The sequence below is a fragment of the Rugamonas fusca genome, assembly GCF_014042365.1.
Taxonomy (GTDB): Bacteria; Pseudomonadota; Gammaproteobacteria; order Burkholderiales; family Burkholderiaceae_D; genus Rugamonas; species Rugamonas fusca.
This window is the reverse complement of record NZ_JACEZS010000004.1, coordinates 114,359-171,057: the sequence shown is the minus strand read 5'-3', so window position 1 is coordinate 171,057 and position 56,699 is coordinate 114,359. Positions and strand designations below refer to the sequence as shown.

Genomic DNA, 56,699 nt, shown 5'->3' with positions numbered 1-56,699 from the left:
CCCGCGCAAGATGTACTTCCAGTGCGTATTTGGCATGGCGACTAGAAGACGCCGTCTGCAGGGCTCAAAAAACGCCTGCCGAACAAAGTGCTTGCAATGAGTATAACTGGAGAGAATATCAATACTCGCTTGAACTTTGCAGACAAATCCCCTGAGCTAGCGGGCAATCTGACTCGGCCGCAGAATCTCGACGAAAGTGCAGGCTTTAAGCGTCAAACGCAAGCTCAACCAGTTGATGCAGCGGGAATGTAGCGGCAGCATGTCGCATGAAGCCACTGCAAATCACATGTGAGGCAAGAATGAACGAATTTGTGCATGCTGTTATCGAAGACGATGTATCTGTCCAGATTGGAGGCATCGCTATCCAGGAACGAAACCAGCTTATCGCTGCTTTTCAGCGCGAGCTTGCCAATAATCCAGATGCAATTTTATCAATTGAGGCCGAAAGGACGAGCTTTTTCAGAGCAATAGGAAAGGCGATTTACGCAGCTCACTTCGCAGGATTTTCGCCGCAAAACATCCGTGTAACTGCGGAAGGACAGCGGATAGAACCTCAACCGTAAGGGCGATGCGGAAGTCTAAAATTCTATGACGAGCTATCGTCGAGTAATGGGAATTGAGACCTTCGGCCTTCCGAAGGTTTCCCACTCCGCTAGCCCACTTACGCGGCGCGGGCGATCATCTGGTCCAGCGATTTCTGGTACAGGCCAGCCACCAGGTTGGCCTGGGTGACCATGCCCCGCAGCCGGTTGGCCGTATCGACCACGGGCAGGTGGTGATGGCCATAGCTGGCGAACATGGGGACGAGTTCGGAAATGGGCTGCAGCAGGTGGGCCGTCTTGACTTCGGCGCTCATGATGTCGCGCACCAGCACGCGCGGGCGCAGCCGCACCGTGCCCGGCAGCTCGGCGCAGGCATGGGCGTGGGCATGCACGACGAAATCCGTCTGCGTGACGATGCCGATGACGCGCTGCTCGTCGTCGATGACGGGCAGCGCCTTGATCTGGTGTTCGCGCAGCAGGTTCCAGGCCGCGTCGGCCGTCGTCTCCGGCCGCACCGTGCGCGCCGCCGTCGTCATCACGTCGGCGCAGAACAGGTTTTCCATGTGGCGGCGGTAGGCGCGGATTTCCACTTCGTTGAACAGCGTCTGCAAGTCCTCGGCTTCCACGTCGAGCATCTCGCCATGCTGGGCCAGCGCTTCCTCCAGGTCAGCCCGCGTGAAGCCGGTGCGGCGCTCCGCCGCCGGCGCCGCGCTGCTGGCGGCGCGGTGCGGATAGCGGTGTCCCGTGAGGCGGTGATACACGAGGGCGCTGGCCAGCAGGGCCACGGAATTGAGGCCGACCGGCGCCAGCACGAAGCCGTACCCCAATCCGTGGACGGTGGCGCCCCCCAGCACGGCCGTGAGCGCGACGGCGCCCGATGGCGGGTGCACGCAGCGCAGGGAGAACATGGCGGCGATCGCCAGCGGCACGGCCATCGTGGCCGCCACCATGGAATCGCCGACCGCGCGCACGCACGCCACGCCCACCAGGGCCGACACGAGATTGCCGCCGATGATGGACCAGGGCTGCGACAGCGGGCTGGCCGGCACGGCGAACAACAGCACGGCCGAGGCGCCCATGGGCGCCAGCAGCAAGGGCAGGCTGCTGTTGGCGCCCACGGCCAGCCGGGTCAGACCGGCCGTCAGGGCGATGCCGAGCAGCGCGCCGAGGCAACTGCGCAGTCGTTCCTTGTTGTTGATATGGATGGCGGCGGGGGCGCATCTGAGCAAGCAATTTCTAATCCAGGACACAGCAAGACCTTTATACGAGCGGACGATCATCGGCGATGGCGGCAACGCGCCATCGCCCGGACAGGAGCGGAAACGGGAGCGGAAACGGGCCAGCGTGAAGGCTCAGGAAAGGCGGCGGTATCCGCCCGTGATGCCTTGCCGGGAAAACACCCACTGCCACAACTGGATGTCGCGCGCCCGGAACGCGCCCGCGCACGACAGCAGGTAGTAGCGCCACATGCGGTAGAAGCGCTCGCCCAGTTGCGCGGAGAAACGGGGCCAGGCCGCTTCGAAATTGCGGCACCAGGCCATCAGTGTCTTGTCGTAGTCGGCGCCGAAATTATGCAAGTCCTCGGTGACGAACAAGCCGTCCACCGCGTCGCCGACCTGGCCGATGGAGGGCAAGGCGCCGTTGGGGAAGATGTATTTGTCGATCCACGGATCGGGCACCGAAGCGCGCACATTCTTGCCGATGGTATGCAGCAGGAACAGGCCATCCTGCTTCAGGCAGCGGTGCGCCACTTCCATGTAGGTGCGGTAGTTCTTGTGCCCGACGTGCTCGAACATGCCGACGCTGACGATGCGGTCGAAGCGCTCATCGAGCTCGCGGTAGTCCTGCAGCCGGTACTCGAGCGGCAAGCCCAGGCTGTGCTCCCTGCCCCACTGCGCTTGTTCGCGCGAGATGGTAACGCCCACGCAGCTGACCTGGTAATACTCGGCCGCGAAGCGCATGAAACTGCCCCAGCCACAGCCGATATCGAGCACCTTCATGCCGGGGCGCAGGTCGAGCTTGCGGCAGATGAGATCCAGCTTGTCCTCCTGCGCGGCCGTCAGGGTCTTGGCGCCTTTCCAGTAGCCGCAGGTGTAGGTCATGCGCGGATCGAGCATGGCCGCGTAGAACTCGTTGCCCAGGTCGTAATGGACCTTGCCGACCTGCCAGGCGCGCCGGCGCGTCTGCAAATTGAGCAGCTTGGCGCTCAGCGCGTGGGCCAGCAGGCGCACGTGTTTGACCTGTTGGTCCAGTCGCGCACGCAGCAAGCGGCAAAAAAATTCATCGAGCCGTTCCGCCTCCCACGCGCCATCCATGTAGGCTTCCCCCAGCCCGACGTTGCCCTGGTCGAACACCCGTTCCAGCACGCCCTGCTGACGCAGCTGGATATCCCACGGGGCATTGCCATTGATCGCAATACCGGCCGTGGCCAGCAGGCTGGAAGCGGTGTCATACAACCGGGAGTTGGAGAAGAAGGTGTCTGGACTGGATGAATGGAGTGCGGAAGACGAAATCTGATTCATAAGCCTGGTATGTGGACGGGCACGGCCCCGTGCTGGCGGCCGGCCCCGGGTACATCATCGATCGGGCAGATGGGGGCCCGGCCGGCAATGCGCGGTTAAGTCCTGATACGGCACAACCGGTCAGAACAGGAGCAAACAGTGTCGCACCTGCAAGGTTTCTTGACTAATGAAAAATTCTGGCAATTCATATCAAAAAAATGTATTTGAAATTGCCGGGCGCGCGCCCGCCGTGCGCGGGTGGCCTGTTCAGGCGTCGTCCAGCGTGTCGCCCGAGGGCATGGCCGGACGCGGGACGATGGTGTGGTGAAGGCTGGCGCGGTCCGTGCAGGCGACGACGGCCCGCATGGCATCGCGCACCCGGTCCAGGGTGGCGCTGTGGCGCTGGCTGGCATACACCACGTAGGCCGAGTGGGAAAACTCCGGCGTGTCCTTGACCCGGCGCAGGCGGCCGTCCGCGATGAACTGCTGCGCCATGCTGGCGCGAAAATAGCCGGTGCCGCCCACGCTGAGCAGATACGTCATGGCCAGCGGCCCCAGCGAGATCGACATGGGCGGCATGCCCAGTTCCGGGTGGGCCGCTTCGTGGTTGATCGAGAACTGCGGCCCCCAGTCCACGTAGATGTAGCGTTCGGGATCGACTTTGCCGTCCGCGTCCGAGGTGACCATGATCAGCTTTTCTTCAAGCAGCAATTCCGACACGAGGCCGGCGCGGGGACGCGGGTTGTACAGCACGGCGATGTCGAGCGAACCATCCTGCACCCGGTCCAGCAGGCGGCCGGCCATCGCCACTTCGGACCGGATCGACACCTCGGGATGGCTGCGGTTCATCCACACCAGCCAATCCGCCAGGAAGGGGTGCCACAAGCTCAATTCCGTGCCCACGCTCACGCCCACTTCCCTGCCGGCCGGCAAGGCGATCTGGCGCCGCGCCCTTTCCCACACCTGCACCAGCGCATGGGCATGGCTCATGAACTGCTCGCCGGCCGCCGTCAGCCTGGCGCCGGCCTTGTTGCGCACGAACAGGCGCTGGCCCAGTTGCTCCTCGAGCGTGCGAATGCGGGCGCTGACGGCCGTCTGGGTCAGGTGCATGCGCTGGGCCGTCAGGATGAAGCTGCCATTGGCGGCCACTTGGAGAAAGGTACGTGCCAGATTGATGTCCATAGGCACTATAGTAATACAGGAAATACTTGTTTGTCGCCGGTAACGCTGACCGGGTGGAAGGAGGGTAAGCGGGACAATGCGCGTGGAAATGGCCTGCCCAGCAGGAATCGAACCTGCGACCCTCAGCTTAGAAGGCTGATGCTCTATCCAACTGAGCTATGGGCAGCGCGATGCGGGGTGCGCTGGCGTATGCAAGCGCAAATGAAAAACGGGCTGTCGTGGACAACCCGTTTTTATACATTCTTGGTCGGAGTACAAGGATTCGAACCTTGGACCCCCTGGTCCCAAACCAGGTGCGCTACCGGGCTGCGCCACACTCCGATGACGCCATCATAACCGCTGGCGCCTGCTTCGTCAATGTGCAGGATGCGTTGCTGAATTGTCAGCAAATTGCAGCCGTTATCGTTTCAGGCATGCACACACGTTCGGCCATTTAATTCCTGATTCAGACCTGATTTAATCACCCAGGTTCAAGGCGATGTGCCATATATTTTATTCAGCGGTCGCACATCAACGATAGAAATATATTTAGTTACATTTTTCCCGTTTAATAGCAGAATGACTAGCAATCAGAAATTCATACGCTGCGTGGCCGTCCACGAAACGATACAAATTCATCGCCGGGGCCGCAGCAGGGGACGAATGGGCACTACTGCCAGAGAACAACCATACGCTTCTCTCAGTAATACCAAAGACCGCCCGTCGTCAACCAGGCGCACGCCAAGCGCGCCTTGTTCAGCCGGCCATTCTCATGGCGCCGGCAGGGATCCTCTCCATCCTGGATGGTGTAAGCGACATCGTTGCTTTAGCTTTAGCAGTTACGCTGCGCTGGTTCGCCCCTGCCTTGCGGAGGCGGACGGAGCTGGCGGGAATGCGGTTGGCCCTTATTTTCCCGCCCGGCTGGCGCATAGGCTAATTTATATTCCAACCGGCCAGGCGAATATAAATAATCGGCATGATCAGGATATTAATTCACAGGTATTAAAATGATACAACAACGGAACCCGCCACACAAAATCCGCATGATGAAGTTTATATCACAAAGCAAGAACACGAAGATGTATGAATTAAATCAGCCCAAGGACAGCAATGCTGATCAATAAGAAAGGATGGCAAAAATCATGAATAAGCTTATACTCGCCTCACTCTTGAGCGTGGCCTCGCTGGCCGCGTTCAGCCAAAGCGTCACCCCGAATGAAACCGTCACCGTGCCCGGCCACGCCCTGCGTATCGACGCGCCCACCCATGTGCGCTACATGGACAAGGACGAGTTCTATCCCTACCGGGCCACCTACACGCTGGCCAATGGCCAGGAGCTGACCCTGAGCGCCCGTGGCAACCGGATGTTCGCCGAAGTGGACGACCTGGGCAAGCACCAGATCGTGGCCACCAGCGCCAATTCCTTCACGGCGCTGGACCAGCAGTTGCAGATGACCATCCACCTGCAACCAAACGACAATATCACTGGCGAGCTGTTGATGGTGGTGCCGGAAAGTACCATCTCCGATGGCACCGTGGCCCCGGCCCGGACCGTGTCGCTGGCCGTGCGCTGATCACGGACGACCAGGCGGGATGGCCCGAGCCGGCCAGCCCGCATCGCCCGCGCGCGTGATCCCCTCCAGGCGCGTTGGGCAGGCCCGGCCTGCCGGCCGGGCCGCCCTCCCCTGCTATCAGGCCGCCAGCTGGCTGTCGACCTTGTCAGCGATGCGCTGCGCCATGGCAGCCGCGTCGGCCGCGTTGCGCGCTTCCACCATCACGCGGATCAAGGGCTCCGTGCCCGAGGCGCGGATCAACACGCGCCCGCTGTCGCCCAGCTCACGCTCGACCAGTTCCTTTTCGTGCACCATGGCCGCGTTGCGGGTCCAGTCGAAGCCGGGCGCCACGCGCACGTTGACCAAGGTTTGCGGGAACAGCACCAGTTCCTGCGCGCACTGCTCGAGCGACTTGCCGCTGCGCACCAGTGCCGACAGCACTTGCAACGCCGAAATGATGCCATCGCCCGTCGTATGCTTGTCCAGGCACAGCAGGTGGCCCGATCCTTCGCCGCCCAGGATCCACCCCTTCTCCTGCATCACCTCCAGCACGTAGCGGTCACCCACCTTGGCGCGCGCGAAACCGATGTTCTTTTCCTTGAACGCCACTTCCAGCGCCATGTTGGTCATCAATGTGCCCACGGCGCCCGGCACGGGGCCGGTGGCCAGGCGGTCCATCACCATCACGTACAGCAGCTCGTCGCCGTTGTACAGGCGGCCCGTGGCATCGCACATGATGAGGCGGTCGGCATCGCCATCGAGCGCGATGCCGAGGTCGGCGCCATGGGCGCGCACGGCGGCCGACATGGCGTCCGGCGCCGTGGCGCCGTGGCCGGCGTTGATGTTGAAGCCGTCCGGCTTGTTGCCAATGGCGATCACTTCCGCACCCAGCTCATGGAACACGTGGGGCGCGATGTTGTAGGCGGCGCCGTGGGCGCAATCGACCACGATCTTCAGGCCGCGCAGGTCGAGCTCGTTGGGGAAGGTGCTCTTGCAAAATTCGATGTAGCGGCCCTGGGCATCGTCCAGGCGCTTGGCGCGGCCCAGCTTTTCCGATGGCACGCATTCCATCGGCAAGTCCAGCGCCGCTTCGATATCGAGCTCCACGGCGTCGGGCAGCTTGGTGCCCTGGTCGGAGAAGAACTTGATGCCGTTATCCTGGAATGGGTTATGCGAAGCGGAAATGACGACGCCAGCCTGCAGGCGCAGCGCGCGCGTCAGGTAGGCGATGGCGGGCGTGGGCATGGGGCCGGCCAGCATCACGTCCACGCCGGCGGCCGAGAAACCGGCCTCCAGCGCCGCCTCCAGCATGTAGCCGGAGATGCGCGTGTCCTTGCCGATCAGCACGGTCGGCTTGCTGCCGCCCGAGCGGGCCTTGGCCAGCACCTTGCCGGCCGCGTAGCCGAGTCGCATGACGAAGTCCGGCGTGATGGGCGCCTCGCCCACGAGGCCACGTACACCATCGGTACCAAAATATTTGCGTGCCATAGTTGCTCTCTTATCGGTAGAAAATTCGTTTATTGTGCCGCCTGCCACACCTTGAGGGCATCGACGGTCTCAGCCACATCATGCACCCGCACGATCAGCGCACCCTGCGCTACCGCAGCGAGCGCGCCCGCCAGGCTGCCGGCCAGGCGCTGCTCGACGGGCTTGCCCGTCACGGCCCCTATCATGGACTTGCGCGACAGGCCGGCCAGCAACGGCAAGCCGAGCTGCTCGATCAACTGGCCCGTGGCCTTGAGCAAGGCGTAATTATGCGCGACCGTCTTGCCAAAACCAAAACCCGGATCGATGCACAGCCGGCGCGGATCGATGCCGGCCGCCGTCAGTGCGGCTATGCGTTCGCGCAGGAAAGCCGTCACCTCGGCCACCACGTCGCCGTAGCTTGGTTGCTGCTGCATCGTGTCTGGCGTGCTCTGCATGTGCATGATACACAGGGCGCAGTCACTGTCGCGCACGGCTTCGATGGCGCCCGGCGCCCGGAAGCCGTTGATGTCGTTGATCATGTCCACGCCGGCGATGATGGCTTCGCGCATCACCTGCGGCTTGTAGGTGTCCACGGAGATGGCCACCCCGCTGTCGCGCAGCGCATATAGCACCGGCATCACGCGCTGCAATTCCTGCTCCAGCGGCAGCGCCGGCGCGCCGGGACGGCTCGACTCGCCGCCCACGTCGATGATGTCCACGCCCTGCCCTATCATCTGCTCGGCGTGCGAGACGGCAAATTCGAGCGACTGGTAGTGGCCGCCATCGGAGAAGGAATCGGGGGTGACGTTGAGGATGCCCATCACGCGTGGGCGGTAGCCCTCGCCGGCCAGCGGGAAATTGTAACGGCCAAACTGAAGTTGTTGTCGCATTGAAACTATTATTGGTGAGCGCTACAGCGCAGAACGAAAAAGGGCGAGGATCGCTCCTCACCCTTTGCTTGTGATCGGACTGAACAGGTCAGGCCGGCGCGGTCACGCTGGGCGTCACGCCGGGGCCGCCATCGCTGGGATGCTTGCGGATGGTCACGCCCGCCTTCGGCGGACGCGGTTCCTGGCCAGCCATGATGTCGTTGATCTGGTCGGCGTCGATGGTTTCCCACTCCATCAGGGCCTTGGTCATCATCTCGACCTGCTCGCGGTGTTCCTCCAGCAGCTTGCGGGCCAGCGAATACTGGGTGTCGAGGATGCTGCGGATTTCCGCATCCACCTTTTGCTGGGTGGCTTCGGAAATGGTCTTGGAGGCGCCGCCGAAGAAGCCATCGTTCTGGCTGTCCTCGTACACCATCACGCCCATGCTGTCGGACATGCCGAAGCGGGTCACCATGGAACGGGCCAGCTTGGTGGCACGGGCGAAGTCGTTCGAGGCGCCGGTCGACATCTGGCCGACGAAGATTTCCTCGGCGATACGGCCGCCGAACAGGATGGAGATTTCCTCCAGCATCTTGTCCTTGTAGCCGGACAGGTTGTCATGCTCGGGCAACTGCCAGGTCAGGCCCAGGGCCCAGCCGCGCGGCATGATGGTGACCTTGTGCACGGGGTCGGCCTTGGGCAGCAGCTTGGCCACGACGGCGTGGCCGGACTCGTGGTAAGCCGTGTTGCGGCGCTCTTCCTCGCGGATGATCATGGACTTGCGTTCCGGGCCCATGAAGATCTTGTCCTTGGCGTCCTCGAAATCGATCATGTCGACCAGGCGCTTGCTGCGGCGGGCCGCGAACAGGGCCGCCTCGTTGACCAGGTTGGCCAGGTCGGCGCCCGAGAAGCCGGGCGTGCCGCGGGCCAGGATGTCGGCCTTGACGTCAGTGCCGATCGGCACCTTGCGCATGTGCACGTTCAGGATCTGCTCGCGGCCGCGGATGTCGGGCAAGCCGACGGACACCTGGCGGTCGAAACGGCCCGGACGCAGCAGCGCCTTGTCGAGCACGTCGGCACGGTTGGTGGCGGCCACGACGATCACGCCGGAGCTCGCTTCAAAGCCGTCCATTTCCACCAGCAACTGGTTCAGCGTCTGCTCGCGCTCGTCGTTGCCGCCGCCCATGCCGGCGCCGCGGTGACGGCCCACGGCGTCGATCTCGTCGATGAAGATGATGCATGGCGAATGCTTCTTGGCGTTCTCGAACATGTCGCGCACGCGCGACGCGCCCACGCCGACGAACATTTCCACGAAGTCGGAACCGGAAATGGAGAAGAACGGCACCTTGGCTTCGCCGGCGATGGCGCGCGCCAGCAGCGTCTTGCCGGTGCCCGGTGGGCCGACCATCAGCACGCCACGGGGAATGCGGCCGCCCAGTTTCTGGAATTTGGTGGGGTCTTTCAGGAAGTCGACGATCTCGTTGACTTCCTCTTTCGCCTCGTCGCAGCCGGCCACGTCCGCAAAGGTGACGGTGTTATTGGTCTCATCCATCATGCGCGCCTTCGATTTGCCGAAGGAGAACGCGCCGCCCTTGCCGCCGCCCTGCATCTGCCGCATGAAGAAGATCCACACGCCGATCAGCAGGACCATGGGGAACCAGGACACGAACATCTGCTGCAGGAAACCTGGCTCCTCGGGCGGCTTGACGTCGAAGCGCACGCCGTTGTCGCGCAGGTCGCCGATCAGGCCCCGGTCCAGGAAGGTGGCGCTGGTGCGCACCTTGCTGTCATCCACGCGGGTGGCCGTGATGCTGCCGCCCTCGATCAGCACTTCCTTGATGCGTTTCGCTTTCACTTCATCCAACAAGTCGGAATACGCGATGGGCTTGGCGCCACCGGTAATGCCATGGTTGTCGAATTGCTTGAACAGCATGAATAAGAGCAGCGCAACGACTACCCAAATGGCCGATTTGGAAAACATGTTATTCACGAAAACTCCTTGGATGCGGGGCGCATCTTTTACCAATAGCAGAAACCCGATTTTACCCGCAATAAGCAGGCGGTGCCAGAAACCATCCCGTGCGCGCGGCCTCTCAGCCAACGCGGGCGCAGGAAAGTCCCGGATTTTGTCGATTTAACACCCCGGACGCGGGTAAAAACCGGCTCTATCCATGGTTAGGTGCGGGTCCACCCTTAAATATCAAGGGGAAAATCATCCATGTCGTCGGGAATCAGCATGGCGCCCGTGGCCGGATTTTTCAAACCCTTGCCCAACAGGAATATTTCCGACGACTTGTCGCGGCTGGCCTTGGGCTTTTTCTGGATCACGACCTTGAATTCAGCCCGGAATTTCTCCACGATCTGGCTGAAACCCATGTCCTTGAAACATTTCACCAGCAAGGAACCGGTGGGTTTCAGGTGGGATTGCGAAAATTCGATGGCCAGGTCGATCAAGTGTTCCATGCGCGCCGCGTCGGCCGTGGCGATGCCCGACAGGTTGGGCGCCATGTCCGACAGCACCAGGTCGGCCTTGCGTCCGGCCAGTACGGTTTCCAGCTCGCGCAATACGCGCCCGGTGCGAAAATCGCCCTGGATGAAATGGAAATCGGCGATCGGCTCCATGGGCAGCATGTCCAGGCCGATCAGGGTGCCATGCACGCCGCCGCCCTCCTTGCCGGCCAGCTTGCGCCGCGTGTACTGGGCCCAGCTGCCGGGCGTACAGCCCAGGTCGACGATGACCTGGCCCGGCTTGATCAGTTTCTCGTCCTCGTCGATCTCCTTGAGCTTGAACGCGGCGCGGGCCCGGTAGCCCTCCTTCTGCGCCAATTTCACGTAGGGATCGTTAATGTGGTCGTGCAACCAGTTCTTGTTTAATTTTTTCTTTGCCATTCGCGTAGAATACTGCTTTTAAGGAACCACTAAAAATTATTATGATTAAACTTACACCCGTTGAGCGCAGCGCCCTGCGCGCCGAAGCCCATGGCTTGAAGCCTGTCGTCATGATCGGCGAGGCGGGACTGACCCCGGCCGTCATGAAAGAAATCGAACTGGGACTCGACTCCCACGGACTGATCAAGGTCCGCGTGTTCGGTGACGACCGCGAAGCGCGCGTGGCCATGTACGACACCATCTGCGAACAACTGGGCGCCGCCCCCGTGCAACACATCGGCAAGCTGCTGGTGCTGTACCGCCCGAAAAAAGAGGTGGAAAAGGAACGCAGCGGCAAGACCGGCAAGGGCATGCGCGAAGTGACCATCGTCAAGCCCAGCGCCAGCGGCACCAAGCGCCCCTCCGTGACCAAGGTCATGCTCAAGGGTAACGAGCGTGTCACCGAAGGCGGCACCATCAAGCGCGCCAAGCCGCGCCAGTCTTCGGCCAAGAAAAGCGCGCTGGGCAAATAACCGCCGGCAAAATCGGGGGACGTCCCCGGTTTTCCCTCGCAGAAAAATCGGGGACGTAACACCATTTATCCACAAGGAAAAATCGTGTTACGTCCCCGATTTTATTGTTTGATAACTAGCCAGGCTGCCAGCACGCTCTGGAACAAATAAATGCTGCTCGATATGCCGTGCAGCATGCCGAAGCGGCCCTTGGCGGCCGACTCCATCACCCCGCCCGGCCCGGCCGCCGCCCGCAAGGCCGCCATTTCCGGCTGCAGGCCGAAGTGCGACACCAGCGTGCAAGCCAGCATCACCAGCGTGAGCAGCACCGTCGCGCGGCGCGCGCGGGGCAAGCCCGCCTTATCGCGCCACAACAGCAACAACAGCAACAGCGCGCACGCGATCGACACCAGCGCCTGCACATGGAACAGGCTGGCGGCGATGGTGCCGGCCAGCACCCGGTCCGTCAGCGTGGCAAACAGCGTGGGCGCGGCCAGGTAGCCCACCGCCCACAGGCTGCCTGCCCAGGCCGTTGCCACCAGCAGGCGCGCGCGGGCCAGCATCAGACGTAACGTACTTCCAGGATTTCGTATTCGCGCGGACCGGACGGCGCCTGCACTTCCACCACGTCGCCGGCCGATTTGCCGATCAGCGCGCGGGCGATCGGCGAGGTGACGGACACCTTGCTCAGCTTCAGGTCCGCTTCATCGATGCCCACGATCTGGTAGGTGACCTTGGCGCCCGATTCCAGGTCTTCCAGGTCCACGGTCGAGGCGAACACGACGCGGCCTTCGGCGTCGAGCTGGGTCGGGTCGATGATCTGGGCGGCGCTCAGCTTGCCTTCCAGTTCGGCGATACGGCCTTCCACGAACGCCTGGCGCTCCTTGGCGGCATCGTACTCGGCGTTTTCCGACAGGTCGCCATGTGAACGGGCCTCGGCGATGGCGTCGATCACGATACGGCGCTCCTTGGTCTTCAACTGGTGCAACTCTTCTTTCAAGAGTTCCGCGCCGAACTTGGTGAGTGGGACTGAAGTCATGTTTTATCTGCTATTTACGTGTTATTACAACGGAAAACCACAGAGGCCGCGCCTTCCAGCTACGCGGGCTCTGTGGTTCAAGGGTGGTGCAAAGAAGCTTAGTGTAAGGTTTTATGCAGACCTTGTAAATCGTACACGCGCAACTCGTCCAGGTGACGGATACCCTCGACGGCCGCTTCCGCGCCGGCAATGGTGGTGTAGGTCGTCACACGCGAGGCCAGCGACGAGGTGCGGATGGCACGCGAGTCGGCGATGGCGCTGCGCTTCTCTTCCACCGTGTTGATGACCAACACGATCTCGTGGTTCTTGATCATGTCAACCACGTGCGGACGGCCTTCCGTCTTCTTGTTGACGGGAGTGACGGGGATGCCGGCGGCCGCGATCACGGCAGCCGTGCCCTTGGTGGCCACCAGCGTGAAGCCCATGTCCACCAGGTCGCGCGCCACTTTCACGGCGCGCGGCTTGTCCGACGCCTTCACGCTCAGGAACACGCGGCCCGACTTGGGCAGCTTGACGCCGGCGCCCAGCTGCGACTTGACGAACGCTTCGCCGAAGGTCATGCCCACGCCCATCACTTCGCCGGTCGATTTCATTTCCGGGCCGAGGATGGTGTCCACGCCAGGGAACTTCACGAACGGGAACACGGCTTCCTTGACGCTGAAGTACGGCGGCACCACTTCCTTGGTGATGCCCTGCGAGGCCAGCGACTGGCCCACCATGCAGCGCGCGGCGATCTTGGCCAGTTGCAGGCCGGTGGCCTTGGACACGTAAGGCACGGTACGCGAGGCGCGCGGGTTCACTTCCAGCACGTAGACCACGTCCTGCAGCTTGCCGTCGATCTCCTGCTTCTGGATCGCGAACTGCACGTTCATCAGGCCCACCACGTTCAGGCCCTTGGCCATCAGCGAGGTCTGGCGCTTGAGTTCATCGATGGTTTCCTGTGCCAGCGAGTACGGCGGCAGCGAGCAGGCCGAGTCGCCCGAGTGCACGCCGGCCTGTTCGATGTGCTCCATCACGCCGCCGATGAAGGTGGTTTCGCCGTCGGAGATGCAGTCCACGTCGCACTCGATGGCGTCGTTCAGGAAGCGGTCCAGCAGCACCGGCGAATCATGCGATACCTTGACGGCTTCGCGCATGTAGCGTTCCAGGTCGCGCTGCTCGTGCACGATTTCCATCGCGCGGCCGCCCAGCACGTAGGATGGACGCACCACCAGCGGGTAGCCGATTTCCTGCGCCAGGCGCAGTGCGTCTTCCTCGGTGCGCGCGGTGCGGTTAGGCGGCTGGCGCAGTTCCAGCTTGTGCAGCAGCTGCTGGAAGCGCTCGCGGTCTTCCGCGGCGTCGATCATGTCGGGCGAGGTGCCGATGATGGGCACGCCGTTCGCTTCCAGGTCCAGCGCCAGTTTCAGCGGGGTCTGGCCGCCGTACTGGACGATCACGCCCACCGGCTTTTCCAGCTCCACGATTTCCAGCACGTCTTCCAGCGTCAGCGACTCGAAGTACAGGCGGTCGGAGGTATCGTAGTCGGTCGACACGGTCTCCGGATTGCAGTTGACCATGATGGTCTCGTAGCCGTCTTCGCGCATGGCCAGCGCGGCGTGCACGCAGCAGTAGTCGAATTCGATACCCTGGCCGATACGGTTAGGACCACCGCCCAGCACCATGATCTTCTTCTTGTCGGTCGGGTTGGACTCGCATTCCTCGTCGTAGGTCGAGTACATGTAGGCCGTGTTGGTGGCGAATTCGGCGGCGCAGGTGTCGACCCGCTTGTAGACCGGGCGGATGGCCAGCTCGTGGCGCTTGGCGCGCACGGCGGCCGGCGTGGTCTGCAGCAGGAAGGCCAGGCGGCGGTCCGAGAAGCCCTTTTGCTTCAGCTTGTACAGCGTGTTCTTGTCCAGCGCTTCGAGCTTCTGGGTGTCCAGCCACAGTTCCAGGTCCACGATCTCCTTGATCTGCACCAGGAACCACGGGTCGATGCGGGTCAGCTGGTGCACTTCTTCCAGCGTGAAGCCCTGGGCGAACGCATCGCCCACGTACCAGATGCGCTCCGGACCTGGCTCGCCCAGTTCCTCTTCGATCTTCTCGCGGTCCTTGGTCTTTTCGTTCAGGCCATCCACGCCCACTTCCAGGCCGCGCAGGGCTTTCTGGAACGATTCCTGGAAGGTGCGGCCAATGGCCATCACTTCACCGACGGATTTCATCTGGGTGGTCAGGTGGTGGTCGGCGGTCGGGAACTTCTCGAACGTGAAGCGCGGGATCTTGGTCACGACGTAGTCGATCGACGGTTCGAACGAAGCCGGGGTGGCGCCGCCGGTGATCTCGTTGCGCAGCTCGTCGAGCGTGAAGCCGACAGCCAGCTTGGCCGCCACCTTGGCGATCGGGAAGCCGGTGGCCTTCGATGCCAGTGCCGACGAACGCGACACGCGCGGGTTCATCTCGATCACGATCATGCGGCCGTCGGCCGGGTTGATCGAGAACTGCACGTTGGAGCCGCCCGTGTCCACGCCGATCTCGCGCAGCACGGCCAGCGAGGCGTTGCGCATGATCTGGTATTCCTTGTCGGTCAGCGTCTGCGCGGGCGCCACGGTGATCGAGTCGCCGGTGTGCACGCCCATCGGATCCAGGTTTTCGATCGAGCAGATGATGATGCAGTTGTCCGCCTTGTCGCGCACCACTTCCATCTCGTACTCTTTCCAGCCGATCAGCGATTCTTCGATCAGCAGTTCCGAGGTGGGCGACGCTTCCAGGCCGCGTTTGCAGATGGTCTCGAATTCTTCTTCGTTGTAGGCGATGCCGCCGCCGGTGCCGCCCATGGTGAACGACGGACGGATGATGACGGGGAAGCCCAGCTCGCGCTGCACGGCCCACGATTCTTCCATCGTGTGGGCCACGCCCGACTTGGCCGAACCGAGGCCGATCTTGGTCATCGCTTCCTTGAACTTGGAGCGGTCCTCGGCCTTGTCGATGGCCTCCGGCGTGGCGCCGATCAGCTCGACCTTGTATTTTTCCAGCACGCCGTTGTGGAACAGGTCCAGCGCGCAGTTCAGCGCCGTCTGGCCGCCCATGGTCGGCAGGATCGCGTCAGGACGCTCCTTGGCGATGATGCGCTCGACCACCTGCCACGTGATCGGCTCGACGTAGGTCACGTCGGCCATCTCGGGGTCGGTCATGATGGTGGCCGGGTTGCTGTTGACCAGAATGACTTTGTAGCCTTCCTCGCGCAGGGCCTTGCAGGCCTGGGCGCCGGAATAATCGAACTCGCAGGCTTGGCCGATGATGATGGGGCCAGCGCCGATAATCAGAATACTTTTAATGTCAGAACGTTTAGGCATTTATTTTTTCTCCGTAGCTTCCATCATGCCGATGAAGCGGTCAAACAGGTAAGCGACGTCAGTCGGGCCGGGCGATGCTTCAGGGTGGCCCTGAAAGCAGAAAGCCGGCTTGTCGGTGCGGGCGAAGCCCTGCAGCGAACCATCGAACAGCGAGCGGTGAGTCACGCGGCAGTTGGCCGGCAGGGTGTCGGCATCGACGGCGAAGCCGTGGTTCTGCGAGGTGATCAGCACTTGCTTGCTGTCGAGGTCCTGCACCGGGTGGTTGGCGCCGTGGTGGCCGAACTTCATCTTCAGCGTCTTGGCGCCCGAGGCCAGGGCCATGATCTGGTGGCCCAGGCAGATGCCGAACACGGGAATGCCCTTCTCGATCAGTTCACGGGTGGCGGCGATGGCGTAATCGCATGGCTCCGGGTCGCCGGGGCCGTTGGACAGGAACACGCCGTCCGGGTTCAGGGCCAGCGCGTCGGCGGCCGAGGACTGGGCCGGCAGCACCGTCACCTTGCAGCCGCGCGCGGCCAGCATGCGCAGGATGTTGCGCTTGACGCCGAAGTCGAACGCCACCACGTGGAATTTGGGCGCCGTCTGCTGGCCGTAGCCTTCGCCCAGCTTCCATTCCGTTTCCGTGAATTCGTAGGCGGCCGTGGTCGAGACCACCTTGGCCAGGTCCATGCCGGCCAGGCCGGGGAAGGAACGGGCCAGTTCCAGCGCCTGCGCCACGGATGGCTCGTTGCCCTGGGTGCCGACCAGGATGGCGCCGGCCTGGGCGCCCTTCTCGCGCAGGATGCGGGTCAGCTTGCGGGTGTCGATGCCGGCGATGGCCACCACGTTCTCGGCCTTCAGGTAGTCCGACAGCGACTGGGTGGAACGGAAATTCGATGCCATCAGCGGCAGGTCGCGGATGATCAAACCTGCGGCGTGGACTTTGGTCGACTCGACGTCTTCAGGATTGACGCCGGTGTTGCCGATGTGCGGATACGTCAGGGTGACGATCTGGCGGCAGTAGCTGGGATCGGTCAGGATTTCCTGGTAACCGGTCATGGACGTATTGAATACCACCTCGCCGGTCGTGTGACCGGCGGCGCCGATGGAAAAACCTTTGAAGATGGTTCCGTCAGCAAGAGCGAGGATGGCTGGAACAGCGGGGCCAGAAAAAAATGGCGGCAAGGGCAACTCCTGATAAAGTTACCGTAGCTGCGCCACGTCAGACGACCGTCGAGCACCCCCGGCCGAGGCCCGGGTCGAGGTCAGATCGATGATGGATGGGTGGTAGTCGCTACGGTAGATGTGAGATTGGCTAAACCTTTGAATTATAACCAAAAGCCTGCCGTTTGACAAGACGATGACAGCAACAACCGCCGCCCCGCCCCTTGGCCCGCGCCGCATTATCAACCCGACAATTCAATAAAAATCGGGACGTAGCACAATGAAAATTGTGCTACGTCCCGATTAAAAGCGCCGCCCTGGCGGCCTGGAAACGACTTAGTTCAGCGCAGCGATGCCGGCCTTGGCAATCTGGGCGTCTTCCGCCGATTTCACGCCCGAAACACCCACGGCGCCCACGTAATGGCCATCGACGACGATGGGCACGCCACCTTCGAGCAAGCCTTCCACTTCGGGTGCACTCAGGAACGAGACGCGGCCGTTGTTGATCATTTCTTCATAAATGCGCGACTCGCGGCGGCCCAGCGCGGCCGTCTTGGCCTTGGCCGGGGCGATGTGAGCCGACAACGGCGCAGCGCCATCCATGCGCTGCAGCCACAGCGGGTGGCCGCCATCGTCCACGATGGCGATCACGACGGCCCAGTTGTTGGCCACGGCTTCCGCTTCGGCCGCGGCGGCGATCTTCTTGACGTCTGCGAGAGTCAGGAATGGTTTGGTTTGCATGTTACTTCCCTAAAAAAATGAACGACGATTGTACGCCGTTATAACCGGCGCTTGGCTTCAAGTTTTTGCTTGATTTGCGGCATTAAAGCTGCTGCTGCCTGCTCGCCGGCAAGAATCGCCTGGTTACGGCTGTTGAAATCACTGCTGCCCATCTTGCCCAGCGCGGGCTGGATCACGATGTCGGCATCCTTCAATTCGAACTGGTTGATGCGCTGGCCCATGATGCTGAAAGTCTGCATGATCACTTCCAGCGAACTGACGGTCGCTTGCACGTCGGCCTGGGTCGAGATATTCACGGCGATGACGAAATCGGCCCCCATCTCGCGCGCGAACCGCACGGGCACGGGCGCCACCAGGCCGCCATCGACATAGGTATGGCCATTGATGGCCACCGGCTGGAATACGCCCGGCACGGACGAGGAAGCCCGCACGGCCATGCCGGTATTGCCGCGCTGGAACAGGATCGGCTGGCCCGTCTTCAGGTCGGACGCCACGGCGCCGAACGGCACCTTGAGCTTTTCCATCGGCTGGTTGTTGACGGCCTTGTTGACGTAGGCTTGCAGGGCTTCGCCCTTGAGCACGCCGGAACTCTTGCCGAACAGGGGCAAGGCCCAGTCGGAAATGGCGGCCTCGTCCATGTCGAACGCCATTTTTTGCAACTGGAAGCCCGTGTTGCCGGCCGCGTACAGCGCGCCGACCACGCTGCCGGCACTGGTGCCGACCACGATGTCGGGATAAATCCCCTGCGCTTCAAGCGCCTTGATCACGCCAATGTGGGCGAAGCCACGCGCGGCCCCGCCGCCCAGGGCCAGGCCGATCTTGATCTTGCGCAGCCGCTGCGGCGCCGCCTGGGGCGCGGCGGCCGGCGCGGTGTCGACGTGGGGCGTGGTGCCGCAGGCGGCAAGCGTGAAGGCGGCGAGCGCGACAGTGAATAGGCGTCTAGGATGCATGTGCTGGTGGTGGGGAAAGGTCGGCGCCGCAGATTGTATACCAAATGCCGCCCTTGCTCCTGAGAACCAGCTTAAAGTCCCCGCCCCGCCCGACTGGCCGTTACTACGCCTCGGAGAACTCCGCGAAGGCCGCCATCGCATTGGCCGAATACATCAGCGACGGGCCGCCGCCCATGTAGACGGCCATGGCCAGCGTTTCCTCCAGCTCGGCCTTGGTCACGCCCAGCTTGACCAGCGCCTGCACGTGGAAGCCGATGCAGGCGTCGCAGCGCACGGCCACGCCCAGCGCCAGCGCGATCAATTCCTTGGCTTTCTTGTCCAGCGCGCCATCCTTGGTGGCCGCGCGGGCCATGTCGTTAAAGCCCTTCATCACCTCTGGCATATCCGCGCGCAACGTGGCCAACTGGGTGGATACGGCCTGGGTCAGTTCGCGGAAACCAGTCAATGGGGTGGTGCTCATAGCGATTCCTTTACTCAATAAGATGAAACGGATTAGCCTGCCTAAACATTCTACGATTACACAATATATTATTTTATATATCGTTGTCAACAACTATGCGCCATCGCAGCGCAGTGATGTCAGTCTATGGCTGCGCGCGCCGGGCGCGCCACAACCTGGATCAAGAAAGGGAAAGTTACTCAGCAGAAAATCGGGGACGGACCCCTATTTTCCCCTCGGGGAAAATAGGGGTCCGTCCCCGATTTTTCTTTTGGATCAGCCCAGCTGGAGTTCGGGCTGCCTGGGCACGATGGCCGTCTTGGGCAGGCACACGATGAAACTGCTGCCCTTGCCCGCTTCGGACTTGATCTGCAGCGTGCCGCCATGGCGCAGCAGCACGTGCTTGACGATGGCCAGCCCCAGGCCCGTGCCCTGCGTCTCGCGCGAGCGGCTCTTGTCGACCCGGTAGAAGCGCTCCGTCAGCCGCGAGATGTGCTCGGGACTGATGCCGATGCCCGTGTCTTCCACCTTGAACTTGATGCCGGCCGGCCCTTCCGCCCACGACAGGTGGATCTTGCCGCCAGCCGGCGTGTAACGCACGGCGTTCGAAGCCAGATTGCCGAAGGCCGAGTGCAGCTCTTCCGTGCTGCCCATCACGTCCGGCCCCGACACATCCATCGTGATCTCGTGCTTGCCGGCCGACAGCGCGCGCGCGTCGCGCTGCACCTGCCCCATCAGCTTGACGATGTCGACCCGTTCCGGCCGCATCGGGTAATCGACCGATTCCAGCCGCGACAGGGTCAGCATGTCCTCGATCAGATGCTGCATGCGGTGGCCCTGCTCCGTCATCAGCTTCAGGTGGGCGGCGCGGGTGGCCGCGTCCAGATCTTCCGAGGCGGCGATTTCCAGGAAGCCCACGATTACCGTCAGCGGCGTGCGCAGTTCGTGCGAGGCGTTGGCGATGAAGTCGCGCCGCATTTCCTCGATGCGCTCCGTCTCCGTGGCGTCGTGCGTGACGAGGATCTGGCGCCGGTTCTCGAACGGGATGATGTGGACGATCAGCTTGCGCTCACGGAAGCTCAGCGTCAGCGGCTGGTCGTAGCGGCCCAGGATGATGTAGTCCATGAAGTCGGGACTGCGCACCAGGTTGGTCACGCGCATGCCCTTGTCGCGCTCGTGGGTCAGGCCCAGGTGCTGCTCGGCGGCCGGGTTGCACCATTCGAGGAACAGCACGTCATCCATGATCACCACGCCATCGGGCAGCAGATGCATGGCCTGGCGGAAGCGGGCCAGCCATTCCGTCAGCTCGGCCTGGTTCTTCTCATCATCGCGGCGCAGCTTGTACAGGCGCGAGAAGATATTGGTCCACGCGCCCCAGCCATCGGGCAGCTTGGCGCTTTGCGGATCGTCCAGCCAGTCGCTCAGCTGGTACAGATAACCGAGCTGGATGAACACCAGCACGGCCATGGCCAGCGTGGCCACCACCAGCGCCGAGGTGGCGCCGAACATGAACCACAGCACGCCCACGCCCGCCAGGATCAGGCCCATGCGCAGCGCGGCGGGTACCCAGAACAGCAGTTTTGGATTCATGGTTTATTTTTCAGACAGCATGTAGCCAACGCTGCGCACCGTGCGGATCAGGTGCTCGGCTTCCTTCAATGCCTTGCGCAGGCGCAGCACGTGCACGTCCACCGTGCGTTCCTCGATCACCACGTGGTCGCCCCACACCTTGTCGAGCAGCTGGCTGCGCGAGAACACGCGCTCGGGATGGGCCAGCAGGAACTTGAGCAGCTTGTATTCGGCGTGGCCGATGTCGATCTTCTGCTGGTCCAGCGTGACGGTGCAGCTGACCGGGTCCAGCATCACGTTACCGGCCCGCATGGTCGACTGGGCGTGCTCGGGGCTCTTGCGGCGCAGCAGCGCCTTGGCGCGGGCCAGCAGTTCGCGCGGCGAGAACGGCTTGGTGATGTAGTCGTCGGCGCCGCTGTTCAAGCCGGCCAGCTTGTCCTCTTCCATGCTCTTGGCCGTCAGCATGATGACGGGGATTTCATTGAACTGGCGGTCGGCGCGAATGCGGGCCAGCAGGCGCAGGCCGGTCTGGTCGGGCAGCATCCAGTCCAGCAGGATCAACTGCGGCGTGCGGTGCTGGATGAAGTCCCAGGCCTCGCCCACGGTGGGCACGGCGCAGCAGTTCCAGCCCGCCTCGCGCAGCGAGAATGTCACCAGCTCGACGATGGCCGGTTCATCTTCAACAATCAAGATCGTGGTTTTATCGGTTGCCATGTTGGGGAGTGCGAACGGTTACTCGGCGCTGTCGTCGGCCGGTGGCGCGGTCTTGGTGTGGCGGATGTCGCGCCCTTCGACCACGTAGATCACGTATTCGGCGATGTTCTTGGCATGGTCGCCGATGCGCTCGATGGCCTTGGCCACCCACAGCGTGTCGAGCGCGGCCGAGATGGTGCGCGGATCTTCCATCATGAAGGTGATCAGGTTGCGCATGATGGAGCGGAATTCGTGGTCGATCACGGCGTCCTGGGCGATCAGCTGCAACGCTTGCTTGCCATCGTTGCGGGCGAAGGCGTCGAGCGCGTCGTGCAGCATGTCGCTGGTGTTGTTGGCGATGCCGCGCACCATCTCGTAATGGTTGACGGTGACGGCGCCGCGCGCGTGCAGCGACTTGGCCGTGCGGGCGATCTTGGTGGCTTCGTCGCCGATGCGCTCAAGGTCGGTGATCACCTTGATGGTGGCCATGATGGTGCGCAAATCGTTGGCGGCCGGCTGGCGGCGCACGATCAGGTGGCTGCAGGCGTCGTCCAGCGACACTTCGAGCTGGTTGACGCTGTCGTCCTCGCGGATCACGCGGTCGGCGCGTTCCGGGTTGCCGATGCGGAAGCAGGTCATGGCGTCGAGGAACTGGGTCTCGACGATGCCGCCCATCAGCAACACCTTGGAGCGGATGGCTTCGAGTTCTTGGTCGTACTGCTTGGAGGAATGCTCGCCTAACATGCTGGTCTCTCTTCGTAACGATGTTGTTGATATTGTACGGTTAGCCGAAGCGGCCGGTGATGTAATCCTGGGTTTCCTTGCGGGCCGGGTTCATGAAGATCTGGTCCGTCTCGCCGAACTCGACCAGCTCGCCCAGGTACATATAGGCCGTGTAGTCGGAGCAGCGCGCCGCCTGCTGCATGTTATGGGTGACGATGGCGATGGTGTAATCCTGCTTCAGTTCCGAGATCAGTTCCTCCACCTTGGAGGTCGAGATCGGGTCCAGCGCGGACGTCGGCTCGTCCAGCAACAGCACGTCAGGCCGCACGGCCACGCCGCGCGCGATGCACAAGCGCTGCTGCTGGCCGCCCGACAGCGACAGGCCGCTCTTGTTCAGCTTGTCCTTCACTTCGGTCCACAGGGCCGCCTTCTTCAGCGCCCATTCCACGCGCTCGTCCATCTCGCCCTTGGACAGGTCCTCGTACAGGCGCACGCCGAAGGCGATGTTATCGTACACCGACATGGGGAACGGGGTCGGCTTCTGGAACACCATGCCAACCTTGGCGCGCAGCATGTTGACGTCCTGGCCAGGTTCGAGGATGTTCTTGCCGCGGTAGATGATGGAGCCTTCCGCGCGCTGGCCCGGATACAGGTCGTACATGCGGTTGAGCGTGCGCAGCAGGGTCGACTTGCCGCAGCCGGACGGGCCGATGAAGGCCGTCACCTGCTTCTCGTGGATGTCGAGGTTGACGTTGGTCAGGCTCTGCGTCTTGCCATAGAAGAAATTGAGGCCGGAAATCTCGATGGTCTTGCGCTTGGGCGTCATGGCGGCGGCGGCTTCCTGGATCAGTTGCGTATTCATGGTTCTCTCGTCAATTCTGTGCGTCGTTCAATGCGGAGTGCGCTGGTGGAACACCGTGCGCGACAGGATATTCAGGGCCAGCACGCTGAAGGTCACCAGCAGCGCGCCCCCCCAGGCCAGGCTGCGCCAGTTGTCGTAGGGGCTCATCGCGAACTGGTAGATCACCACCGGCAGGTTGGCCAGCGGCCGGTTCATGTCGGCGCTGAAGAACTGGTTGTTCAGGGCCGTGAACAGCAGCGGCGCCGTTTCGCCGGAAATGCGGGCCAGCGCCAGCAACACGCCCGTCACCACGCCGGCCTTGACGGCGCGCAGGCGCACCAGCAAGGCCACTTTCCAGCGCGGCGCACCGAGCGCGAAGGCCGCCTCGAGCAGGCTGTTGGGCACCAGGCGCAGCATGTTGTCCGTGGTGCGCACCACCACCGGCACGGCGATCAGGGCCAGCGCGATGGTGCCCGCGTAGCCGGAGAAATGCTTGACGTTGGCCACGTACATGGCGTACACGAACAGGCCGATCACGATGGACGGGGCCGACAGCATGATGTCGGTCACGAAGCGCGTCACGTGGGCCACCTTGTTGTCGTCGCCATATTCGGCCAGGTAAATGCCGGCCAGGATGCCGATCGGGGTGCTGATCAGGGTGGACAGGCCCACCAGCATCAGGCTGCCCACGATGGCGTTGAGCAGGCCGCCCCCTTCGCTGCCGGGCGCCGGCGTCGTTTGCGTGAACATGGCCACGCTCAGCGCGCCAAAGCCCTTGAACAGCAGGGTCGCCAGGATCCAGACCAGGAACGCCAGCCCCAGCGACATGGCAGCCACCGACAAGGCGATGCCGACCCGGTGCGCGAACAGGCGCTTGCGGTAGACGGGGTTGATTACTTGACTCATTATTTCACGCCTTCCTTGCGAGACATTCCGGCCAACATGAGCTTGGCGGCCGACAGGACGATAAAGGTGATGGCAAACAGGATCAGGGCCAGTGCGTACAGCGACGACACGTGCAGCTTCGATTCCGCTTCCGCGAATTCGTTGGCCAGCGTGGAGGCGATGCTGTTGCCGGCCGCGAACAGCGACAGCGACAATTCATTGGCGTTGCCGATCACGAAGGTGACGGCCATGGTTTCGCCCAGCGCGCGGCCCAGGCCCAGCATGACGCCGCCCACCACGCCGGTCTTGGTGTAAGGCAGCACGATCTTGCGCACCACTTCCCACTTGGTGCAGCCGAGGCCGTAGGCCGATTCCTTGAGCACGGCCGGCACGATCTCGAACACGTCGCGCATCACGGAGGAAATGAAGGGGATGATCATCACGGCCAGGATCAGGCCGGCCGTCAGGATGCCGATGCCCATGGTGGGGCCGCTGAAGAACTGGCCGATCAGCGGCACATGGCCGATGGTGTTTTTCAGCAGCGGCTGCACGTAGTCGGCGAACAGCGGCGCGAACACGAACAGGCCCCACATGCCGTAGATGATGGAGGGCACGCCGGCCAGCAGTTCCACGGCCGTGCCCAGCGGGCGGCGCAGCCAGACCGGGCAGATCTCGGTCAGGAACAGCGCGATGCCGAAGCTGACCGGGAAGGCGATCAGCAGCGCGATGCCGGAGGTGGCCAGGGTGCCGACGATGGCGATCAGGGCGCCGAACTTGTCGTTGACGGGATCCCATTCGACGGTGGTGATGAAGCCGGGGCCGAATTCCTTGAGCGCGGGCCAGGCGCCGATGATCAGCGAGATGATGATGCCGACCAGCACCGCCAGCACGGACAGCGCGAACGTCATCGTGACCTTGTGGAAGATGAAATCCTGGATGCGCTGCTTGCGCATGGTCGCATGCATGGCCGCCAGGCTGGCGGCCTGCTCCGCCTCGGCGGCGGCCTGGGCGCGCGCCGTGGTCACGGCGCCTGGCGCTGGCGCGGCTGGCGGGACGGCCGGGGCGGAATGGTCGGTAACGCTCATGTGGGGCTCCGGCTGGATGACGGGCGGGGAAGTAAGTTCAGCGCTCATATTGGTGTTTGTTTTCTGGGATGACAGCTAGCCTGCGCCGCCCGGAGCGAGCGATGCAGGCTAACCCCCTGGGCCGCCGCCGTGTCCGGCGCGGCGTCCCAGGGGCGATCCGCTTAGTAGATGGCCTTGCCCGAAGCGTCCTTCAGGTTGGCCTTCCAGGCGTCCTGCACCAGCTTGACGACGGAGCCTGGCAGCGGCACGTAGTCCAGTTCGGTAGCAGCGGCGCCGCCGTTCTTGAAGGCCCAGTCGAAGAACTTGACCACTTCCTTGCCCTTGGCGGCGTCAGCCTGGTGCTTGTGCATCAGGATGAAGGTCACGCCCGTGATCGGCCACGAGTTCTTGCCAGCCTGGTCGGTCAGCACCACGCCGAAGCCAGGGGTCTTGGCCCACTCGGCCGAAGCGGCGGCAGCCTTGAAGAAATCGTCGTCCGGCTGCAGGAAGTTGCCGTCCTTGTTCTTCAGTTGGGTGTGCGCCATCTTGTTCTTCTTGGCGTAGGCCCACTCGACGTAGCCGATCGAGCCCTTGATGCGCTGCACGTTGGCGGCCACGCCTTCGTTGCCCTTGCCACCCACGCCCACCACCCACTTGACGGCCGTGCCGGAACCGATCTTGGTCTTGAATTCGGCGTTGGTCTTGGACAGGAAGTCGGTAAACAGGAACGAGGTGCCGGAGCCGTCGGCGCGGTGCACCACGGTGATCTCGCTGGCCGGCAGTTTCACGCCCGGGTTCAGGGCGGTGATTTCCGCATCATTCCACTGTTTGACCTTGCCCAGGTAGATATCGGCCACGACGGGGCCGGTCAGCTTGAGCTGGCCCGGCGCGATGCCGTCGATATTCACCACGGTCACCACGCCGCCCATGATGGCGGGGAATTGCATCAGGCCTTCGGCGTCCAGTTCCTCGGCCTTGAGCGGCATGTCGGAGGCGCCGAAATCGACGGTCTTGGCCTTGATCTGCTTGATGCCCGCGCCCGAGCCGACGGACTGGTAGTTCAGGCCATTGCCGGTGGCGGCCTTGTACGACTCGGCCCACTTGGCGGCGATCGGGTAGATGAAGGTCGAGCCGGCGCCGGTCATGTCGGCGGCCGCGGCGGCGGACGAGAATGCCATGACGGCGGCAGCACCCACGACCATGGAGGTCAACAACTGTTTCATTCGCATAACAAGTCCTTCAATAAGATGACAGGGGTTGGAATGCTGCGCAGTCTACCGGCGAAATATGACAGGTTTATGACATCGCTGTAATTATCGGGAAACGGCGCAGTTACAGTGTGAAAGAGGCGTTTTGCCCAGCATCTTACCCCCTTCTTGTCACAATTGGACGGTCCAGGCGGGCAATTATGACAGCCGATGTCATGGACTTGTCATATTTGACATCTACACTGGCGCGCTGTGACACAAATGAACTGATGACAGGCTAGAATCTATTATCTGCAAAGTGAGCAAGAAAACCATGAAGCCTGATTTGCGCACGGACGCTGGCACCTCCAGCATTTTTCTGGATCGGGAACTGTCCCAGCTCGCCTTCAACCGGCGGGTGCTGGCCCAGGCCGAGGATCGCAGCATCCCCCTGCTCGAGCGGCTGCGCTACCTGTGCATCGCCAGCAGCAACCTGGACGAATTCTTCGAAGTGCGGGTGGCCAGCCTGCTGGCGGCCGCCAGCGTGGACGGCGCGCTGTCGGAACACCCTGCCCTGGTGGCCACGCTGGGCCGCATCAGCCAGGAATGCCATGACCTGGTGGCGCACCAGTATGAAATCCTGAACCAGGAAGTGCTGCCCCAGTTGCAGGCCAAGGGCGTGCATCTGGTGCGCCACAATGAGCGCAACGAAGCCCAGCGGGCCTGGGTGAAGGAATATTTCGAGCGCGAAGTGCGCCCGCTGCTGACCCCGATCGGCCTGGATCCGGCCCATCCGTTTCCCCAGGTGGTCAACAAGAGTCTCAATTTCATCGTCTCGCTGTCGGGCAAGGATGCCTTCGGGCGCGGCACGGCGATCGCCATCGTCAAGGCGCCGCGCGTGCTGCCGCGCGTGATCCGGCTGCCCGACCACCTGTCCAGGAGCGGCGGTGTGTCGTTCTGCCTGCTCTCGTCCATCATCCACGCCCACATCTCCGACCTGTTCGCCGGGCGCGAAGTGCTGGCCTATTCCCAGTTCCGCGTCACCCGCGACAGCGACCTGTGGGTCGATGAGGATGAAGTGAAGAACCTGCGCCAGGCCCTCAAGGGCGAGCTGCAGGGACGCCAGTTCGGCACCTCGGTGCGGCTGGAAGTGGCGATGAACTGCCCGCCCGAGCTGTCGCAATTCCTGCTCGACCAGTTCGGCCTGCACCAGAGCCGCCTGTACGCCGTCAACGGCCCCGTTAACCTGGTACGGCTGACGGAAATGATCGACCACGTCAACCACGCCGCCCTGCGCTTCCCGCCGTTCTACCCCGGCGTGGGCCGCAAGTCGCCCGGCACCGACATCTTCAGCGAGCTGCGCCAGCACGACATCCTGCTGCACCATCCATTCCAGACCTTCCAGACCGTCATCGACTTCATCCGCAGCGCCGCCCATGACCCGGCCGTTGTCGCCATCAAGCAGACCATCTACCGCACCGGCATGAATTCGGACCTGATGGAATCGCTGCTGACGGCCGCCCGCGAAGGCAAGGAAGTGACGGTGATCGTGGAACTCAAGGCGCGTTTCGACGAGGAAGCCAACATCAACTGGGCCGACAAGCTGGAACAGGCCGGCGCCCAGGTCGTGTACGGCGTGGTGGGCCTGAAGACGCATGCCAAGGTGGCGCTGGTGATCCGGCGCGAGGAAGGCCAGCTGCGCTACTACGCCCACCTGGGCACGGGCAACTACCACCCCACCACCACCAAGCTGTACACGGACTTCGGCCTGCTCACCTGCCACCCGCAAATGAGCCAGGAGGTCAACGAAATCTTCATCCACCTGACCAGCCTGACCAAGCCGCACAAGCTGACCCATTTGTGGCTGGCCCCGTTCGCGCTGCAGAACGAGATCATCAAGGCGATCCGCAACGAGGCGCGTATCGCGCGCGCCGGACGGCCAGGACGGATTATTGTTAAAATCAATGCATTAGTCGACGAATCGGTGATCCGGGCCCTGTATGCCGCCTCCCGGGATGGCGTCAAGATCGACCTGATCGTGCGCGGCGCCTGCACCCTCAAGCCGGGTGTGCCCGGCCTGTCGGAGAACATCAAGGTGCGCTCCATCATCGGTCGCTTCCTCGAACACAGCAGGATTTATTACTTCCGCAACGACTTGGCGCACGACGTGCTGCTGGCCAGCGCGGACTGGATGAGCCGCAATCTGTTCCGCCGCATCGAAGTGGCGTTCCCCGTGCTGGACCGGGCCTTGAAGCGGCGCGTGATCACGGAGGGCTTGAACCCCTATTTGAAGGACAACACCAACGCCTGGGACCTGGAAGCGGACGGCCATTACCAGCGCCGCAAGGCGCGCGGCAAGCAGGCGCCATTCGGGGCCCAGCAGTTCCTGATGCAGTCGCTGGGCACGCCAGCCAGCGAAGTGGATGACTAAGCACTGGTATCACCTGGTGCCAGTTTCGTTCGAAGGGAGCACAGCATGGACCTGATATTGTGGCGTCACGCCGAGGCGGAGGAAGCCGGCCCCGGCCTGTCCGACCTGGAACGGGCCCTGACGGGCAAAGGCCAGAAGCAAGCCCGCCGCATGGGCCAGTGGCTGGACTCCCAGCTGCCCGACAGTTGCCGGGTGCTGGTCAGCCCGGCCGTGCGCGCGCTGCAGACGGCCGAGGCGCTGGGGCGCAAATATAAAATCCACGCCGACCTGGCGCCGGGCGCCGACCCGGAAGATATCCTGAAGGCGGCCAACTGGCCGGCCGGCCGCGAGGCCGTGCTGATCGTCGGCCACCAGCCCACGCTGGGCCAGGCCGCCGCGCTGCTGATGACGGGCGACGTGCAGGAATGGGATATCCGCAAGGCTGGCGCGTGGTGGCTGTCGCAGCGCGACCCGAACGAGCCGCTCAGCGTTTACCTGAAAGCCGTGATGGCGTCCGACCTGGTTGTGAAATGAAAGTATATGGCCGGGACGGGCTTGCAATCCGGTAACGATCTGCTAAAGTTTAAATGTACCAACTCTAGGGGGCAGCCGTCGTAAGTCGACTGAATGACTATGATCACCTGGTTCACCATGGGCATTTTTGGTGGCATGATTGCCCTGGTTATTTACGAACTCGTGGCCGAAATGCGGGGGAGTAAGCATAAACTGATCGACCGCTATCACGAATAGCATCCAGCTTCACTGAAGCCGTGGCGCCAGCGGCAGAGTCCTCGCGGATTTTGCTTCTCGCGCCATCATCATTTCCGCCCTCCCCGTTCTCCCGGTGCTTGCTTACATCCCCGACTTGAACTTGGTGAACACCCGCGTCACGTGGCGGCGGATGTCGGCCGGCACGGTTTCGGGCGCGGCCATGCGCTGCTTGTCGGCGTCGGACAGGAACACGCTCTGGTTACCGGCGATATCCTTGCGCACGTATTTCATGCCAGCCTTGTTCGGGTTGGCGTAAAACACCTTGTTGGTCAGGCTCGCCTGCACCTGGGGACGCAGGATGTAGTTGATCCACAGGTGGGCATTGTTCGGGTGCGGGGCGTCGGCCGGGATGGCCATGGTGTCGAACACCAGCGCGGCCGAAGTCTTGGGCACCAGCACTTCGATCACGTTGCCGTTCTTGGCGTCGATGGCGCGCTGGCGGGCGATGTTGATGTCGCCCGACCAGCCCAGCGCCACGCACACGGCGCCATTGGCCATGTCGTTGATGTAGCCCGATGAGCTGAACAGGGTCACGTAGGGACGGATGGCCTGCAGCATCTTGCCGGCCGCATCATAATCGGCCACGGTGGTCGAATAGGCCGGCTTGCCCAGGTAGATCAGCGCGGCCGGCAGCACTTCGGACGGCGAATCGAGGAAGGACACGCCGCAGGACTTGAGCTTGGACGCATACTTGGGATTGAAAATCAGTTCCCACGCATTGTCGGGCAGCGGCATGCCGCCCAGCGCGGCCTTGACCTTGTTGACGTTGATGCCCACCGTCGTGTAGCCCCACAGCCAGTCCACCAGGTACTCGTTGTTGGGATCGATCCTGGACAGCTTGGCCTGGATGGCCGGGTCCAGGTTGCCCAGGTTGCTCAGCTTGGACTTGTCGAGCTTGCGCAGCAGGTGGGCGTCGATCTGCAACTTGGCCCACTGGGCCGTGGGCACCACGATGTCGTAGCCCGAATGGCCCGCCACCAGCTTGGAATTGAGGATCTCGTTGTTATCGAACAGGTCATAACGGACCTTGATGCCGGTCTCTTTCTCGAAATTCCTGACCGTGTCCTCCGCGATGTAGTCCGACCAGTTGTAGATGTTGAGGACTTTTTCTTCCTGCTGCGCGCGCGCCGCCGGCGCGGCCAGCGCCGCCATCACGGCCGCCGCGGCCAGTCCCACACCAAACAGCTTGCCCAACCCTTTGCCTGCCATGCCCGCCTCCTGAAGATGGAAATCCTTGTGAAGCCGAAATGATCGGGCATAGTGGTCACGATTGCAAGCGTTGTCCTTCAAGCCAGGAAGTCGAACGCGGTGCCGCTGGCGCCGGAGGCGCCGCCCAGCAAGCCGCCGCCGCCCGTCTGCGCCTGCTGGGTGTACAGCGCGGCCAGTGCGTTGGCCTGGGTGGTGAGCGCCTTGGACAGCACGGCGCGCTTGCCGTTGATGGCCGTGATTTCCTTGTTGAGCGTACTGGCCTCGTGCCGGATCACGCTGTTGTCGGCCGTGAAGGTGCCCGCCCTGGCGGCCAGCTGCTCGGCCATGCCCTTGCCGCCGTTGCCCAGCAGTCTGGCGACGCCACCGGCGTCGGCCGCCAGCGCGGCGGCCAGCTTCTTGTCATCCACCTGCAGGTTACCGCTGGCGTCCAGCGTCACGCCGGCCTTGGCCAGCGCGCCGGCGGCCACGCCATCGCCGCCCGTCTTGAGCAGTTGCGCCATCTGGCGGCTGACCTGGCCCAGCGCCACGTCGCCTTTCAGGTCGCCGCCCTGCAAGGCCAGCATCTTCTGGTTCAATTCGTTGTAGGCAGCCACCAGGGCGCGCACGTTCTTGCCCGTCTGCGCGGCATCGGGCGCGGTGCTGGCAGTCTTGCCGCCGGCCAGGCTGGCGGCCTTGGCCTGGAACGTGGCCAGCGCGCTGTGCAGCTGCCCCAGGCCGGACAAGCGGGTCTGGTCGCGCGCCAGCGTGGCGTTGAGCTTGGCCACCCCCGTATTCTGCGAGCTCAGCGTCTGCTGGACGCGGTTGTAGACATCGGTCGACGGCGCCGTGCCGGCGTGGTTGGCATTGATGGAGGAAGTGGCCATGGCGGTCCCCAAGGTTGGTGGCCGCCCCGGAAATGACGCCGGCCCTGTCTTGGTTGATTATCCACTATTGCCGAATAATCAAAACAAGGAACAGGACCGGGTTTGCCCGCCATTCGCGGGCTTGGGTTCAGCGCAGGAATTTGCTGATGGCGTTCAATGCGGTGGGATCGAGGTTGACGAACTGGTAGCCGATCTTGAAATGGTCGCCGCTGAAGATGCAGTAGCTGACCTTGGAGCGGCACGTGATGATTTGCGCCTTGCCATCCAAAAACAATTCAAACGACACACTGCCCAGCTGGCCGACCGCCAGCTTGTGCTCGAAGGTGAGCGACATGCCGCTGGCGCCGATGTCCAGCGTGCGTGCCGGCTGGGGCGGCATGCCATCCATGGCCACCACCGCTTTGGCGCGCATGATCTTGCGCGCCGATGATCTCTGTTCTACTGACACTTCGCGTTCCGATAAGGTAAGAGCGTTCACAAAGTAAAACGGCGCCCCGCGCCGCATGCTTGCATGGCCAGCCGTGTCATCGCACCGCCGGCGCCGACCGACATTTTACAGGCCAAACGCAATTGCTGTGCCCCGCCACACCGCGCCGGCCCTATTTTTTTCGGCGGGCCGCGCTCACTGGTGTTCGCGCATGCGGGCGAATGCATCGTCGATGCGCTCGACGGCGATGATGGTCATGCCTTCGATGGCTTGCTTGGGCGCGTTCGCTTTCGGGATCATGGCCAGCGAAAAGCCCAGCTTGGCCGCCTCGCGCAAGCGCTCCTGGCCGCGCGGCGCGGGCCGGATCTCGCCGGCCAGTCCCACTTCCCCGAACACGACGAAACCGCGCGGCAGCGCCTTGTTGCGCATCGACGAATTGATGGCCAGCAGGACGGCCAGGTCGGCCGCCGGTTCCGTGATCTTGACGCCGCCCACGGCGTTGATGAACACGTCCTGGTCGAACGCCGCGATGCCCGCATGGCGGTGCAGCACGGCCAGCAGCATGGCCAGCCGGTTCTGTTCCAGGCCCACGGACAGCCGGCGCGCATTGGGCAGGTGGCTGGCATCCACCAGCGCCTGGATTTCCACCAGCAGCGGCCGGGTGCCCTCCTGCGTCACCATTACGCAGGAGCCGGGCACCTGGTTGTCGTGCTGGGACAGGAACAGGGCCGACGGATTGGACACGCCCTTCAAGCCCTTCTCCGTCATGGCGAACACGCCCAGCTCGTTGACGGCGCCGAAGCGGTTCTTGATGGCCCGCACCAGCCGGAAGCTGGAATGGCTGTCGCCCTCGAAGTACAGCACCGTGTCGACGATGTGTTCGAGCACGCGCGGACCGGCCAGCGCGCCCTCCTTGGTCACGTGGCCCACCAGGATGATGGTGATGCCGGTCGTCTTGGCCACGCGGGTGAGCTGGGCCGCGCATTCACGCACCTGGGCCACGGAGCCGGGGGCGGAACTGAGCGCGTCCGAATACATGGTCTGGATCGAATCGATCACGGCCACTTCGGGCCGCAGCTCGGCCAGCGTGCCGAGGATCTTCTCCAGCTGGATTTCGGCCTGCAGCTTCAGTTCTTTCGCGTCGATGGCCAGCCGCTTGGCGCGCAGCGCGATCTGGGCGCCCGACTCCTCGCCCGACACATACAGCACGCTTTTCAGGTGCGACAGGTTGGCCAGCGCCTGCAGCAGCAGCGTCGACTTGCCGATGCCGGGGTCGCCGCCGATCAGCACCACGCCGCCGGCCACCAGGCCGCCACCGAGCACGCGGTCGAACTCCTCGATGCCGGTGCCGAAGCGCGGAACATCGATCGCGTCGATATCGGCCAGCGACAGCACGGGTGCCGTCTGCGCCAGCGCCTGGTGCTGGATATTCGAATAGCGGTTGGCGCCGGGGCTGTCGGGCACCGTCTCCACCATCGTGTTCCACTGCTGGCACGCGCTGCACTGGCCGGTCCACTTGCTGCTGATGGCGCCGCAGTCGCTGCAGGTGTAGTTGGTCTTGACCTTGGCCATATCAGCCTTCCACCACGCGCACGCGCGGCGCCAATGCGCACATGAGTTCATAGCCGATGGTGCCGGCGGCCTCGGCCACCTCGTCGATCGGCATGCCCTTGCCCCACAGGGTCACGGCGCTGCCCACGCGGGCCTGGGGAAGCGGGGTCAGGTCCACCGTCAGCATGTCCATCGAGACCCGCCCCACCAGGCGGGTGCGCACGCCGTCGACCAGCACCGGGGTGCCCAGCGGCGCGTGGCGCGGGTAGCCGTCCGCGTAGCCGCAGGCCACCACGCCCACCCGCATCGGGCCGTCGGCCTGGAAGCGGCTGCCGTAGCCGACCATGTCGCCGGCCTGGATATCCTGGATGCCGATGATTTCACTGGACAGCGTCATGGTGGGCAGCAGGCCGAAATCAGCCGCGCTCCTGCCGCCCGGCGTACCGCCATACAGCATGATGCCGGGGCGCACCCAGTCATTCGTCAACACGTCGGCCAGTGCATCGGCCTGCAGCACGCCGGCCGAATTGGACAGGCTGCGCGCGCCCGGCAAGCCGGCCGTGCCAAGCTCGAAGCGGCGGATCTGCTCGCGGATCGGCAGGCCGGGATGGGCCAGTTCGTCGGCGTTGGCGAAGTGCGTCATCATGGTGATCTCGCCCACGCAATCGAGCGCGCGCAGGCGCGCATGGGCGGCCGCGAAGGCTTCCGGCTTGAAGCCGAGGCGGTTCATGCCGGTGTTCATCTTCAGGTGCAGGTTCAGCTTGCGCGGCAGGCTGGCCGCTTCCAGCCAGGCGATCTGCTGGTCGCAGTGGACGGCGCCATTGAGGTCATACTGCGCCATCGTGTGCAGGTCGGACGCATCGAAAAAGCCTTCCAGCATCATGATCGGCTTGGTCCACCCCAGTTCGCGCAGGCGCACGGCGTTGTCGAATTCGATCAGGGCCAGGCCGTCGGCCGCCGCGAAACCGCGCATGGCCCGTTCCAGCCCGTGGCCATAGCCGTTGGCCTTGACCACACCCCAGGTCTTGGCGTGTGGCGTGCATTGCCTGGCGCGGGCCAGGTTGTGCTGCATGGATTCGAGGTGGATGGTTGCAACTATCGGCCGTGGCATAGGAAATCGGGGCGGGGTGAAAGAAGCGATATTTTACCGGAGCCCGCCCGATCTGCGCGGATCCACTGCGCGCGCCACGCCAGGACCACCCGCGGCGCCTTCGGGTCGCCATGGCCATAAGCCATATCAGTGGCGGCCGCCGGTTTGCTTCGGATCACAAGGCATTTATGGTATAAAGCATGCCAGATAAGTTTTCAGGTCTCCCGTATGAATCGTGGTTTTTATACCATCATGGCAGCGCAGTTCTTCTCGTCCCTGGCGGACAATGCGCTGCTGTTTGTTGCGATCGACCTGTTGATCAGCATGAAGTCGCCCGGTTGGATCACGCCGCTGCTGAAATTGTCCTTCGTGCTGTTTTATGTGCTGCTGGCCGCCTTCGTGGGCGCGTTCGCCGACTCGCTGCCCAAGGGCCGGGTCATGTTCATCGCCAACCTGATCAAGATTTCCGGTTGCCTGCTGATCTTCTTCGATGTGCACCCGCTGCTGGCCTACGCCGTGGTGGGCTTTGGCGCGGCCGTCTATTCGCCGGCCAAGTACGGCATCCTGACGGAGCTGCTGCCGCCGGAAAAGCTGGTGGCCGCCAATGGCTGGATCGAAGGCTTGACGGTGGCCTCCATCATCTTCGGCACCGTGATGGGCGGCGCGCTGGTGAGCGGACGCACGGCGGCCTTCCTGCTCAGTTTCGACTTGCCTTTCATCGACACCGGCATCGACACGCCAACGGAAGCGGCACTGTGCGTCGTAGTGGGCATCTACGTGCTGGCCACCCTGTTCAACCTGAAGATTCCGGACACGGGCTGCCGGTATCCGCACCAGGAACACAATCCGATCAAGCTGGTGACCGACTTCGCCAATTGCTATAGCCTGCTGTGGAAGGACAAGCTGGGCCAGATCTCGCTGGCCGTCACCACCCTGTTCTGGGGCGCGGCGGCCACCTTGCAGTTCATCGTGCTGGAATGGGCCAAGAAGTCGCTGCATCTGCCGTATGACAAGGCCACCAGCCTGGTGGGCGTGGTGGCCATCGGCGTGGCTGCCGGCGCCGTGCTGTCGGCCTGCTTCATCTCGCTGCGCAAGTCGCTCTCCGTGATCCCGCTGGGTATCGCCATGGGCGGCATCGTGATGGGCATGACGCTGGTGCATTCCGTGTGGCTGGCCTACCCGCTGCTGATCTTCGTCGGCGTGCTGTCGGGCTTCTTCCTGGTGCCGATGAACGCGCTGCTGCAGCATCGGGGCCACGTCCTGATGAGCGCCGGCCATTCGATCGCGGTGCAGAACTTCAACGAGAACCTGTCCATCCTGACCATGCTGGCCATCTATTCGCTGATGCTGCGCCTGCACCTGGAGCTGGACGCCATCATCGTCCTGTTCGGCCTGTTCGTGGCCAGCGTCATGCTGTTCATCATGCGCAAGCATGCGGCCAACCAGCGCGAGCATGATTCGCTTGCGCTGATCGGCGAAGCGAAGCACTAACGTATAAAGGGTCTGACCCTGCTCAAGATGGCAGCGTGCCGGCCAGCCGGCGCACCGCCGCCTGGCTGCGCCAATCGTCGGGCACCACGAAGCCGCGCGCACGCTCCACCCACCAGCCGCCGTGCGGCGCCACCACCGCCACCATCTGCGGCGTGGACACCGCCGCCATGTGGCGCTCCAATGCCTGCCGCAACTCGGCCCGGTCCAGCACCGGCGCCGTGGCCAGCGGCGCCTTCATGGGCGCCAGCCATTCCAGGCGTGGCATCAACATGAAGGACTCCCCTTCCAGCGCCGCCGACTCCTCCAGCGTGAACCAGAAACCATGGCAATGCGGTTGCGAGATCCCGTCCAGCGCGCGCCATTCGCCGTGCGGATAAAACAGCCAGCCCTTGACCAGCGCCTGGGCGCTGTCCACCGGCTGCGGCAGCAGCGCCTGTGCAGCCGGATGGCTGGCCAGCGCCAGCTGCTTGTCGAGGATTTTGCGCATCTTGGCGCCCAGCGTGTCGGCGAGATTGGGGCCGATCAGACAATTGAAGCTGCCGTCGTCCACGTCCAGCGGCGGCGCACTGTCGAGCAGATAGAATTTTGTCGCCAGCTCCCAGTGCAGCAGGCGGCCGCCGTCGCGCAGCAGGAAATCGAACTCGCCCACCGTGTCATTGCGGTTGGCGCGCACCTGCAGGCCGTGCGCGGCCAGCATGCCGTGCTGCTGGAAGTAGAAGGCCATCAGCTTTTCCGCGTACAGCCCGAGGCGGGAGTAGGAACGCTGGCCCAGCGCGGCCTCCAGCGGTGCCGGATCGGCTTCCAGCGCGGCCAGCCAGCTCGACACGGCCGGCGTCACCGCGCCGAGCGTGGCGATGCGGCCGTGCCAGTGCGGCGAGGCCGGGTCCAGCAGATCGGGCGCGTCCAGCAGCCAGGCCAGCGCCCGCACCGCGGAGCGGGATAAATGGCCCCAGCGGCGTTCGAAACGCGCCTGGCAAGTATCGTCGCTGGCGTCAGGCGGCGTGGTCACGCGTGGTCCTGGCCAGACACAGGTCGGCCCATGCCTTGGCCTTGTCTTCCGGAAGGCGCAGCAGGTCGGCCGGATGGTAGGTGGCCACCACAGGCAGTTCGCCATAGCGGTGCACCTTGCCACGCGAAGCCACGCCCAGCAAGCCCTTGGCGGCGGCCTGGCCGAAGGTGAGCACCATGCCGGCGCCCGTCAGTGCCAGCTCCCGTTCCAGGAACGGGCGGCAGGCGGCCACTTCGTCCGGCGTGGGTGGGCGTTCGGCGCCGTCGTCGCCGGACGGGCGGCATTTGACGAGGCCAGTCAGGTAGACATCCGATTCCATCGTCAGGCCGATCGCCTTCAGCATGTTATCGAGCAGTTGGCCCGCCTCGCCGGCCACGGAGCGGCCTTCCTTCTCGTCGAGCCGGTTCGGCGCGGCGGTGATCGCCATCCACTGCGCGCCGGTGTGACCTCGGCCCTGCACGGTGGCGCGGCGCGTGGCGCACAGCTCGCAGCGGGTGCAACTGGCGATGGCGTTCTTCAGCGCCGGCCAGTCCATGGCGGCGATGGCTTGCTCACTGACCGGCGCCGGGCGGGCCGGTGCGGGAGCATCGTCGAACCATGCCGTGGAATCCTCATTGCCCATGTCGGCGGCCGATGCGTTGGCGATGTCGATCGCGACTACATCTTCGGTGGTATCGGACATGGTGGCGGCAACCGGCACGGCAAGCGGCGAACCTTCCACAGCGACCGCTTCGGCCTCGCGCGCGGCCACGGCCGCGGCCACAGGCGCCAGCGCGGGCGGCTCCGCCTCCACGGGCGCGGGAACATCGGTAGCCACAGGTGCCGGCGCAGGTGCGGCGGGTGCGGCGTCCTGCACGACGGGTGCCGCCGGCGCTTCCGTCAATGCGGCCGTCGCCTCGCCTGGCTGCGCGGGCGCCGGATGACGCAGCTGCCACAACGGGCCCACCCCCATCTCATCGAGGAATACCGTATTGCGCGCGGACTGCTGGCTCATAAACCGAAACGCATGACAATCGCGTCCTCGCGTTGCTGATTGGCGGCCGGGTAGTACGCCTTGCGCCGGCCGATCTGCTGGAACCCATAGCGCTGGTAGATTTCCAGCGCCCGCGTGTTCGATGGTCGCACTTCCAGCAGCACCGATTCCATCCCCAGCCCACGCGCGCAGGCGACGGCCTGGTTCAGCAGGAAGCGTCCCAGCCCCTGCCCCTGGCGCTCCGCCGACACGGCCACGTTGAGCAGATGGGCTTCATCGACGATGGCCATCAGCAGGAAGTAGCCCAGCAACTCGCCAGCCGAATCGCGCAGCACCCAGGCCTGGTAGCCGCTGGCCAGCGAATCGTCAAAATTGACGCGGCTCCACGGATGCGGATACACGGTCTGCTCCAGCGCCACCACGTCATCCAGGTCGGACGATTGCATCGGCTCGTACTGGAGCCGGGCCAGATCCCACACAGGCTTCATGCGCCCGCTCCATTGGCCTGAGCCGCCTTGGCCGCGTTCATGTCGCGGCGCTCGGCGCTGGTGTAGGCGATCTTGTTGCGCAGGTAAAGCGGCTGCGCCTCCTCGGCCGACACGGTGCGGCCGGCCGCGAAGGCCACGGCCGCCAGTTGCGCGATCTGCGCCGCGTGCGGCATCACCTCGCCGTGGGCCGATGGCGCGCAGGCCAGGCCGGACAGGGCCTCGGCATACGCCGTAAAGCCATTGCCGCAAGCGACAGGCTGGCCTTGCGGCTGCACCGCTTCGGGCGCCGCCAACGCTGGCGCCAGCACCACCGACGGCGCCACCGCGCCCGCTTCAAAACGATACTGGGCCCAATAGACTTCGCCCATGCGCGCATCAAGCACAGTCAACACCTCGTTCGCACCATGTAGCTGGTGGCAAGCCAATGCCATCGCGTCCAATGTAACGACCGGCACCACGGGCAGGCTGGCGCCGAACGCCAGCCCCTGCGCCACGCCGCACGCGGTGCGCACGCCGGTGAAGGAACCGGGGCCGGAACCGTAGGCGATCGCGTCACACTGCTGGAGCACGATGCCAGCTTCGGCCAGCAGTTCCTGCACCATCGGCAAAATGGACTGGGAATGGGTGCGCACGCCGGAGGAAGCGCGGGCGATGACGGCTCCATCGCGCAGCAGCGCACAGGAAGCCAGTTCGGAGGAAGTTTCAATGGCAAGTATCGTAGGCATGCCGTATTTTAACCTGCCACCCCGGGGGCGGGTCTAGCGGGCGGCCAAAACGCCGCACCGGCAATGCCAGGGTCCCTCTGGTTACGAGCGCACAAGTCAGGGTGTCTCAATGGGAACATCGATGCTTTTCTTGAGCGCCCATGAGTCGACGCCAGCGCCCCGCCGCCCGACTCGTCCCCAGCCCATGTAGAATGTGCACGTTTGGCGCCCCGCGCGCCTCCGATAGCCGATTTCCCATGCACAGCCTGACCCTCAGCACCGACAACCACCGCGACATCGCCGCCGCCCTCGCGGGCGAGCGCTGGATCGTCGCCTGCCTTTGCGCCGCCTGGTGCGGCACCTGCACCTCCTACCGCAAGACATTCGAGGAACTGGCGGCGCGCCATCCTGACAAGTGCTTTGTGTGGGTCGATATCGAGGATAACGCGGACGTGGTCGGTGAGCTGGACGTAGAGAACTTCCCTACCCTGTTAATCCAGCATGGCGAACAAGTGGCCTTCTTCGGCACCATGCTGCCTGATGCGAACCTGGCGCACCGCCTGGTGCTGGCCCAGTCAGCCCAAAGCGATGAAGAACTGGCGGCGCTGACGGCCGCCAGCGAGGAACGCCGCCAGTGGCAGCGCGACTGCAACCTGCGCACGCTGCTGCACGCGGCGCGCGCCTGAGGCCGCAGCACCCCACCAGCGCGAGCACCCCACCAGCGCGCCCACGGCGGCGGCAACGGCGCCGCCCCGCTAAAACAACGCTTTACGCCGGCACGTGCCAGCGCAACAGCATGTCCTCGGCCAGCAAGGGCTTGCTGTACAAATAACCCTGGGCCAGACGGCAGCCCTGGCGCAGCAGGAAGGCGGCCTGCTCCTCCGTCTCCACTCCTTCCGCGATCACGGACAGGTTCATGCTCTTGCCCAGCTGGATGATGGCGATGGCAATCGCCTCGTCGTTCACGTCCGTCGAAATATCCTGGATGAAGGAACGGTCGATCTTCAGCGTCTGCACCGGCAACTGCTTGAGGTAGGCCAGCGACGAATAGCCGGTGCCGAAATCGTCGATCGCCAGTCCCACGCCGATCGAGTGCAGGTCGTTGATGAAGTTGAGCGCGTCGCCCGTGTTCATGATGACGGACTCCGTCACTTCCAGTTGCAGCCGCTCCGGCTCCAGCCCCGTCTCGCGCAGGATGTCGGCCACCATGTTGACGATGCTGCCGCGCTCGAACTGCTTGACCGACAGGTTGACGGCGATCTTGGGCACATGCAGCCCCGCCTCCTGCCAGCGCACCATCTGGCGGCACGCTTCGTACAGCACCCACTTGCCCAGCTGGTTGATGAAGCCCGTGTCCTCGGCCAGCGGAATGAAACGCACCGGCGGCACCAGCCCCAGTTCCGGATGGTTCCAGCGCACCAGCGCCTCCACGCCCACCAGGCGCCCCGTGTCGATCTCCACCTGCGGCTGATAGTTGAGGAAGATCTCCTCCTTCTCGATCGAGCGGCGCAGGAAGGTTTCCAGCCGCAGCCGCTCCACGCCCTCGCCTGTCATGGACGGCGCGTAGAAGCTGTAGCCATTGCGTCCACGCGCCTTGGCCTGGTACATGGCCACGTCGGCGTTACGGATCAGCATATTGAGGTCGGTGGCGTCGGTCGGGAACAGGCTGATGCCCACGCTGCAGGTAACGAACAGTTCGTGCCCGGCCACCATGAACGGCTGCTCGAACATGGCCACCAGCTTTTCCGCCACCAGGCCGGCGCCGTGCTGGCCATCCACGTCCTCCAGCAGGACGATGAATTCGTCGCCGCCCAGGCGCGCCAGCGTGTCGCCTTCGCGCAGCTTTTCCTGCAGCGCCGTGGCTACCTGCTTGAGCAGCTCATCGCCGATATGGTGGCCCAGCGTGTCGTTGACGTTCTTGAAGCGATCCAGGTCGATAAACAGCAGCGCCAGTTGTTCATGGTCGCGCGAGGCACGCTGCAACGCGTGCTGCAGGCGGTCGTTGAACAGCAGGCGGTTCGGCAAGGCCGTGAGCGGATCGTGGTGCGCCAGGTGGTCCAGCTTTTCCTGCGATTCCTTCACTTGCGTGATGTCGCTGAACACGCCCACATAGTGCGTGGTCTGGCCCCGGTTGTCGCGCACGGCGCTCACCGTCAGCCATTCCAGATACAGTTCGCCGCTCTTGCGCAGGTTCCAGATCTCGCCACGCCAGAAGCCGGTGGTCACCAGTTCCGTCCACAGGCTCTGGTAGAACGCGTCGTCGTGGCGGCCCGAGCGCGTCAGGGTGCGGTCCTTGCCCAGCGCTTCCTGCTCGCTGTAGCCCGTGATCTGCGTGAAGGCCGGATTGACGGCGACGATTTTGCCGGCCGCGTCCACCACCATCACGCCGTCGGCGATGTGTTCCAGTACCGTGGCCGACAGGCGCAGCTTCTCCTCGGCCTCCTTGCGGGCCGAGATGTCGGCATAGACCCAGATGCTGCCCTCGTTGGGCCGGTTCTGGTCGATCGCGCAGCCGCTCACCATGCACCAGAACAGGGTGCCGTCCTTGCGCCGGTAGTGGCGCTCCTCGCTGAAGTAGTCGCCCGATGCCAGCGATGAATACTGGCGCGCGCCGGCCGCTTCGTAGTCGAAGGCGTTGGGGAAGACGATGGCGGTGGAGTTGCCCGTCATGGCGCCTGGCTCGTAGCCGAACAATTCCTCGCAACGGCGGTTGACGGAGACGATCACGCGGTTACGCACGAACATCACGCCGAACATCACGTTATCCAGGATGGCGCTCTGCTCGGCCAGCAACGCTTCGATGCGCATCTCGTTGTGCTTGCGCTGGCTGATGTCGGAGATGATGCCGTCCACCCAGGGCGCGCCGCCCTCGCCGTCGGCCACCTGCGGCTGGCCATTCTCGGCCACCCAACGCTCGGTGCCGGTGGCGTCGATGATGCGGTATTCGATTTCGTAGGGCTGGCCGTCGCGCACGGCCTGGGTCACGCAGCGGCGCTGGGCCTTGCGGTCTTCCGGGCAGATCAGGTTGGCCCAGGCGTGGGTGGTGCTGCGCATGAACTGGGCGGCCGAATAGCCGGAGATGTCCTCGATGGCGTCGGACACGAAATCGATCGGGCCATCGGGACGGAAGCGGAACACGGCGCCCGGCACCTGGGTGACGATGGTGCGGAAGCGCTCCTCGCGCTGGCCGATGTCCTCGAACAGGTGCTTGATGGCCACCCGCATCTGTTCCAGCTGGCCGGCCAGCCGCCCCAGCTCGTCGCTGCCGGTCAGGTCGAGCCGGGTTTCGAAGTCGCCATGGGACAGGCGGTCGGAAAAGCGCATCAGCTTGCGCAAGGGCTTGAGCAGGCGCTTGTTCAGGAACAGCACGATCAGCAGCAGCGACACGGTGAGCTGGGCCGCCAGCACGAACACGTAGGACAGCTGCTTCTCGCGCAAGTCCTGCTGGCTGCGCGCGTCATCCATCTCGACCATGATGCGGCCGATATGCTCGCCGCGCACGAGGATTTCACGCTCGGCGCGGAACACGTGGCCGGTGGCGCGGCGCGGCGACTGCACGCTGATGAACTGGGTGTCGGCCTGGCCCGTCACCTCCACCTGCAGCACGGAGCGGTCGCGCATGACCGATTCGACCAGCGAATGGGCCGATTCCGCGTTCATGTTCCACAGCGATTCCTGCATGCCCAGCGCCAGGATGTCGGCATTGCGCTGCAGCGCCTCGTTCAACGCGACCTTGGCCGACTGCTGCTCGTGCACGCCGATCAGCAGGTAACTGCCTATCATGGCCGGAATCACCAGGCCGCCGAACACCACCAGCAGCAGCGCGCCATAGATGGACAGGCCATACAGCGCGGTCAGCCGCTTGCGCACCTGCTGGTAGAGGGCACTAGTCATGCATGTGCCGCAGCGCCGCGGCCTGTTTTATCGGTTTGCATCATCACGCTGTGTGGGTTGGAATTTTTGTGTTTGTCCTGCACGGAATTATGCACGGAAAGACACGAGAAAGTCATCTAGATGCATCCTCGCCGTAACAATCGTGGCGTCGCCAGCAGAAAAACCGCGGGCGGGCTATGATCTGCGCTCCCAACCTGAGGAATTGCCATGACCCTATCCATGTACTCCGCATCCGTGCCCGTGTTCAAACAAATCCTGAACAGCCTGCTGGCCATCCTCGACAAGGCCGAAACCCACGCCGACCAGAAGAAGATCGACCCGCAAGCCCTGCTGCAGTTCCGCCTGTACCCGGACATGCTGCCGTTCACCCGCCAGATCCAGATCGCCTGCGACTTCGCCAAGGGTTGCAGCGCCCGCCTGGGCGGGATGGACGTGCCCGCGTTCGAGGACAACGAGCGCAGCTTCGCTGAACTGAAAACGCGCATCACCAGGACGCTGGCCTTCATCGACACCGTGCCGCAGGACCAGGTCGCCGGCAGCGCGGCACGCGCCATCACCACCGGCAGCGGCGAGAAGACCAAGCATTTCACGGGCCAGACCTATTTGCTGCACTATGCGCTGCCCCACTTCTTCTTCCATGCCACCACGGCCTACGACATCCTGCGCCACAACGGGCTCGATATCGGCAAGAAGGACTTTATCGGCACCTACTGATCTGTACCAGGCCGGCGCGCGCCGCCGGCCCGCCGCGTCAGGTATTGCGGCGCGGGTAGCCCTGCGCCAGGATGCGCTGCCACACCACTTCCTTCTGCTCGGCCGTCATGGCCACCCAGTGCGCCACCTCCACCACGCTGCGCCCGCAGCCGCGGCAAATCTCGTCGAAGGTGGTGGAACAGACGGCCACGCAGGGGGTGTCGGGCCGCACCGGCAAATCGTTCGTCATCTTATTTCACCTTCAGGCCCAGCTGGTCCCAGCCGGCGTGGCCCAGCCCTTCCAGGGTGGCGATATTCTTCTCGAAAATCTCGTTCGCCTCGGGGAAGGCGTCCACCGCCCGCTCCACGCTGGCCTCGCGCAGCAGGTGCAGGGTCGGATAGGGCGCCCGGTTGGTGTAATTGCTGATGTCGTCGGGCGCCGTGTCGGCGAACTGGTATTGCGGGTGGAAGCTGGCCACTTGCAGCTCGCCCACCAGGTCCATGTCTTCCAGCGCGGCATCGGCCACGTCCAGGAACTCGTTGTAATCCTGGAAATCGGTCAATACATGGGGATGGATTAACAACGTGGTGTCGACGGCTTCCGGGTCCGCGTCCGACAAATATTGCAATTCATCCATCAGCATGGACAGCAGCGCCTCCGGCGTATCGGCGTCGCACACCACGTAGCGCACCTGCTTCTTGACGTGCACGGCCTTGGCGAACGGGCACAGGTTCAGGCCGATGACGGCCTTTTCCAGCCATTGTTCAGTGGCGGCGATGATGGCGGCGTGGTCGGCGGCGGTGGTGTTCATGTCATTCCTTGATTCAAAACCCGAATTGTACGCACTCTTTGCGCCATCTCATATATGTACTGCGTCCCGCTTGCGCCAGTTCCCGGCGCGGACCATGCTGGCCTTGTAGCGCCAGGGCGGCGCGCCCAGGCGGCAGGTGATTTGCCCTGAATTCCACGACAACTGTATTGTACTCACCGGCAATTATTGCCAAAAAGCACTAACCGGCGAGGTCGTCACGCGGCTGACATATTTCTTGACTCAGCTAGTCGACCTTCGTACACTCCACGTTTATTCATGTCCGTCCGGTGTTACTTTGCCGACAACAATGGAATACTATGCAAGCACGCAATAACACTTCCGCTGCACTGGCGGCGCTGGCCCTGATGCTGGCACCGGCGCTGAGCCAGGCCGCCGACGCGGGCCTGCCGGCCATCGCAGCCTTCCAGCCGGCCCAAGTCAAAGCGCCCGACACCACCCTGGCCGCCAAGGCCGAGACCAAACAAGCCCGCCCCGCCAGCGAAGACGCGCTGCGCGAGACGGACGTGTGGGGCCGCATCCGCTCCGGCTACGCCATCCCCGACCTGGACAACCCGCTGGTGGCCAAGCACATCACCTGGTACAGCAGCCGTCCCGACTACATGGCCCGCACCACGGCGCGCGCCTCGCTGTACCTGTTCCACGTGGTCACGGAACTGGAAAAGCGCGGCATGCCGACGGAACTGGCGCTGCTGCCGTTCATCGAATCGGCCTTCAACCCGCAAGCGCTGTCGAGCGCCAACGCGGCCGGCATGTGGCAGTTCGTGCCCGGCACGGGGCGCGACTTCAACCTCAAGCAGAACGTGTTCAAGGACGAGCGGCGCGGCATCGTGGCCTCGACCGACGCCGCCCTCACCTACCTGCAGCGCCTGTATGACATGTTCGGCGACTGGCAACTGGCGCTGGCGGCCTACAACTGGGGCGAAGGCTCGGTGCAGAAGGCCATCCAGCACAACCGTGCGCTGGGCAAGCCAACCGATTTCGAGAGCCTGTCCGAGCTGATGCCGGCCGAGACCCGCAACTATGTGCCCAAGCTGCAAGCGGTCAAGAACATCATCGCCAATCCGGGCCAGTATGGCCTGACCTTGCCACTGATCAACAATCAGCCCTACTTCACGGCCGTCGACAAGACCAGCGACATCGACCTGACCATCGCCGCCCACCTGGCCGAATTGTCGGTCGATGAATTCAAGGCACTCAATCCGCAATTCAACCGTCCCGTCATCACGGGCGGCGAACACACCAAGATCCTGCTGCCGCAGGAAAACGCGGAAAAGTTCCACCTGAACCTGGCCCAGTGGGGCCGCGCCCTGTCGACCTGGACCACGCACAAGATCACCAGCGCGCGCGAACGGATCGAAACCCTGGCCTCCAAGTTCCACACCACGCCGGAAGTGATCCGCCAGGCCAACAACATCCCGCAAAAGACGGTGCTCAAGGCTGGTTCCACCATCCTCGTGCCCAAGCTGGCCACCTCGGCCAACGTGGACATCGCGCCCGAAGTGGCCGACAACGCCGTCGTGGCGCTGGAAGCGGACCGTGGCGGCAAGCGCGGCCGCGGCTACAAGGCGGCACGCCGCCACAGCGATGACGACGACGCGCCCGTCAAGCTGGTCAAGGCCCACGTCTCGCGCTACCAGCACAAATCGCGTCACCGCAACGAAGACTGAAGCCCGTGTTGGCGACGATGAAAAGTTGCCAGCGCGGCGCACACGCCCTACAATCTCGGTCTTGCGGCTGCCAGACCTTGAGCGCGCAAAGTTGCGTTCCAGGACGGCGCTTTTAGAAGTTGTTTCAAAATGACCATGGCCAGGCGTGGCGACGAAGACAGTGCGCGTGCACGGCAAGGCGCCGCAACGACGTCATGGACTTTTTGAAAAAACTTCTTAGCCAGCCTGGCCACCACTACCAAACAACCCATACTGTCGCCGTCGCCGTCGCCGCCTGCCGGGCGGCGCTGCGGCGCAGCAGTAGCAATCGGAGTCTATATGGCGTTCTTGCAAGGCAAAAAAATCCTCATCACCGGTTTGCTGTCGAACCGTTCCATCGCTTACGGCATCGCCAAGGCTTGCCACCGCGAAGGCGCCGAGCTGGCCTTCACCTACGTCGGTGAGCGCTTCAAGGACCGGATCACGGAGTTCGCCGCCGAATTCGGCAGCTCGCTGGTGTTCGATTGCGACGTCTCCAGCGACGAGCAGATCGCCGCCCTGTTCACCGACCTGGCGCAAAGCTGGTCGCAGCTGGACGGCCTGGTGCACGCCATCGGCTTCGCACCGCGCGAAGCGATCGCCGGCGAATTCCTGGATGGCCTGACCCGCGAGAACTTCCGCATCGCCCACGACATTTCCGCCTACAGCTTCCCGGCCATGGCCAAGGCCGCGCTGCCGCTGCTCAAGGAAGGCTCGTCGCTGCTGACGCTGTCGTACCTGGGCGCCATCCGCGCCATCCCCTACTACAACACCATGGGCCTGGCCAAGGCCTCGCTGGAAGCGTCGGTACGCTACCTGGCGGAAAACCTGGGCAAGCTGGGCATCCGCGCCAACGGCATCTCGGCTGGCCCCATCAAGACCCTGGCCGCGTCCGGCATCAAGGACTTCGGCAAGCTGCTGGGCTTCGCCTCGTCGCACGCGCCACTGCGCCGCAACGTCACCATCGAGGAAGTGGGCAACACGGCCGCCTTCATGCTGTCGGACCTGGCGTCGGGCATCACCGGCGAAATCACCTACGTGGACGGCGGCTTCTCCCACGTGATGGGCCTGAACGCGGAAGACTACACCTGATCCGGCCCACCTGATTTAATGGGGGACGTAGCACAATGACTTAATCGTGCTCCGTCCCCATTTTTTATATCCGGCCGCAAGCCGGCCAAGCCCCCTCTCCCATACTGCATTACCATGAACAATGCCTCCCTCGCCGTTCCGCTGTCCGATGATGAATATGAAGCGCTAGGCGCACTGCTGGCCCAGGCCCGTCCGGGCGCGGACGTGTCCGACGTGTCCACGCTGGAGGGCTTGTTGACGGCAATCGTGGTCGCCCCCGGCCTGACAGCGCCCGGCACCTGGTTGCCACAGATCCTGGATGGCATGGCGGAGTCGCCGCAGACGGAACGCGCGCTGAACCTGGTCATGCGCCACTACAATCACCTGGCCCAATGGCTGCAGCAAGATGCGGCCAGCTTTGAACCCATCTTCCACTGCGGGCCGGAATGGGGCATCGGCGACTGGTGCCGAGGGTTTCTCAAGGGTATGCAACTGGACGCGGCCGGCTGGGCGCCTCTGCTGGCCACGCAGCCGGACTGGTTCACCCCCATGCAGCAACTGGCCGCCACCGAAGGCCGGGATGCAAGCATGACGGACGAGGAGACGGAACGGTGGATGGATGCGGTGGCGCCAGCTGTCATCGCCATCAACGCCGCGCGCCTGGGGCGCCGGCCTGGCACCACGGCACATGCCGCCCGCCCGGTCCAGCGCGCCACGCCCAAGGTGGGCCGCAACGATCCCTGCCCTTGCGGCAGCGGGAAAAAGTACAAGAAGTGCTGCGGCGCGGCCGACGCCTGACGGCGAGCGGCGCCGCCTGCGATCAGTCCGATCCGCCCAGCGCGCGGGCGATCTTGTCCGTCTGAGAGGCCTGGGCGATCGCTTGCTGCATCCTGGAATGCTTCTTGTGCTCGGCCTGGGGCGCCGCCCGCGCCTCGCGCACCGGCTCCAGCGCCGGCCTGGGCGCGGCCATGTCGCGCATGACATGCATCGCACCCAGCGCGGCGCCCAGCGCCACGCCGCCGACGATCATCAAATGGGGAACACTCCTGCCGCGCATGATGCACCTCTTGCGCCAGCCATTGGCTAGCATTTGGAAAGTTGATAACGTTATGCTTTTTGTAAAGTATAGCGTCTCATGCGCGCTTGTTTCTCTCCAATCTACACGCCGGCCCCGATCACAGCGTGATCTTCCAGACCTGCACCGGCGATGCCCAGCCGGTGCCCGCGTACAAGGTGCCGTGGCCGTCGGCCACCAGCGTCATGATGTAGGGCATGGAGCCACTGGCGAAGTGCATGGCGTCGACCGTGCCGTCCGGCGCCACGCGCACGATGGCGCTGTCCGTCGCGGCATAAATGTAGCCATGATCGACGGCGATGGAGCCATCGATGGGTATGATGCGCTTGGGAATCTTGGCCACTGTCGTCACCGTGCCGTTGGCCTGGACCTTGCGGATGGCGTCGCTGTCGTTGACCAGCAGCGCGCCATTGGCGTCGAGCACGATGGCGCTGGGGCCATGGAAGGCCGCGTTGACGCCCACGCCATCGTTGCCATCGCCCGAGCCGCCGCCGGCCAGCACGCTGACCACGCCGGCCGCCGAAATCTTCAGGATGCGGCGGTTATCGAAATCGGCCCGGTACACAGTGCCCGCCCCGTCCACCGCCAGCTGGCCACCCTTGTTCACCATGACCTTGCTCCAGTCCGGGCCCCAGGACTGCTCCGCGCCATCGGGCGTGCGCCGGTACAGCACACTGGTGGCGCTGTCGGTGCCATAGATATTGCCCGCGCCATCGACAGCCACGCCTTCGAACGTGAGCGAGGCGGAAGCGGGCAGCGTGCTCACGACACCGGCCGGCGTGATGCGGCGCAGGCTGCCGCGGTCGGAGCCGATCAGGTTGCCCGCACCATCGAGCGTCAACTGGTACAGGCCGCCGAAACGGGCCTGGTCGCCCGTGCCATCAACGGGGGTGTAGTTACCCATGGAAGACGGGCCGGCCAGCAACTGCGCACTCACCGTCACCCCGGCCGCCGCCGCGCTGGCCACCACGGTATTGTCAGCCGTGCCGGTGGCCGAGGATGGCACCTGCACGACGGCGCCCGCCGTCACGTTGACGGTGTTATTCGAGCCATTGATGGTGATACTGCTGCCATTGGACGTCACAATGGTACCGGCCGGTACCATCACCTTTTCGCCCGCGGCCAAGGTATGGCTGCCGCCGGCGGGAATGGCCTGTACGCCATTCGGGTTGGTGGCCGGCGTGTTGATGGCCGGCGCCACGACGATGGGACCACTGGGCACGCCCGCGCCACCGCCGCACGCGGCCAGCGCCAGCGCCAGCACAGCGCCCAGGTAGTTGCGGGAGAAAGTGCGAGCAATTGCCATGATGAGTATGCAAAAAAATAAGTAAAGAGCATCTTACTATGAAATACCAAGCTTATCTTTTTGAAAATTAGAAAGGTACACCCATAAGCGAACGCATATTAATGCGTGCAAAGGCAGTCAAAATCAGGTATAGTCCTGCCTCTGCGCTGCAATACAGCAGTCGCCCGAAAAATAACTAGCAGCTTCGCAAGCCTTAGCGCATCGCACTGATGTCGCTTATAAAGCCCTCCCGCCTTGTGTGTCGCACCTGACACCGTCCCGGCGCAAAGCTTTTGTGCCGAAATTTCTATCGATTTTGATTGAGTCATTTCGTTTTGGTTGGCGTTGCTATTTTGCGTTCTGCTTGTTTGCACGAACGCTGATTTTTACGAAAGATAAGAATGACATTTGAAGCACTTGGTCTCAACACGTCCATCATCAAAGCCCTGACCGACGCCGGCTACACCAAGCCGACTCCGGTGCAAGAGCAGGCGGTGCCCGCCGCCATCGCGGGCAAGGACTTGTTGGTATCCTCGCAAACCGGTTCCGGCAAGACGGCGGCCTTCATGCTGCCCTCGCTGCACCGTTTGTCCGCGCTCGAGCCGAGCGCCGCCAGCCGCACCCACAACCAGGAAATGCAAGCCGCCCGCGCCCGTGGCGAGCGCCCCCGTTTCAAGCCCGCCCAGCCGAAGATGCTGGTGCTGACCCCGACCCGCGAACTGGCCCTGCAGGTGACCACCAACACCGACAAATACAGCGTCAACCTGCGCCGCCTGAAGGCGGTCTCCATCCTGGGCGGCATGCCCTACCCCAAGCAGATGCAACTGCTGGCCAAGAATCCTGAAATCCTGGTGGCCACGCCGGGCCGCCTGATCGACCACATGGAGTCGGGCAAGATCGACTTCTCGCAACTGGAAATCCTGGTGCTGGACGAAGCGGACCGCATGCTGGACATGGGCTTCATCGACGACATCGAAAAGATCGTCGAAGCGACGCCGGACACCCGCCAGACCATGCTGTTCTCGGCCACGCTGGACGGCGTGGTGGGCAACATGGCGCGCCGCATCACCAAGGATCCGCAGATCATCCAGATCATGAGCGCGGCCAACAAGCATGAGAACATCACCCAGCGCGTGCACTTCGTGGACGACCTGTCGCACAAGAACCGCCTGCTGGACCACCTGCTGCGCGACGACTCGCTGGACCAGGCCGTGGTATTCACCGCCACCAAGCGCGACGCCGACACCATCGCCGACCGCCTGAACATCGCCGGCTTCTCGGCCGCCGCCCTGCACGGCGACATGCACCAGGGCGCGCGCAACCGCACCCTCGACAGCCTGCGCCGCGGCCAGGTCAAAGTGCTGGTGGCCACCGACGTGGCCGCGCGCGGCATCGACGTGCCCACCATCACCCACGTGTTCAACTACGACCTGCCCAAGTTCCCCGAGGACTACGTGCACCGCATCGGCCGCACCGGCCGCGCCGGCCGCAACGGCCTGGCCATCTCGCTGGTGAACCATGCCGAAGGCATGAACGTGAAGCGCATCGAGCGCTTCACCAAGCAGCTGATCCCGGTCAACGTGATCGAAGGCTACGAGCCGAAGAAATCGGCCCCGCCGCGCTCGACCTCGCGTCCAGGCGGCTGGAAGCCGGGCGACAACCGCGGTGGCGCCAAGCCGGGCCAGCGCACCTTCAGCAAGCCCAACGCCCCGCGCCGTGACGGTGCCAGCGGCGGCGGCTACAAAGGCAGCAACCCGCGCAGCAACGACGGCGCCCGCCGCAGCTACGGCGACCGTTAATACCGCCTGGCGCCCGGCCTGACGGCAGCACAAGACCACCCCTCCCTCCGGACGGGTGGTTTTTTTACGCCCAAGCAAAACCGTGTTACGTCCCCGATTTTTCCAATGCGCAAAATCGGGGACGTAACACGGTTTTCCCAATTTGCATTATTATTACTCATTTGACAACCAGGCCATCGCCATGACTCCTGCCGCCTTGCTGCGCCGCCAATTCCTGCTCGCCGCCGCCTGCCTGCCGCTGGCAACCCGCGCCAGCACCGCACCGGCCGCTGACGCGGCACTGGACCAGCTGCGCAAGCTGGAACAGGCGCTGGATGGCCGGCTCGGCGTCTACGCGCGCAGCACGGGCAGCGGCGCGCAACTGGCGTACCGTGCCGACGAACGCTTCCCGATGTGCAGCACCTTCAAGATCATGGCTGCATCGGCCATCCTGGCCCGTGGCGCGCAGGAGGCGGGCCTGCTGGAACGACGCATCGCTTATCCAAAGACGGAACTGGTGAGCTACTCGCCCGTCACGGAAAAGCACGTGGGCGATGGCATGACGGTGGCCGAGCTGTGCGCGGCCGCGCTCCAGTACAGCGACAATACGGCCGCCAACCTGTTGATGAAGCTCCTCGGCGGCCCGGCCGGCGTGACGGCCTACGCGCGCACCATCGGCGACACCACGTTCCAGCTGGAGCGCTGGGAAACGGCCCTCAATTCCGCCATTCCCGGCGACCTGCGCGACACCTCCTCACCCGCCGCCATGGGCCGCAGCCTGCAGCGGCTGGCATTGGACGATGGCCTGCCGCCCGCCCAGCGCGCGCAGCTGTGCGACTGGTTGCGCGGGAACACCACGGGCGACGCCCGTATCCGCGCCGGCGTGCCGGCCAGCTGGCAAGTGGGCGACAAGACCGGCTCGGGCGACTACGGCACGGCCAATGACGCGGGCGTGCTGTGGCCACCGGAACGCGCGCCCATCGTGCTGGTGATCTACACCACCGGCCACAAGCCCGACGCGCACTGGCGCAACGACGTCATCGCGGCGGCGGCAAAGATCGTCGCGGCGCACCTGGGATAAAGTCGCGCACGGCCCCACGTCCACGACGGCACGCGCACCAGCGCGTCTGCGCGAGCGCGCGCTCGGCGGCGCGCCATCCATCGCACCATCATGCGCGCGTGTCGAACGCCGTGGCGCGGGCCACCGATTCCCACCGTTCCAGGTCGGCCAGCAACGCCTGCGCGTGCGCGCGCACGGCATCAACGGCGTCCGCGCCCAGTTGCAGCCGCAATGGCGTGACCTCGGCCAGCAACGCTTGCTCAATGGCGGCGGCGGCCTTGCGCGGGTCGCCCTGCTGGGTGTTGTGCATCTCGCTGGTGAAGGCGCGAATCGGCCCCACCACGTCGCGATACGCCTCCAGCTGCGGCATGTGGCGCAGCGCGCCGGCCGCGAAGTCGGTGCGGAACGCGCCCGGCTCGACGATCATCACCTTCACCCCGAACGGCGCCAGCTCCAGCGCCAGCGCTTCGCTCGCGCCCTCGAGCGCGAACTTGGAGGCGGAATAGGCGCTGTAGCCGGCGAATGACATCTGCCCGCCCATGCTCGACACATTGACGATGGCGCCGCCGCGCTGCGCGCGCAAGGTGGGCAGTGCGGCGCGCGTGACGGCCATCGCGCCGAAGAAATTGGTTTCCATTTGCGCGCGCAGCTCCGCCTCCGGCGTCTCCTCCACGGCGCCGACGATGCCATAGCCGGCGTTGTTGATCAACACGTCGATACGGCCAAAGCGGGCCACGGCCGCGTCGATGGCCAGCTGCGCGTCGCCTGCCTGGTCGACGTCGAGCCGCAGCGCCAGCACGCGCTCGGGCGCCTGCGCGGCCAGGTCGTCCAGTTTCGAGATAGTGCGCGCGGTGGCGACCACGTTGTGGCCGCGCGCCAGCGCGTGCGCGGCGAACGCCCGGCCAAAGCCGGAGGATGCGCCCGTGATGAACCAGGTGTGTCGGGACTGAGCCATGTGCATGTTTCCCTTCAAGGTGGCGGTAGCGCCGGCCGGGATTGGACGGCACGACCATCATGGCATGAAATATTTTTTTATCAAGATGATTTATTTCGCAATTTCCATAAAAACGCTTGCAAATCCCATTAACAGGCATATACTTGCGCACTCAAGTATCAATCAACAACCAATCAAGCAATAAGCAAGCAATAAGCAAACAACAAGCGAGCATCTTCAGCGAGGCACACCATGAGCGAACACAGCAACGACAGCACCGACACCATCAGCCCACAACTCGACGTCGCCCTGCGGCTGGCGCGCGCGCAAGCGATGCTGGTGCGCCGGCTCGACACCACGCTGGGCGGCCACCACGGCATCAGCTTCAGCGACTTCATGCTGCTGTTCTACCTGAGCCGCGCACCGGGCGGCCGTTTGCGCCGGGTCGACCTGGCCGAGCGCCAGGGCCTGACGGCGTCCGGCGTCACGCGCACCTTGCTGCCGCTGGAGAAGATCGGCCTGATCGAACGCCAGCAAGACCCGCGCGACGCCCGCGTGGGCTACGCGGCCATCACGAGCACGGGCCGCGAACTGCTGGCCAACGCCACCGTCGTGGCCCAGCAGACCAGCGGCGAACTGCTGCGCAGCTGCCCGCCCGAGCAGCTGGCAGCCCTGTCGGCCGTGCTGGGCCAGATCGCCGGCATGGGCCCATCCAACTCCTGAGGAGCACACCATGGCGGCATCGCGTCCCGCACCTGAACCATCGCGCGCCACCCTGCTGCGCGATCCCAATTTCCGCTGGCTGCTGCGCGGCGGCGCCATTTCCATGCTGGGCGACCAGCTGACCATGATCGCCCTGCCCTGGCTGGTGCTCAAGCTGACCGGCGACACGCTGGCCCTGGGCCTGGCGATCGCGTTCATGAGCGCGCCGCGCGCGCTGTTCATCCTGATCGGCGGCGCGCTGGTGGACCGCCATTCGCCCAGGCGCGTGCTCATGCTCAGCAAGTACGCCAACGCCGCGCTGCTGGCCATGCTCACGCTGCTGGTGCTGAACAACGCGCCCACGCTCACGCTGGCGCTCACGTCATCGCTATCGATCACGCTGGCCCTGAACGGGCAAGTGACGCTGTGGCTGGTGTACGGGCTGGCGCTGGGCCTGGGTCTGGCGCAGGCGTTCGGCATCCCGTCCGGCACCTCCATCCTGCCGCGCGTGATCGCGCCGCAGCAACTGGAACAGGCCAACGGCATGCTGATGGGGATGCGCCAACTGACCACGCTGGCCGGCCCGCTGCTGGCGGCCCTGCTGATCGCACTGGCCGGCGACAGCGGCGGCGCGGTGCGCGACGCGCGCGGCCTGGCGCTGGCGTTCGGCTTCGATTGCGCCAGCTTCCTGCTGTCGGCATGGACGCTGGCCAAGGTACGCGAGCTGCCTGGCGCATCCGCGACGCACGCTGCGCATCCGGGCGCAATGCCGGACACCACCGCCACAACGCACGCCACCACAACGCACGCCGCCAACGGTAGCCAGCTTTCCGTCTGGCGTTCCGTCGGCGCCGGACTGGCCATGGTGTGGCGCGACACGGCGCTGCGCCTGTGCTTCAGCTACTGGGGCCTGGTGGCCCTGTTCATCGGCGGCGCCATGCAGGTGGCCCTGCCCGCGCTGGGCAACGAGCGGCTGCACGGCGCCACCGCGTTCGGCCTGCTGATGGCGGCCAATGGTGCGGGCAGCCTGGCCGGCATGGCCGGCGCCGCCATCGCCGGCGCGCGCCTGCGCATGGCCAGCTTTGGCGGCATGGTGCTGCTGGCCGACATGATCGTCGGCGCGCTCGTCATGCCGCTGGGCCGCATCCACAGCACGTGGCAAGGGGCCGTGCTGCTGCTGGCCGTGGGCACCGTGTCGGGTTACATGCAGGTGTCCGTCTTCACGTGGATACAGCGCCGCGTGCCGCCGCACATGATGGGCCGCACCATGAGCATCTTCATGTTCATCTTCATGGGACTGGCGCCGTTGTCGGCGTCCGCCACCGGCTGGCTGCTGCAATCGATCACGCTGGCGCAACTGTTCGCCGGCGGCGGCGCCACGCTGATCGCGCTGGCGGCGCTGGCCTGGCTGTTCACGCCCATGCGCGCGATCGGCACCGTCGGCGCCACCCCCACCGCCCAGCAAAACTAAGGAGCAAAACGATGGAAACCAAATGGCTGGAAGACTTTATCTCGCTGGTCGAAACCAATAACTTCAGCCGCTCGGCGGCGCTGCGGCACGTGACGCAGCCCGCCTTTTCGCGCCGTATCCAGTCGCTGGAAAACTGGCTGGGCACGGACCTGATCGACCGCACCTCCTACCCCACCCGGCTGACCTCGGCCGGCATCGTGTTCTACGAACAGGCGCTGGAAATGCTGGCCCAGATCAACGGCGCACGCGACATGATGCGCAACAAGCGCGCCGCCGCCCTGACCAGCATCGACCTGGCCGTGCCGCACACGCTGTCGCTGACTTTCGTGCCCAAATGGCTGTCGGCGCTGGAGCATGATTTCGCGCCCATCAAGAGCCGCCTGATGGCGCTTAACGTGCACGACGCCGTGCTGCAACTGGTGGAAGGCGGCTGCGACCTGCTGCTGTGCTACCACCATCCGCGCCAGCCGGTGCAGCTCGATCCGGGCCGCTACGACATGCTGGTGATGGGACGCGAAGCGCTGCGCCCCTACGCGCGTTGCGACAAGACGCGCACCCCGGCCTACGCCCTGCCCGGCGCGCCGGAGGCGCCGCTGCCGTTCCTGTCCTACACCAACAATGCCTACCTGGGGCGCATGGTGGACCTGATCCTGGCCGACGCCAAGCAGCATCCCTACCTCGACCCACGCTACGAAACGGACATGGCCGAAGGCTTGAAGATGATGGTGCTCGAAGGCCGCGGCATGGCCTTCCTGCCCGAATCGGCCGTCACGCGCGAGATCAAGCAGAAGCAGCTGGCGTGCGCCGATGGCGGCACGGGCGGCTGGGAAATCGAGATGGAAATCCGGCTTTACCGCGAGCGTCCCTCGGCCCAGCGGCGCGGCAAACCGATCGTCGAACGGCTGTGGGAGTTCCTGGAAACGCAGCAGAAAAAGGCCAATCGCAAGCGCCGCGCGCCTGTCTCCGAGCGCTGAATCGCGGCCTGGCCGCGGTGCCGGCCAGGCGTCGATAGTGCATTGATTTTGCGTCGCTTTCGGGGCTTTTTTGGCGAAAATCCCGCCCCCGAAAAGCACGCCCGTTCACGCACCGTTACAGTGCATAACTATGCAAATTTTGCATAATAGGATGCGCATACAGCATTGGCCGGGCTAACTCA

At 64.1% G+C, this 56,699-nt stretch carries 53 protein-coding genes and 2 tRNA genes (1 of these 55 cut by a window edge); 17 read left to right on the top strand and 38 right to left on the bottom strand.

Annotated features, from left to right (window positions below):
* Positions 1-155: the 3' portion of a hypothetical protein gene (locus tag H3H36_RS07080; RefSeq protein ID WP_182215683.1), read on the top strand. It extends 700 nt beyond the left edge of the window; 155 of the gene's 855 nt are visible here — the last part of the coding sequence; its start codon lies off the left edge, out of view; its stop codon occupies positions 153-155.
* A gap of 111 nt (positions 156-266) precedes the next feature.
* The gene (locus H3H36_RS07075) at positions 267-563 is read left to right on the top strand and encodes a hypothetical protein (protein WP_182215681.1); all 297 of its coding nucleotides are present in this window, start codon (positions 267-269) and stop codon (positions 561-563) included.
* 98 nt (positions 564-661) lie between these two features.
* Here H3H36_RS07075 and H3H36_RS07070 read toward each other — a convergent pair whose 3' ends face one another.
* The 5 genes from H3H36_RS07070 to H3H36_RS07050 all read right to left on the bottom strand — a co-directional run bounded on the left by H3H36_RS07070 (position 662) and on the right by H3H36_RS07050 (position 4,546).
* Positions 662-1,771: an HPP family protein gene (locus tag H3H36_RS07070; protein WP_182215678.1), complete on the bottom strand. Its 1,110-nt coding sequence runs from the start codon at positions 1,769-1,771 to the stop codon at positions 662-664.
* A gap of 123 nt (positions 1,772-1,894) precedes the next feature.
* A complete protein-coding gene (gene cfa / locus H3H36_RS07065; RefSeq protein ID WP_375539582.1) occupies positions 1,895-3,055 on the bottom strand; it encodes a cyclopropane fatty acyl phospholipid synthase in 1,161 nt (386 codons plus the stop codon).
* Between the two features lie 255 nt (positions 3,056-3,310).
* The gene (locus H3H36_RS07060; protein WP_182215673.1) at positions 3,311-4,225 is read right to left on the bottom strand and encodes a LysR family transcriptional regulator; all 915 of its coding nucleotides are present in this window, start codon (positions 4,223-4,225) and stop codon (positions 3,311-3,313) included.
* Between the two features lie 89 nt (positions 4,226-4,314).
* Positions 4,315-4,391, bottom strand: a tRNA-Arg gene (locus tag H3H36_RS07055).
* Positions 4,392-4,469: 78 nt separating this feature from the next.
* Positions 4,470-4,546 (bottom strand) — tRNA-Pro (locus tag H3H36_RS07050).
* Positions 4,547-5,346: 800 nt separating this feature from the next.
* On the opposite strand from H3H36_RS07050, the gene H3H36_RS07045 reads away from it, so the two are divergent.
* A complete protein-coding gene (locus tag H3H36_RS07045; RefSeq protein ID WP_182215671.1) occupies positions 5,347-5,778 on the top strand; it encodes a hypothetical protein in 432 nt (143 codons plus the stop codon).
* A gap of 117 nt (positions 5,779-5,895) precedes the next feature.
* On the opposite strand, the gene glmM is transcribed toward H3H36_RS07045, so the two are convergent.
* The 4 genes from glmM to H3H36_RS07025 form a co-directional block, all read right to left on the bottom strand.
* Positions 5,896-7,245: a phosphoglucosamine mutase gene (gene glmM / locus H3H36_RS07040; protein ID WP_182215668.1), complete on the bottom strand. Its 1,350-nt coding sequence runs from the start codon at positions 7,243-7,245 to the stop codon at positions 5,896-5,898.
* 29 nt (positions 7,246-7,274) lie between these two features.
* Positions 7,275-8,114, bottom strand: a complete 840-nt coding sequence (folP, locus tag H3H36_RS07035; RefSeq protein WP_182215666.1) for a dihydropteroate synthase — start codon at positions 8,112-8,114, stop codon at positions 7,275-7,277.
* A gap of 88 nt (positions 8,115-8,202) precedes the next feature.
* Positions 8,203-10,083 carry an ATP-dependent zinc metalloprotease FtsH gene (gene ftsH / locus H3H36_RS07030; RefSeq protein WP_182215664.1) on the bottom strand — a complete coding sequence of 627 codons (1,881 nt, stop codon included), beginning with the start codon at positions 10,081-10,083 and terminating at the stop codon, positions 8,203-8,205.
* A gap of 203 nt (positions 10,084-10,286) precedes the next feature.
* Positions 10,287-10,982 (bottom strand): RlmE family RNA methyltransferase, encoded by a 696-nt coding sequence (locus H3H36_RS07025; RefSeq protein WP_182215662.1) that lies wholly within the window; start codon positions 10,980-10,982, stop codon positions 10,287-10,289.
* Between the two features lie 41 nt (positions 10,983-11,023).
* Here H3H36_RS07025 and H3H36_RS07020 point away from each other — a divergent pair, with 41 nt between their 5' ends.
* Complete coding sequence (locus tag H3H36_RS07020; RefSeq protein WP_182215660.1) at positions 11,024-11,494, top strand: YhbY family RNA-binding protein; 471 nt, start codon at positions 11,024-11,026, stop codon at positions 11,492-11,494.
* Between the two features lie 101 nt (positions 11,495-11,595).
* Here the strand turns inward: H3H36_RS07020 and H3H36_RS07015 are convergent, their stop codons facing one another.
* The 14 genes from H3H36_RS07015 to pstS all read right to left on the bottom strand — a co-directional run bounded on the left by H3H36_RS07015 (position 11,596) and on the right by pstS (position 26,118).
* Positions 11,596-12,039: a DUF4149 domain-containing protein gene (locus H3H36_RS07015; RefSeq protein ID WP_182215860.1), complete on the bottom strand. Its 444-nt coding sequence runs from the start codon at positions 12,037-12,039 to the stop codon at positions 11,596-11,598.
* Positions 12,036-12,512: a transcription elongation factor GreA gene (gene greA / locus H3H36_RS07010; protein WP_182215658.1), complete on the bottom strand. Its 477-nt coding sequence runs from the start codon at positions 12,510-12,512 to the stop codon at positions 12,036-12,038. The genes H3H36_RS07015 and greA overlap by 4 nt, the downstream gene beginning before the upstream one ends.
* Before the next feature lie 98 nt (positions 12,513-12,610).
* Positions 12,611-15,841, bottom strand: coding sequence for a carbamoyl-phosphate synthase large subunit (carB, locus tag H3H36_RS07005; protein WP_182215655.1), 3,231 nt, complete (start codon positions 15,839-15,841; stop codon positions 12,611-12,613).
* Positions 15,842-17,005 (bottom strand): glutamine-hydrolyzing carbamoyl-phosphate synthase small subunit, encoded by a 1,164-nt coding sequence (carA, locus tag H3H36_RS07000; protein WP_182215652.1) that lies wholly within the window; start codon positions 17,003-17,005, stop codon positions 15,842-15,844.
* A gap of 315 nt (positions 17,006-17,320) precedes the next feature.
* Positions 17,321-17,725, bottom strand: a complete 405-nt coding sequence (locus H3H36_RS06995) for a GlcG/HbpS family heme-binding protein (protein ID WP_182215649.1) — start codon at positions 17,723-17,725, stop codon at positions 17,321-17,323.
* A gap of 38 nt (positions 17,726-17,763) precedes the next feature.
* On the bottom strand, positions 17,764-18,675 hold the full coding sequence (locus tag H3H36_RS06990) for a patatin-like phospholipase family protein (RefSeq protein WP_182215647.1): 912 nt from the start codon (positions 18,673-18,675) through the stop codon (positions 17,764-17,766).
* 103 nt (positions 18,676-18,778) lie between these two features.
* Positions 18,779-19,135: a carboxymuconolactone decarboxylase family protein gene (locus H3H36_RS06985; RefSeq protein ID WP_182215645.1), complete on the bottom strand. Its 357-nt coding sequence runs from the start codon at positions 19,133-19,135 to the stop codon at positions 18,779-18,781.
* A gap of 255 nt (positions 19,136-19,390) precedes the next feature.
* The gene (gene phoR / locus H3H36_RS06980) at positions 19,391-20,704 is read right to left on the bottom strand and encodes a phosphate regulon sensor histidine kinase PhoR (protein WP_182215644.1); all 1,314 of its coding nucleotides are present in this window, start codon (positions 20,702-20,704) and stop codon (positions 19,391-19,393) included.
* Between the two features lie 3 nt (positions 20,705-20,707).
* Positions 20,708-21,397 carry a response regulator gene (locus H3H36_RS06975; protein ID WP_182215642.1) on the bottom strand — a complete coding sequence of 230 codons (690 nt, stop codon included), beginning with the start codon at positions 21,395-21,397 and terminating at the stop codon, positions 20,708-20,710.
* An 18-nt stretch (positions 21,398-21,415) separates the two neighbouring features.
* Positions 21,416-22,120: a phosphate signaling complex protein PhoU gene (phoU, locus tag H3H36_RS06970; protein WP_182215640.1), complete on the bottom strand. Its 705-nt coding sequence runs from the start codon at positions 22,118-22,120 to the stop codon at positions 21,416-21,418.
* 40 nt (positions 22,121-22,160) lie between these two features.
* Positions 22,161-22,961, bottom strand: a complete 801-nt coding sequence (pstB, locus tag H3H36_RS06965) for a phosphate ABC transporter ATP-binding protein PstB (protein WP_182215638.1) — start codon at positions 22,959-22,961, stop codon at positions 22,161-22,163.
* A gap of 27 nt (positions 22,962-22,988) precedes the next feature.
* A complete protein-coding gene (gene pstA / locus H3H36_RS06960) occupies positions 22,989-23,846 on the bottom strand; it encodes a phosphate ABC transporter permease PstA (protein WP_182215636.1) in 858 nt (285 codons plus the stop codon).
* Entirely contained in the window at positions 23,846-24,790 is a 945-nt protein-coding gene (gene pstC, locus H3H36_RS06955; protein WP_229219797.1) for a phosphate ABC transporter permease subunit PstC, read from the bottom strand. Before pstC ends, pstA begins: the two co-directional genes overlap by 1 nt.
* 281 nt (positions 24,791-25,071) lie before the next feature.
* Complete coding sequence (gene pstS / locus H3H36_RS06950; protein WP_182215631.1) at positions 25,072-26,118, bottom strand: phosphate ABC transporter substrate-binding protein PstS; 1,047 nt, start codon at positions 26,116-26,118, stop codon at positions 25,072-25,074.
* A 292-nt stretch (positions 26,119-26,410) separates the two neighbouring features.
* Between pstS and ppk1 the strand changes: the two genes are divergently transcribed.
* Both ppk1 and sixA read left to right on the top strand, forming a co-directional pair.
* Positions 26,411-28,507, top strand: coding sequence for a polyphosphate kinase 1 (gene ppk1, locus H3H36_RS06945; protein ID WP_182215629.1), 2,097 nt, complete (start codon positions 26,411-26,413; stop codon positions 28,505-28,507).
* 45 nt (positions 28,508-28,552) lie between these two features.
* Positions 28,553-29,020: a phosphohistidine phosphatase SixA gene (gene sixA, locus H3H36_RS06940; protein WP_182215627.1), complete on the top strand. Its 468-nt coding sequence runs from the start codon at positions 28,553-28,555 to the stop codon at positions 29,018-29,020.
* A 318-nt stretch (positions 29,021-29,338) separates the two neighbouring features.
* Here sixA and H3H36_RS06935 read toward each other — a convergent pair whose 3' ends face one another.
* The 5 genes from H3H36_RS06935 to alr form a co-directional block, all read right to left on the bottom strand.
* Complete coding sequence (locus H3H36_RS06935) at positions 29,339-30,466, bottom strand: polyamine ABC transporter substrate-binding protein (protein WP_182215625.1); 1,128 nt, start codon at positions 30,464-30,466, stop codon at positions 29,339-29,341.
* A gap of 77 nt (positions 30,467-30,543) precedes the next feature.
* A complete protein-coding gene (fliD, locus tag H3H36_RS06930; RefSeq protein ID WP_182215623.1) occupies positions 30,544-31,329 on the bottom strand; it encodes a flagellar filament capping protein FliD in 786 nt (261 codons plus the stop codon).
* 127 nt (positions 31,330-31,456) lie between these two features.
* On the bottom strand, positions 31,457-31,834 hold the full coding sequence (locus H3H36_RS06925; RefSeq protein WP_220459674.1) for a PilZ domain-containing protein: 378 nt from the start codon (positions 31,832-31,834) through the stop codon (positions 31,457-31,459).
* Positions 31,835-31,951: 117 nt separating this feature from the next.
* Positions 31,952-33,328, bottom strand: a complete 1,377-nt coding sequence (radA, locus tag H3H36_RS06920; protein WP_182215619.1) for a DNA repair protein RadA — start codon at positions 33,326-33,328, stop codon at positions 31,952-31,954.
* A gap of 1 nt (position 33,329) precedes the next feature.
* Positions 33,330-34,418: an alanine racemase gene (alr, locus tag H3H36_RS06915; protein WP_182215617.1), complete on the bottom strand. Its 1,089-nt coding sequence runs from the start codon at positions 34,416-34,418 to the stop codon at positions 33,330-33,332.
* 207 nt (positions 34,419-34,625) lie between these two features.
* Here alr and lplT point away from each other — a divergent pair, with 207 nt between their 5' ends.
* Positions 34,626-35,888 (top strand): lysophospholipid transporter LplT, encoded by a 1,263-nt coding sequence (gene lplT, locus H3H36_RS06910; protein ID WP_182215615.1) that lies wholly within the window; start codon positions 34,626-34,628, stop codon positions 35,886-35,888.
* Positions 35,889-35,910: 22 nt separating this feature from the next.
* On the opposite strand, the gene H3H36_RS06905 is transcribed toward lplT, so the two are convergent.
* From H3H36_RS06905 to tsaB, 4 genes are read right to left on the bottom strand one after another with little or no spacing between them, the layout of a single operon-like run.
* Positions 35,911-36,897, bottom strand: a complete 987-nt coding sequence (locus H3H36_RS06905) for a DUF1853 family protein (RefSeq protein ID WP_311196594.1) — start codon at positions 36,895-36,897, stop codon at positions 35,911-35,913.
* Positions 36,881-37,891 (bottom strand): uracil-DNA glycosylase, encoded by a 1,011-nt coding sequence (locus H3H36_RS06900; protein WP_229219779.1) that lies wholly within the window; start codon positions 37,889-37,891, stop codon positions 36,881-36,883. Before H3H36_RS06900 ends, H3H36_RS06905 begins: the two co-directional genes overlap by 17 nt.
* Entirely contained in the window at positions 37,888-38,358 is a 471-nt protein-coding gene (rimI, locus tag H3H36_RS06895) for a ribosomal protein S18-alanine N-acetyltransferase (protein ID WP_182215611.1), read from the bottom strand. Before rimI ends, H3H36_RS06900 begins: the two co-directional genes overlap by 4 nt.
* Complete coding sequence (gene tsaB / locus H3H36_RS06890) at positions 38,355-39,083, bottom strand: tRNA (adenosine(37)-N6)-threonylcarbamoyltransferase complex dimerization subunit type 1 TsaB (protein ID WP_182215608.1); 729 nt, start codon at positions 39,081-39,083, stop codon at positions 38,355-38,357. Before tsaB ends, rimI begins: the two co-directional genes overlap by 4 nt.
* Before the next feature lie 236 nt (positions 39,084-39,319).
* Between tsaB and H3H36_RS06885 the strand changes: the two genes are divergently transcribed.
* Positions 39,320-39,748, top strand: coding sequence for a thioredoxin family protein (locus H3H36_RS06885; RefSeq protein WP_182215605.1), 429 nt, complete (start codon positions 39,320-39,322; stop codon positions 39,746-39,748).
* 82 nt (positions 39,749-39,830) lie between these two features.
* Here the strand turns inward: H3H36_RS06885 and H3H36_RS06880 are convergent, their stop codons facing one another.
* Positions 39,831-42,956: an EAL domain-containing protein gene (locus H3H36_RS06880; RefSeq protein ID WP_182215603.1), complete on the bottom strand. Its 3,126-nt coding sequence runs from the start codon at positions 42,954-42,956 to the stop codon at positions 39,831-39,833.
* 207 nt (positions 42,957-43,163) lie between these two features.
* Between H3H36_RS06880 and H3H36_RS06875 the strand changes: the two genes are divergently transcribed.
* The gene (locus H3H36_RS06875) at positions 43,164-43,670 is read left to right on the top strand and encodes a DUF1993 domain-containing protein (protein ID WP_182215600.1); all 507 of its coding nucleotides are present in this window, start codon (positions 43,164-43,166) and stop codon (positions 43,668-43,670) included.
* Between the two features lie 37 nt (positions 43,671-43,707).
* On the opposite strand, the gene H3H36_RS06870 is transcribed toward H3H36_RS06875, so the two are convergent.
* Positions 43,708-43,899: a DUF1289 domain-containing protein gene (locus H3H36_RS06870; protein ID WP_182159694.1), complete on the bottom strand. Its 192-nt coding sequence runs from the start codon at positions 43,897-43,899 to the stop codon at positions 43,708-43,710.
* A gap of 1 nt (position 43,900) precedes the next feature.
* Positions 43,901-44,461, bottom strand: coding sequence for a DUF1415 domain-containing protein (locus H3H36_RS06865; RefSeq protein WP_182215598.1), 561 nt, complete (start codon positions 44,459-44,461; stop codon positions 43,901-43,903).
* A gap of 317 nt (positions 44,462-44,778) precedes the next feature.
* Between H3H36_RS06865 and H3H36_RS06860 the strand changes: the two genes are divergently transcribed.
* The 3 genes from H3H36_RS06860 to H3H36_RS06850 all read left to right on the top strand — a co-directional run bounded on the left by H3H36_RS06860 (position 44,779) and on the right by H3H36_RS06850 (position 48,036).
* Positions 44,779-46,149: a transglycosylase SLT domain-containing protein gene (locus H3H36_RS06860; protein WP_182215596.1), complete on the top strand. Its 1,371-nt coding sequence runs from the start codon at positions 44,779-44,781 to the stop codon at positions 46,147-46,149.
* A gap of 318 nt (positions 46,150-46,467) precedes the next feature.
* Positions 46,468-47,259: an enoyl-ACP reductase FabI gene (fabI, locus tag H3H36_RS06855; RefSeq protein ID WP_182215594.1), complete on the top strand. Its 792-nt coding sequence runs from the start codon at positions 46,468-46,470 to the stop codon at positions 47,257-47,259.
* A gap of 114 nt (positions 47,260-47,373) precedes the next feature.
* Positions 47,374-48,036, top strand: a complete 663-nt coding sequence (locus H3H36_RS06850; RefSeq protein ID WP_182215591.1) for a UPF0149 family protein — start codon at positions 47,374-47,376, stop codon at positions 48,034-48,036.
* Positions 48,037-48,058: 22 nt separating this feature from the next.
* Here the strand turns inward: H3H36_RS06850 and H3H36_RS06845 are convergent, their stop codons facing one another.
* The gene (locus tag H3H36_RS06845; protein ID WP_182215589.1) at positions 48,059-48,295 is read right to left on the bottom strand and encodes a hypothetical protein; all 237 of its coding nucleotides are present in this window, start codon (positions 48,293-48,295) and stop codon (positions 48,059-48,061) included.
* A 118-nt stretch (positions 48,296-48,413) separates the two neighbouring features.
* Positions 48,414-49,619 carry an NHL repeat-containing protein gene (locus H3H36_RS06840; protein WP_182215587.1) on the bottom strand — a complete coding sequence of 402 codons (1,206 nt, stop codon included), beginning with the start codon at positions 49,617-49,619 and terminating at the stop codon, positions 48,414-48,416.
* A gap of 380 nt (positions 49,620-49,999) precedes the next feature.
* Here H3H36_RS06840 and H3H36_RS06835 point away from each other — a divergent pair, with 380 nt between their 5' ends.
* Both H3H36_RS06835 and bla read left to right on the top strand, forming a co-directional pair.
* Positions 50,000-51,397 carry a DEAD/DEAH box helicase gene (locus H3H36_RS06835; RefSeq protein WP_182215585.1) on the top strand — a complete coding sequence of 466 codons (1,398 nt, stop codon included), beginning with the start codon at positions 50,000-50,002 and terminating at the stop codon, positions 51,395-51,397.
* Positions 51,398-51,578: 181 nt separating this feature from the next.
* Positions 51,579-52,457 carry a class A beta-lactamase gene (gene bla, locus H3H36_RS06830; RefSeq protein ID WP_182215582.1) on the top strand — a complete coding sequence of 293 codons (879 nt, stop codon included), beginning with the start codon at positions 51,579-51,581 and terminating at the stop codon, positions 52,455-52,457.
* Positions 52,458-52,545: 88 nt separating this feature from the next.
* Here bla and H3H36_RS06825 read toward each other — a convergent pair whose 3' ends face one another.
* Positions 52,546-53,391, bottom strand: a complete 846-nt coding sequence (locus H3H36_RS06825) for an oxidoreductase (RefSeq protein ID WP_182215580.1) — start codon at positions 53,389-53,391, stop codon at positions 52,546-52,548.
* Between the two features lie 231 nt (positions 53,392-53,622).
* On the opposite strand from H3H36_RS06825, the gene H3H36_RS06820 reads away from it, so the two are divergent.
* The 3 genes from H3H36_RS06820 to H3H36_RS06810 are packed head-to-tail and all read left to right on the top strand — an operon-like array spanning position 53,623 to position 56,517.
* A complete protein-coding gene (locus H3H36_RS06820) occupies positions 53,623-54,093 on the top strand; it encodes a MarR family winged helix-turn-helix transcriptional regulator (protein WP_182215577.1) in 471 nt (156 codons plus the stop codon).
* 10 nt (positions 54,094-54,103) lie between these two features.
* Entirely contained in the window at positions 54,104-55,543 is a 1,440-nt protein-coding gene (locus H3H36_RS06815) for an MFS transporter (RefSeq protein ID WP_182215575.1), read from the top strand.
* 11 nt (positions 55,544-55,554) lie between these two features.
* Complete coding sequence (locus H3H36_RS06810) at positions 55,555-56,517, top strand: LysR substrate-binding domain-containing protein (protein ID WP_182215572.1); 963 nt, start codon at positions 55,555-55,557, stop codon at positions 56,515-56,517.
* The last annotated feature ends 182 nt before the right edge of the window (positions 56,518-56,699 follow it).

Coding starts and splice junctions, on each gene's coding strand:
- H3H36_RS07060 (WP_182215673.1), bottom strand. CDS start 4,225: ATGGACATCAATCTGGCACGTACCTTTCTCCAAGTGGCCGCCAATGGC.
- H3H36_RS06820 (WP_182215577.1), top strand. CDS start 53,623: ATGAGCGAACACAGCAACGACAGCACCGACACCATCAGCCCACAACTC.
- H3H36_RS07025 (WP_182215662.1), bottom strand. CDS start 10,982: ATGGCAAAGAAAAAATTAAACAAGAACTGGTTGCACGACCACATTAAC.
- H3H36_RS06900 (WP_229219779.1), bottom strand. CDS start 37,891: ATGAGCCAGCAGTCCGCGCGCAATACGGTATTCCTCGATGAGATGGGG.
- H3H36_RS06840 (WP_182215587.1), bottom strand. CDS start 49,619: ATGGCAATTGCTCGCACTTTCTCCCGCAACTACCTGGGCGCTGTGCTG.
- H3H36_RS06990 (WP_182215647.1), bottom strand. CDS start 18,675: ATGCATCCTAGACGCCTATTCACTGTCGCGCTCGCCGCCTTCACGCTT.
- H3H36_RS06825 (WP_182215580.1), bottom strand. CDS start 53,391: ATGGCTCAGTCCCGACACACCTGGTTCATCACGGGCGCATCCTCCGGC.
- H3H36_RS06975 (WP_182215642.1), bottom strand. CDS start 21,397: ATGGCAACCGATAAAACCACGATCTTGATTGTTGAAGATGAACCGGCC.
- H3H36_RS07075 (WP_182215681.1), top strand. CDS start 267: ATGAAGCCACTGCAAATCACATGTGAGGCAAGAATGAACGAATTTGTG.
- H3H36_RS06860 (WP_182215596.1), top strand. CDS start 44,779: ATGCAAGCACGCAATAACACTTCCGCTGCACTGGCGGCGCTGGCCCTG.
- rimI (WP_182215611.1), bottom strand. CDS start 38,358: ATGAAGCCTGTGTGGGATCTGGCCCGGCTCCAGTACGAGCCGATGCAA.
- phoR (WP_182215644.1), bottom strand. CDS start 20,704: ATGAATCCAAAACTGCTGTTCTGGGTACCCGCCGCGCTGCGCATGGGC.
- H3H36_RS07020 (WP_182215660.1), top strand. CDS start 11,024: ATGATTAAACTTACACCCGTTGAGCGCAGCGCCCTGCGCGCCGAAGCC.
- H3H36_RS06885 (WP_182215605.1), top strand. CDS start 39,320: ATGCACAGCCTGACCCTCAGCACCGACAACCACCGCGACATCGCCGCC.
- carB (WP_182215655.1), bottom strand. CDS start 15,841: ATGCCTAAACGTTCTGACATTAAAAGTATTCTGATTATCGGCGCTGGC.
- sixA (WP_182215627.1), top strand. CDS start 28,553: ATGGACCTGATATTGTGGCGTCACGCCGAGGCGGAGGAAGCCGGCCCC.
- H3H36_RS06865 (WP_182215598.1), bottom strand. CDS start 44,461: ATGAACACCACCGCCGCCGACCACGCCGCCATCATCGCCGCCACTGAA.
- H3H36_RS06810 (WP_182215572.1), top strand. CDS start 55,555: ATGGAAACCAAATGGCTGGAAGACTTTATCTCGCTGGTCGAAACCAAT.
- glmM (WP_182215668.1), bottom strand. CDS start 7,245: ATGGCACGCAAATATTTTGGTACCGATGGTGTACGTGGCCTCGTGGGC.
- tsaB (WP_182215608.1), bottom strand. CDS start 39,083: ATGCCTACGATACTTGCCATTGAAACTTCCTCCGAACTGGCTTCCTGT.
- pstB (WP_182215638.1), bottom strand. CDS start 22,961: ATGAATACGCAACTGATCCAGGAAGCCGCCGCCGCCATGACGCCCAAG.
- pstA (WP_182215636.1), bottom strand. CDS start 23,846: ATGAGTCAAGTAATCAACCCCGTCTACCGCAAGCGCCTGTTCGCGCAC.
- H3H36_RS06850 (WP_182215591.1), top strand. CDS start 47,374: ATGAACAATGCCTCCCTCGCCGTTCCGCTGTCCGATGATGAATATGAA.
- H3H36_RS06925 (WP_220459674.1), bottom strand. CDS start 31,834: ATGCGGCGCGGGGCGCCGTTTTACTTTGTGAACGCTCTTACCTTATCG.
- H3H36_RS06995 (WP_182215649.1), bottom strand. CDS start 17,725: ATGCAAACCAAACCATTCCTGACTCTCGCAGACGTCAAGAAGATCGCC.
- H3H36_RS06985 (WP_182215645.1), bottom strand. CDS start 19,135: ATGAGCACCACCCCATTGACTGGTTTCCGCGAACTGACCCAGGCCGTA.
- bla (WP_182215582.1), top strand. CDS start 51,579: ATGACTCCTGCCGCCTTGCTGCGCCGCCAATTCCTGCTCGCCGCCGCC.
- radA (WP_182215619.1), bottom strand. CDS start 33,328: ATGGCCAAGGTCAAGACCAACTACACCTGCAGCGACTGCGGCGCCATC.
- H3H36_RS06815 (WP_182215575.1), top strand. CDS start 54,104: ATGGCGGCATCGCGTCCCGCACCTGAACCATCGCGCGCCACCCTGCTG.
- pstC (WP_229219797.1), bottom strand. CDS start 24,790: ATGCATGCGACCATGCGCAAGCAGCGCATCCAGGATTTCATCTTCCAC.
- lplT (WP_182215615.1), top strand. CDS start 34,626: ATGAATCGTGGTTTTTATACCATCATGGCAGCGCAGTTCTTCTCGTCC.
- H3H36_RS06935 (WP_182215625.1), bottom strand. CDS start 30,466: ATGGCAGGCAAAGGGTTGGGCAAGCTGTTTGGTGTGGGACTGGCCGCG.
- H3H36_RS06870 (WP_182159694.1), bottom strand. CDS start 43,899: ATGACGAACGATTTGCCGGTGCGGCCCGACACCCCCTGCGTGGCCGTC.
- H3H36_RS06835 (WP_182215585.1), top strand. CDS start 50,000: ATGACATTTGAAGCACTTGGTCTCAACACGTCCATCATCAAAGCCCTG.
- H3H36_RS06845 (WP_182215589.1), bottom strand. CDS start 48,295: ATGCGCGGCAGGAGTGTTCCCCATTTGATGATCGTCGGCGGCGTGGCG.
- phoU (WP_182215640.1), bottom strand. CDS start 22,120: ATGTTAGGCGAGCATTCCTCCAAGCAGTACGACCAAGAACTCGAAGCC.
- ppk1 (WP_182215629.1), top strand. CDS start 26,411: ATGAAGCCTGATTTGCGCACGGACGCTGGCACCTCCAGCATTTTTCTG.
- alr (WP_182215617.1), bottom strand. CDS start 34,418: ATGCCACGGCCGATAGTTGCAACCATCCACCTCGAATCCATGCAGCAC.
- H3H36_RS06875 (WP_182215600.1), top strand. CDS start 43,164: ATGACCCTATCCATGTACTCCGCATCCGTGCCCGTGTTCAAACAAATC.
- fliD (WP_182215623.1), bottom strand. CDS start 31,329: ATGGCCACTTCCTCCATCAATGCCAACCACGCCGGCACGGCGCCGTCG.
- folP (WP_182215666.1), bottom strand. CDS start 8,114: ATGCGACAACAACTTCAGTTTGGCCGTTACAATTTCCCGCTGGCCGGC.
- H3H36_RS06880 (WP_182215603.1), bottom strand. CDS start 42,956: ATGACTAGTGCCCTCTACCAGCAGGTGCGCAAGCGGCTGACCGCGCTG.
- greA (WP_182215658.1), bottom strand. CDS start 12,512: ATGACTTCAGTCCCACTCACCAAGTTCGGCGCGGAACTCTTGAAAGAA.
- H3H36_RS07045 (WP_182215671.1), top strand. CDS start 5,347: ATGAATAAGCTTATACTCGCCTCACTCTTGAGCGTGGCCTCGCTGGCC.
- pstS (WP_182215631.1), bottom strand. CDS start 26,118: ATGCGAATGAAACAGTTGTTGACCTCCATGGTCGTGGGTGCTGCCGCC.
- fabI (WP_182215594.1), top strand. CDS start 46,468: ATGGCGTTCTTGCAAGGCAAAAAAATCCTCATCACCGGTTTGCTGTCG.